The organism is Aureimonas fodinaquatilis, from assembly GCF_008369445.1.
GTDB classification, from domain to species: domain Bacteria; phylum Pseudomonadota; class Alphaproteobacteria; order Rhizobiales; family Rhizobiaceae; genus Aureimonas; species Aureimonas fodinaquatilis.
Genome location: NZ_VTWH01000004.1, coordinates 1 through 57,671, shown reverse-complemented (window position 1 = coordinate 57,671; position 57,671 = coordinate 1). Strand labels below are relative to the sequence as shown.

47 protein-coding genes, 1 tRNA gene, 2 pseudogenes and 2 riboswitches (1 of these 52 running past the window's edge) are annotated in these 57,671 nt (G+C 56.9%); of the genes and pseudogenes, 26 read left to right on the top strand and 24 right to left on the bottom strand.

Features of this window, described 5'->3' with window-relative positions; genetic code table 11:
- Both FPY71_RS15170 and FPY71_RS15165 read right to left on the bottom strand, forming a co-directional pair.
- Window positions 1–816 carry the 5' portion of an ABC transporter permease gene (locus FPY71_RS15170; RefSeq protein ID WP_149301175.1) on the bottom strand. Its footprint begins 102 nt before the window's first position, so the window shows 816 of its 918 coding nt (coding positions 1–816); the start codon lies at window positions 814–816; its stop codon lies off the left edge, out of view.
- Between the two features lie 43 nt (window positions 817–859).
- Window positions 860–2,410 (bottom strand): ABC transporter substrate-binding protein, encoded by a 1,551-nt coding sequence (locus tag FPY71_RS15165; RefSeq protein ID WP_149301174.1) that lies wholly within the window; start codon window positions 2,408–2,410, stop codon window positions 860–862.
- Between the two features lie 295 nt (window positions 2,411–2,705).
- Between FPY71_RS15165 and FPY71_RS15160 the strand changes: the two genes are divergently transcribed.
- Entirely contained in the window at window positions 2,706–3,488 is a 783-nt protein-coding gene (locus tag FPY71_RS15160; protein WP_149301173.1) for a hypothetical protein, read from the top strand.
- A 69-nt stretch (window positions 3,489–3,557) separates the two neighbouring features.
- On the opposite strand, the gene FPY71_RS18530 is transcribed toward FPY71_RS15160, so the two are convergent.
- Window positions 3,558–3,845, bottom strand: coding sequence for a hypothetical protein (locus tag FPY71_RS18530; RefSeq protein WP_188052373.1), 288 nt, complete (start codon window positions 3,843–3,845; stop codon window positions 3,558–3,560).
- A gap of 91 nt (window positions 3,846–3,936) precedes the next feature.
- On the opposite strand from FPY71_RS18530, the gene FPY71_RS15155 reads away from it, so the two are divergent.
- Complete coding sequence (locus tag FPY71_RS15155) at window positions 3,937–6,708, top strand: PAS domain S-box protein (protein ID WP_188052372.1); 2,772 nt, start codon at window positions 3,937–3,939, stop codon at window positions 6,706–6,708.
- A 225-nt stretch (window positions 6,709–6,933) separates the two neighbouring features.
- Here the strand turns inward: FPY71_RS15155 and FPY71_RS18715 are convergent.
- Window positions 6,934–7,179: pseudogene (locus tag FPY71_RS18715) on the bottom strand (SDR family NAD(P)-dependent oxidoreductase); the annotation flags it as partial.
- Between FPY71_RS18715 and FPY71_RS18710 the strand changes: the two are divergent.
- Window positions 7,172–7,411 (top strand): annotated as a pseudogene (locus tag FPY71_RS18710) (SDR family oxidoreductase); the annotation flags it as partial. The pseudogenes FPY71_RS18715 and FPY71_RS18710 sit on opposite strands and share 8 nt — an antisense overlap.
- A gap of 51 nt (window positions 7,412–7,462) precedes the next feature.
- On the opposite strand, the gene FPY71_RS15145 reads toward FPY71_RS18710, so the two are convergent.
- The 6 genes from FPY71_RS15145 to FPY71_RS15120 all read right to left on the bottom strand — a co-directional run bounded on the left by FPY71_RS15145 (window position 7,463) and on the right by FPY71_RS15120 (window position 14,312).
- A complete protein-coding gene (locus FPY71_RS15145; protein WP_149301170.1) occupies window positions 7,463–8,899 on the bottom strand; it encodes an ABC transporter ATP-binding protein in 1,437 nt (478 codons plus the stop codon).
- Window positions 8,899–9,678 (bottom strand): ABC transporter permease, encoded by a 780-nt coding sequence (locus FPY71_RS15140; RefSeq protein WP_188052371.1) that lies wholly within the window; start codon window positions 9,676–9,678, stop codon window positions 8,899–8,901. The genes FPY71_RS15145 and FPY71_RS15140 overlap by 1 nt, the downstream gene beginning before the upstream one ends.
- Window positions 9,679–9,686: 8 nt before the next feature.
- On the bottom strand, window positions 9,687–10,655 hold the full coding sequence (locus tag FPY71_RS15135) for an ABC transporter permease (protein WP_149301168.1): 969 nt from the start codon (window positions 10,653–10,655) through the stop codon (window positions 9,687–9,689).
- Window positions 10,655–12,214, bottom strand: a complete 1,560-nt coding sequence (locus tag FPY71_RS15130) for an ABC transporter substrate-binding protein (protein WP_149301167.1) — start codon at window positions 12,212–12,214, stop codon at window positions 10,655–10,657. The genes FPY71_RS15135 and FPY71_RS15130 overlap by 1 nt, the downstream gene beginning before the upstream one ends.
- 31 nt (window positions 12,215–12,245) lie before the next feature.
- Window positions 12,246–13,052 carry a class I SAM-dependent methyltransferase gene (locus FPY71_RS15125; RefSeq protein ID WP_149301166.1) on the bottom strand — a complete coding sequence of 269 codons (807 nt, stop codon included), beginning with the start codon at window positions 13,050–13,052 and terminating at the stop codon, window positions 12,246–12,248.
- 100 nt (window positions 13,053–13,152) lie between these two features.
- Window positions 13,153–13,344, bottom strand: a riboswitch (cobalamin riboswitch).
- A gap of 38 nt (window positions 13,345–13,382) precedes the next feature.
- The gene (locus FPY71_RS15120) at window positions 13,383–14,312 is read right to left on the bottom strand and encodes a helix-turn-helix domain-containing protein (RefSeq protein WP_149301165.1); all 930 of its coding nucleotides are present in this window, start codon (window positions 14,310–14,312) and stop codon (window positions 13,383–13,385) included.
- Window positions 14,313–14,436: 124 nt separating this feature from the next.
- Between FPY71_RS15120 and FPY71_RS15115 the strand changes: the two genes are divergently transcribed.
- The 7 genes from FPY71_RS15115 to FPY71_RS15085 all read left to right on the top strand — a co-directional run bounded on the left by FPY71_RS15115 (window position 14,437) and on the right by FPY71_RS15085 (window position 22,540).
- A complete protein-coding gene (locus tag FPY71_RS15115) occupies window positions 14,437–14,679 on the top strand; it encodes a DUF2934 domain-containing protein (RefSeq protein WP_149301164.1) in 243 nt (80 codons plus the stop codon).
- Window positions 14,680–14,690: 11 nt separating this feature from the next.
- On the top strand, window positions 14,691–14,900 hold the full coding sequence (locus FPY71_RS15110; protein WP_149301163.1) for a hypervirulence associated TUDOR domain-containing protein: 210 nt from the start codon (window positions 14,691–14,693) through the stop codon (window positions 14,898–14,900).
- 89 nt (window positions 14,901–14,989) lie between these two features.
- A complete protein-coding gene (locus FPY71_RS15105; RefSeq protein WP_149301162.1) occupies window positions 14,990–15,640 on the top strand; it encodes an SOS response-associated peptidase in 651 nt (216 codons plus the stop codon).
- Between the two features lie 639 nt (window positions 15,641–16,279).
- Window positions 16,280–17,902, top strand: coding sequence for a YadA-like family protein (locus FPY71_RS15100; RefSeq protein WP_188052370.1), 1,623 nt, complete (start codon window positions 16,280–16,282; stop codon window positions 17,900–17,902).
- The gene (locus FPY71_RS15095; protein WP_149301160.1) at window positions 17,892–18,362 is read left to right on the top strand and encodes a hypothetical protein; all 471 of its coding nucleotides are present in this window, start codon (window positions 17,892–17,894) and stop codon (window positions 18,360–18,362) included. The genes FPY71_RS15100 and FPY71_RS15095 overlap by 11 nt, the downstream gene beginning before the upstream one ends.
- A 205-nt stretch (window positions 18,363–18,567) precedes the next feature.
- Complete coding sequence (locus FPY71_RS15090; protein WP_149301159.1) at window positions 18,568–21,588, top strand: autotransporter outer membrane beta-barrel domain-containing protein; 3,021 nt, start codon at window positions 18,568–18,570, stop codon at window positions 21,586–21,588.
- 352 nt (window positions 21,589–21,940) lie between these two features.
- On the top strand, window positions 21,941–22,540 hold the full coding sequence (locus FPY71_RS15085; RefSeq protein ID WP_188052369.1) for a HEAT repeat domain-containing protein: 600 nt from the start codon (window positions 21,941–21,943) through the stop codon (window positions 22,538–22,540).
- A 284-nt stretch (window positions 22,541–22,824) separates the two neighbouring features.
- On the opposite strand, the gene FPY71_RS15080 is transcribed toward FPY71_RS15085, so the two are convergent.
- Window positions 22,825–23,520, bottom strand: coding sequence for an Ntn hydrolase family protein (locus FPY71_RS15080; RefSeq protein ID WP_149301157.1), 696 nt, complete (start codon window positions 23,518–23,520; stop codon window positions 22,825–22,827).
- Between the two features lie 425 nt (window positions 23,521–23,945).
- On the opposite strand from FPY71_RS15080, the gene FPY71_RS15075 reads away from it, so the two are divergent.
- Window positions 23,946–25,133, top strand: coding sequence for a DUF1963 domain-containing protein (locus FPY71_RS15075; protein WP_188052368.1), 1,188 nt, complete (start codon window positions 23,946–23,948; stop codon window positions 25,131–25,133).
- 12 nt (window positions 25,134–25,145) lie between these two features.
- Window positions 25,146–25,601 carry a hypothetical protein gene (locus tag FPY71_RS15070; protein ID WP_149301155.1) on the top strand — a complete coding sequence of 152 codons (456 nt, stop codon included), beginning with the start codon at window positions 25,146–25,148 and terminating at the stop codon, window positions 25,599–25,601.
- Between the two features lie 438 nt (window positions 25,602–26,039).
- On the opposite strand, the gene FPY71_RS15060 is transcribed toward FPY71_RS15070, so the two are convergent.
- Window positions 26,040–26,116: transfer RNA gene (locus FPY71_RS15060), tRNA-Arg, on the bottom strand.
- 79 nt (window positions 26,117–26,195) lie between these two features.
- The gene (locus tag FPY71_RS15055) at window positions 26,196–26,828 is read right to left on the bottom strand and encodes a thiamine diphosphokinase (protein ID WP_149301153.1); all 633 of its coding nucleotides are present in this window, start codon (window positions 26,826–26,828) and stop codon (window positions 26,196–26,198) included.
- Window positions 26,829–26,871: 43 nt separating this feature from the next.
- Window positions 26,872–26,971: riboswitch (TPP riboswitch) on the top strand.
- A gap of 41 nt (window positions 26,972–27,012) precedes the next feature.
- On the opposite strand from FPY71_RS15055, the gene thiB reads away from it, so the two are divergent.
- From thiB to FPY71_RS15035, 4 genes are all read left to right on the top strand, one after another.
- Window positions 27,013–28,017 (top strand): thiamine ABC transporter substrate binding subunit, encoded by a 1,005-nt coding sequence (gene thiB / locus FPY71_RS15050; protein ID WP_149301353.1) that lies wholly within the window; start codon window positions 27,013–27,015, stop codon window positions 28,015–28,017.
- Window positions 27,993–29,639: an ABC transporter permease subunit gene (locus FPY71_RS15045; protein ID WP_246160600.1), complete on the top strand. Its 1,647-nt coding sequence runs from the start codon at window positions 27,993–27,995 to the stop codon at window positions 29,637–29,639. Before thiB ends, FPY71_RS15045 begins: the two co-directional genes overlap by 25 nt.
- The gene (thiQ, locus tag FPY71_RS15040; protein ID WP_246160598.1) at window positions 29,639–30,346 is read left to right on the top strand and encodes a thiamine ABC transporter ATP-binding protein; all 708 of its coding nucleotides are present in this window, start codon (window positions 29,639–29,641) and stop codon (window positions 30,344–30,346) included. Before FPY71_RS15045 ends, thiQ begins: the two co-directional genes overlap by 1 nt.
- 178 nt (window positions 30,347–30,524) lie before the next feature.
- A complete protein-coding gene (locus FPY71_RS15035; RefSeq protein ID WP_149301351.1) occupies window positions 30,525–32,078 on the top strand; it encodes a M48 family metalloprotease in 1,554 nt (517 codons plus the stop codon).
- A gap of 56 nt (window positions 32,079–32,134) precedes the next feature.
- On the opposite strand, the gene FPY71_RS15030 is transcribed toward FPY71_RS15035, so the two are convergent.
- The 7 genes from FPY71_RS15030 to ubiG all read right to left on the bottom strand — a co-directional run bounded on the left by FPY71_RS15030 (window position 32,135) and on the right by ubiG (window position 40,152).
- Window positions 32,135–33,001 (bottom strand): RNA polymerase factor sigma-32, encoded by an 867-nt coding sequence (locus tag FPY71_RS15030; RefSeq protein ID WP_149301151.1) that lies wholly within the window; start codon window positions 32,999–33,001, stop codon window positions 32,135–32,137.
- A 356-nt stretch (window positions 33,002–33,357) separates the two neighbouring features.
- A complete protein-coding gene (locus FPY71_RS15025; RefSeq protein ID WP_149301150.1) occupies window positions 33,358–33,936 on the bottom strand; it encodes a CarD family transcriptional regulator in 579 nt (192 codons plus the stop codon).
- A 407-nt stretch (window positions 33,937–34,343) separates the two neighbouring features.
- A complete protein-coding gene (fdxA, locus tag FPY71_RS15020) occupies window positions 34,344–34,682 on the bottom strand; it encodes a ferredoxin FdxA (protein WP_149301149.1) in 339 nt (112 codons plus the stop codon).
- A gap of 292 nt (window positions 34,683–34,974) precedes the next feature.
- Window positions 34,975–35,295 (bottom strand): RNA-binding S4 domain-containing protein, encoded by a 321-nt coding sequence (locus FPY71_RS15015; protein WP_149301148.1) that lies wholly within the window; start codon window positions 35,293–35,295, stop codon window positions 34,975–34,977.
- A 30-nt stretch (window positions 35,296–35,325) separates the two neighbouring features.
- The gene (locus tag FPY71_RS15010; protein WP_149301147.1) at window positions 35,326–38,523 is read right to left on the bottom strand and encodes a helicase-related protein; all 3,198 of its coding nucleotides are present in this window, start codon (window positions 38,521–38,523) and stop codon (window positions 35,326–35,328) included.
- Window positions 38,524–38,847: 324 nt separating this feature from the next.
- Window positions 38,848–39,318, bottom strand: coding sequence for a hypothetical protein (locus FPY71_RS15005; protein ID WP_210246308.1), 471 nt, complete (start codon window positions 39,316–39,318; stop codon window positions 38,848–38,850).
- 87 nt (window positions 39,319–39,405) lie between these two features.
- A complete protein-coding gene (ubiG, locus tag FPY71_RS15000; protein ID WP_149301145.1) occupies window positions 39,406–40,152 on the bottom strand; it encodes a bifunctional 2-polyprenyl-6-hydroxyphenol methylase/3-demethylubiquinol 3-O-methyltransferase UbiG in 747 nt (248 codons plus the stop codon).
- A gap of 227 nt (window positions 40,153–40,379) precedes the next feature.
- Here ubiG and FPY71_RS14995 point away from each other — a divergent pair, with 227 nt between their 5' ends.
- The 6 genes from FPY71_RS14995 to clpB all read left to right on the top strand — a co-directional run bounded on the left by FPY71_RS14995 (window position 40,380) and on the right by clpB (window position 50,467).
- The gene (locus FPY71_RS14995; protein ID WP_149301144.1) at window positions 40,380–41,639 is read left to right on the top strand and encodes an aspartate kinase; all 1,260 of its coding nucleotides are present in this window, start codon (window positions 40,380–40,382) and stop codon (window positions 41,637–41,639) included.
- Between the two features lie 77 nt (window positions 41,640–41,716).
- Complete coding sequence (gene ptsP, locus FPY71_RS14990; protein WP_149301143.1) at window positions 41,717–43,984, top strand: phosphoenolpyruvate--protein phosphotransferase; 2,268 nt, start codon at window positions 41,717–41,719, stop codon at window positions 43,982–43,984.
- 132 nt (window positions 43,985–44,116) lie between these two features.
- Window positions 44,117–45,196, top strand: coding sequence for a peptide chain release factor 1 (prfA, locus tag FPY71_RS14985; RefSeq protein WP_149301142.1), 1,080 nt, complete (start codon window positions 44,117–44,119; stop codon window positions 45,194–45,196).
- A complete protein-coding gene (gene prmC / locus FPY71_RS14980; RefSeq protein ID WP_149301141.1) occupies window positions 45,189–46,052 on the top strand; it encodes a peptide chain release factor N(5)-glutamine methyltransferase in 864 nt (287 codons plus the stop codon). The genes prfA and prmC overlap by 8 nt, the downstream gene beginning before the upstream one ends.
- 389 nt (window positions 46,053–46,441) lie before the next feature.
- Window positions 46,442–47,602, top strand: coding sequence for a DUF4167 domain-containing protein (locus FPY71_RS14975; RefSeq protein ID WP_149301140.1), 1,161 nt, complete (start codon window positions 46,442–46,444; stop codon window positions 47,600–47,602).
- A gap of 243 nt (window positions 47,603–47,845) precedes the next feature.
- The gene (clpB, locus tag FPY71_RS14970; protein ID WP_149301139.1) at window positions 47,846–50,467 is read left to right on the top strand and encodes an ATP-dependent chaperone ClpB; all 2,622 of its coding nucleotides are present in this window, start codon (window positions 47,846–47,848) and stop codon (window positions 50,465–50,467) included.
- A gap of 82 nt (window positions 50,468–50,549) precedes the next feature.
- Here the strand turns inward: clpB and FPY71_RS14965 are convergent, their stop codons facing one another.
- Window positions 50,550–50,891, bottom strand: coding sequence for a DUF6522 family protein (locus tag FPY71_RS14965; RefSeq protein WP_149301138.1), 342 nt, complete (start codon window positions 50,889–50,891; stop codon window positions 50,550–50,552).
- Complete coding sequence (locus FPY71_RS14960) at window positions 50,888–51,325, bottom strand: RrF2 family transcriptional regulator (RefSeq protein ID WP_149301137.1); 438 nt, start codon at window positions 51,323–51,325, stop codon at window positions 50,888–50,890. The genes FPY71_RS14965 and FPY71_RS14960 overlap by 4 nt, the downstream gene beginning before the upstream one ends.
- Window positions 51,326–51,406: 81 nt before the next feature.
- Between FPY71_RS14960 and FPY71_RS14955 the strand changes: the two genes are divergently transcribed.
- The 4 genes from FPY71_RS14955 (at window position 51,407) to mgrA (ending at window position 55,286) form a co-directional block, all read left to right on the top strand.
- Window positions 51,407–51,838 carry a group III truncated hemoglobin gene (locus FPY71_RS14955; RefSeq protein ID WP_149301136.1) on the top strand — a complete coding sequence of 144 codons (432 nt, stop codon included), beginning with the start codon at window positions 51,407–51,409 and terminating at the stop codon, window positions 51,836–51,838.
- Between the two features lie 165 nt (window positions 51,839–52,003).
- On the top strand, window positions 52,004–53,293 hold the full coding sequence (locus tag FPY71_RS14950; protein ID WP_246160596.1) for a L,D-transpeptidase family protein: 1,290 nt from the start codon (window positions 52,004–52,006) through the stop codon (window positions 53,291–53,293).
- Window positions 53,294–53,304: 11 nt separating this feature from the next.
- On the top strand, window positions 53,305–54,201 hold the full coding sequence (locus FPY71_RS14945) for an extensin-like domain-containing protein (RefSeq protein WP_149301135.1): 897 nt from the start codon (window positions 53,305–53,307) through the stop codon (window positions 54,199–54,201).
- Between the two features lie 47 nt (window positions 54,202–54,248).
- Window positions 54,249–55,286 carry an L-glyceraldehyde 3-phosphate reductase gene (gene mgrA, locus FPY71_RS14940; protein ID WP_149301134.1) on the top strand — a complete coding sequence of 346 codons (1,038 nt, stop codon included), beginning with the start codon at window positions 54,249–54,251 and terminating at the stop codon, window positions 55,284–55,286.
- Between the two features lie 72 nt (window positions 55,287–55,358).
- Here the strand turns inward: mgrA and FPY71_RS14935 are convergent, their stop codons facing one another.
- Window positions 55,359–57,293, bottom strand: a complete 1,935-nt coding sequence (locus FPY71_RS14935; RefSeq protein ID WP_149301133.1) for a M23 family metallopeptidase — start codon at window positions 57,291–57,293, stop codon at window positions 55,359–55,361.
- 188 nt (window positions 57,294–57,481) lie between these two features.
- On the bottom strand, window positions 57,482–57,671 hold a 190-nt coding region (locus FPY71_RS18605), incomplete at its 5' end, for a hypothetical protein (protein ID WP_210246307.1).

Genomic DNA, 57,671 nt, shown 5'->3' with positions numbered 1-57,671 from the left:
GACCGCAATGTCCAGCCGTTGAATTGCCCGCCATGCAAGTTGCCCAAGTCCGTTGAGAGAAAAAACGGCTTCAATGACAATTGAACCGCCCAGCAACGTTCCGCACTCCACCGCTGCCAGCGCCACCACCGGAATCATTGCATTGGGAATGGTGTGGCGCAGAACAATCGTCATCTCGCTCATTCCTTTGGCCCGCGCCGTGCGCACATAATCCGATGCCAGCGCATCCAGCATTCCTGCGCGTGTCAGGCGGATAAGGCCAGGGCTGGCAAACAGGCCCAGTGCCGCTGCAGGCAAAACAAAGTGCTTCAGCGTTGCATCGCCCCCGGTGGGGAAAAGCCGCCAGTACAGCCCGAAATAAAGCAGAAGCAGCAAGCCCATCCAGAAAACCGGCATAGCCTGGAATACGACCGTTATTGCCAGTACGATACGGTCAACCAGGCCGTTTGGCTTCAGGCTGGCGATGATGCCCAGCGGCAGGCTGAGCATCATCGCAAACAACATGGCCATGCCGCCGAGCGTCAGCGTAACGGGCAGGGCCTTGGCAATCATGGCGGAAACGTCTTGCCGGGTGATTGGCGAATAGCCGAGATCGCCGTTGAAAATGCGCTCCAGCCACAAAAGATAGGTGTGGAACCAGGGCTTGTCGAAGCCGTAAAGAATGCGGATACGCTCAATATCCGCAGGCGTGGCCCCTTCGCCCGCTATGGCGGCCGCAGGGTCCCCTGCGAGCCGCACAAGCATAAATGCCAGCAAGGACACTGTGAAGACGACGAGAATGGCTGTGCCAATACGCCGTATCAGAAATGCAATCATCTAAACGTCCTTGCCGTGAGTGATGAAGCTTCGCCTCAGGCGACTATTCTTCTTTCCATTTCGCGCGATAAAAGCGTGGGAGATCGTCGAAATATGGCGAGATTTCCAGATCGCTTGTGCTGGCATTGTAAACGGACATCGTTGTTACCGGTACCGCGTAGACATTGTCGGCAATGATGCCCAGCGCTTCCTGAAAAGCGGCGTTGCGCTCTTCCGTGTTGATCGTGCTGTTGGCCTTCTGCAGCAGCTCATGCAGTTTGGGGTCCAATGTCAGGTCGTCATCGGAATGGTTGAAGAAGTGAGAGGTGCTGGCTGAAGCGTCATTGATGCGGTTGGAGCCCCAGGTGTTGAAGGTGATTTTTGCCTCACCCGAACGGGCAACCGGCCTGAAAGCGCTGTATTGCATTTGCCGTATGTTCAACTGAATGCCCACAGCCCGCAGGTCATTAACAACCGCTTCGTTGAATTCGCGCGGCACGGCCGTGTACAGGTCTGCCGAAAAGCCATCCGGGAAGCCAGCCTCTGCAAGCAGGGCACGGGCCTTATCCGGGTCGTAGTCATAGGTCGTCACATCGGTGCTGCAACCAACCTGAAGCGGGTGGCAAACCGAATTGACCGGATCGGCGCGTTCACCAATCAACCCTTGTGCAATGCCTTGCTTGTTGATGGCATGGGCAACAGCTGCGCGCACCTTCTGGTCCTGGAACGGGTTGGTTCCGCCGCCTTTGCCGGCAGAATTGAACAGCAGGAAGGTGAACCGCAGGATCGGTGCTTCCTGTGTTTCCACCGAGTCATAGGCAGCAAGCTGCGCCGTGTTGTCTTTGCCGATATTGGCAATCCAGTTCAGATTGCCGCCCAGAAGTTCGATGATCTGCGCGTCGCGGTCGGTGATTGTCTGGTAAGTGACGTTCTGGATTGTTGGCTTTGGCTTGGGTCCGTCGAAGTAATTTTCGTTGGCTGTGAACTCTACAGAGCGGCCGGGATCGATGTTGGCAATCCTGTATGGCCCGGTGCAGTTCAATGGCACACTGCCATATTCCTTCTGCCCATCGCGCTCAGGCGCTTCGGCGTAATGCCCGTTCGGCACCATATGCAACACGGTTGACAGATATTCCGTCGCGACCGGGGTTGGCTCTTTAGCCTTGATGTTCACCTCGTACGGGCCAACAATCTCCACGCCTTCGATCCAGTTGACATAGGTGCGCTGGGTCACGCCGCTTTCCGGCCCGGAAATGTGCTCCAGCGTGTATTTCACGTCTTCAGCCGTGAATGGTTCTCCACCATGAAAAGTCACGCCTTCCCGCAGTTTCACGTTGAGCGTCACATCGTCCACCCAGTCATAGGACGTGGCAAGATTTGGCTCATAGTCACGCGTCTCGGGATTGCGGGCGAGCAGATTGTCGCAAACCTCGTCCTGAATGGTCACCGTGATCTGCGTATTGTCGTAATACGGGTCGGTTATGATTGCTTCAATATCCCGAGCCCAGACAAGAGTGTCCGTGGATTTGTCCGCAAATGCAGGCAATGCCAGCGCCGATAGTACCAGCGCAGCCGAAATGCGCGATGTGATCTTCTTTGTCGATGAAGTTTGCATTCCCACTCCAATGCATAGCAGCGGTTGAACAAATGGCGTTTGGGAGAGGTCATCAAGACCATCAAGATGTATCGATATTCGATATAATTCAATCGTATCTCGATACTATTACATCGTTTGTGAAGGCGTGCAAGTGCGATCCGAAAACCGGTTTTGCATCAAGGCCGCTGTGGATTGACTTGGATTGATGGACGTGACCTTCTACCTGAAGGTGAATGTCTGGCGAAGTTCAGAAGAAACGCCAAATCGCACATTTATAGCAGTCGGGTCGTATTCTACGTTTGCGGGGGCAGGCATGAAGGCTTGGTTTGTTGGAATTCCACTTGGCTTGGCTTCGCTTGGATCCGCGATGGCGGCGGATGCGGTGGTGCCCGTTTCGCCCGCGGCCTATTCAATGGAGCAGGAAGGGTGGCAGTTCACAATCGCACCGTATTTCTGGGTTGCGGGGCTGGATGGCAAAATGGCGCAGTTTGGATCTGCTGAAGTGGAGGTGCATGAAAGTTTCAGCGACATTATCAAGGATTTTGATATCGGCTTCATGTCGATCGCCGAGGCCAGGCGAGGCAATTTCAGTATTTTCAATGATCTGCAATACAGCCAGGTTTCGACCGATTCAGTCACGCCTCGAGGTTTTGTTGCAGGCAGCGTTGCGGTCACATCCACGACATTCAGCGGTTTGCTTGGGGCTGGCTATACAGTTGCCAAGTCTCAGGATGGGCATCTTGACCTTGCCGCGGGTGTGCGGGTCTGGTCCGTCGACACCGACATAACTTTTTACGGAGGGTTGCTGGATGGTCGGTCATTTTCTGACGGGGACACCTGGGCAGACGGGCTGGTGGGCATCCGGGGAAATTTTAATTTTACGCCGAAGCTCTATCTGACAGGGTGGGGGTTGATCGGTGCCGGTCAGGCGGATCTTGATTGGGATGTCGCTGCAGCCCTCGGCTATCATTTCAACGAGCGCTTTTCATCGGTGCTTGGCTATCGTGCGCTTGGCGTCGATTTCAGCAATGACGACGGTTTCGTTTTCGACATTATCCAGCACGGGCCGATCGTCGGTCTTGTCGTGCATTTTTAATCCGGCAGCACAGGTTTCCAACTGCCGATGTGACAGCCGGCGATGGTTCAAATTCGGGCGCTGGAAAAGCTATTTGGTTTTAACTTCAAGGCGGGCGGCTCGCAGCCGCTCGGTTTTCAGCGCTCGCTTGGCCTTTTCAACCGCAATGATCGCACTGGCGACGCGCGTCGTGGTATCGGCGCGCTCCCTGCGAAATTGGATGTTGTTGCCTTTTGCCGTCATAATCGGTCCTAACTTGCTCAAAGGCGGAACGGAAGTTGGGAAAACTTCCAGATTACTACCTATAGCGGCCTCGCAAACAATCAATGCAGGCATTAAAACCGCAGTGCTCAAGCCTGGCAGCAGACAGCCTGACATCGGACATCCGCGAGGAACCGTATCGGGTGCTCATCTGTTAATTGATGCAGCACAACCGGCTCTTACTGGCCCCGCTACCGAAGAAGACCTGATGAGCCAAATTCCAGATCAGAACAGCCAAGCGTCTGCCCATTATCCGGGCGCAAAATATGCCTCGATGCTTCAATCCAGTCGGGACTTTGCGATCATCGGCACTGATTTGAACGGGGTTATTACCGAATGGAACGCGGGTGCCCGCTATATCTTCGGCTGGAGTGGCGACGACATCATCGGGAAGACGGTGACAATGATCTTCACTCCGGAAGATCGAGCAGCAGGGGCTGACAAAAAGGAAATGCTGATTGCGGCCGAAACCGGCAGGGCCGCCGATATTCGCTGGCATCTACGGGCAGACGGCAGCCGTTTCTGGGCTGCAGGAGAACTGATTGCCGTGCGCGATTCCGAGGGCGCACTTCAGGGCTATGTGAAGCTGTTGCGGGATGAAACTTCGCTCAACAATGCCAGCGGTGCGCTTCGCGCCTCCGAGACCTCCGAACAGAGATATCGCGAGCTGCTTCGGTCTATGGAAGTTGGCTTTTGTATTCTGGAGATGATGTTTGATCCCGATGGTCGCGCCGTGGATTATCGTTTTCTCGAAACCAATCTGGCATTTGAAGAAAACACCGGGCTGAAAAACGCAATCGGGCGGACCGCACGGGAACTGGTGCCCGATCTTGAGCAGGAGTGGGTGGATGTCTACGCGCAAGTTGCCTCCAGCCATACGCCCCGCCGGTTCGAAAGCGGGTCTGAGGCGATGGGGCGCTGGTTCGATGTTTATGCAATTCCCATCGATGCTGCCAACACCTCGCGCCTGGCCCTGATCTTCCATGATCTGACAGAGCGCCGCCGCAGCGAACTGGCTTTGCGCAGCAGCGAGGCTGCACTGCGCGAGAGTGAAGAGCGTTTCCGCAACATTGCCGATCACTCGCCGCTGATGATGTGGGTGACCGACCCTGAAGGGCAGGCGACATATCTCAACCGCTCCTGGTATGAGTTCACCGGCCAGAGGGAAGAGGAAGCGCTCGGCCTTGGCTGGCTGGAAGCCGTCCACGCCGATGATCAGGGTTGGTCCGGCGAAACTTTTCTGGCATGCAATGCCAATCAGGAGACGTTTCGGCTGGAGTATCGTCTGCGCCGACATGATGGTGACTATCGCTGGGCGGTCGATGCTGCCAGCCCACGCTTTGGCGGCGACGGTACATTCCTGGGCTATGTTGGCTCAGTTCTGGATATTCAGGACCAGAAGGACGCGCAGGATGCCTTGCGGTCACAGAACATTTCCCTGCAGTCCGAGGTGGCAACGCGCACAACAGAGGTAAGCCGCCTTTGGGATGCTTCACCGGATCTGTTGCTGGTGATCGACTTTGATGGCGTGTTCCTGCGTGTCAACCCTGCCTGGACAACCATGCTTGGTTACACTGACGAGGAGCTTGTCGGGCAACATGTTACGGCCTTTGTCATTCCTGAGGATCACGCTGAAACAATCAAGGCTTATAAGCTGGCCGCCGAGGGTGGCAGGCCCAGCGTAGTCAACCGATATCTGCACAAGGATGGGACATTGCGATGGATATCCTGGGTGGCGGCGCCGCTTGGGAATGTGACTTACGCTACTGGGCGTGACATCACGGCTGAGAAGGCTCAGGCAGAGGCGCTGGCGCGGACGGAAGAAGCGCTTCGCCAGTCCCAGAAAATGGAAGCGGTCGGTCAACTGACCGGCGGTCTGGCACATGATTTTAACAATCTGCTGGCTGGCATTTCAGGCTCGCTGGATATGATGCAAATTCGCATCCAGCAGGGGCGGGCCGCAGAGATTGACCGCTATATGGTCGGTGCACAGGGAGCGGCCAAGCGCGCTGCCGCGCTGACCCATCGCCTGCTTGCATTCTCCCGCCGTCAAACCCTGGACCCGAAGCCGACCGACGTGAACCGGCTGGTTGCCGGTATGAAGGATTTGATCCAGCGGACTGTTGGTCCGGAAATTATCGTTGATTCCGGTGACAGTGCAGGCCTGTGGCCTACGCTGGTTGACCCGAACCAGCTTGAAAATGCCCTGTTGAACCTGTGCATCAACGCGCGGGATGCGATGCCCCACGGCGGAACTATTACAATTGAAGCCACCAATCATCGGCTGGACGAGCGCTCTGCGCGCGAGCGTGACCTGCAGCCGGGACATTACGTGTCCTTATGTGTTTCAGACACGGGAACAGGCATGACCCCCGATGTCATCAACAAGGCCTTCGATCCTTTTTTTACAACCAAGCCGATCGGTGTCGGAACCGGGCTCGGCTTGTCAATGATATATGGCTTCGCACGCCAGTCCGGTGGTCAGGTCCGGATCACTTCAGAGGTGGGTGAGGGAGCAACGGTTTGCATCTACATTCCGCGCCATCATTCTGAAGAGGCGATGGAAAAGGATGCCGACCCGTCACCCGTTCTGACGGGCGAGCCGGGAAGGACTGTACTGGTGGTGGACGACGAGCCGCTGGTTCGAATGCTTGTCGTGGATGTGGTTGAAGAACTGGGTCATATTGTCATTGAAGCTGGCGACGGTCCTCAGGCATTGAACGCTTTGCGCTCGAATTCCCACATTGACCTGCTGATTACCGATGTTGGATTGCCCAATGGCATGAACGGGCGGCAGGTTGCCGACGCGGCCAGAGAAATACATCCCGATTTGAAAGTCATGTTTGTTACCGGTTACGCCGAGAACGCAGTGCTTTCCCACGGGCATCTTGCACCCGGTATGCAGATCGTCACCAAACCATTCGACATGCAGGTCCTGTCCAACCGCATCCACGAAATGCTCAACGATGATCTGGAATAGTGTCGCTCTGCAATAGCTGAAATTTCGCACAGGTTTGAGGCTGAAAGTGCCGACTATGCGGAGTTGTTTCGAGCCTTTGCTGCAAACTGACGCGCAAGATCGACAAACGCTCTGTGTGCGGCTGACGGGTTGCGTCGAGGATAGTAGATGCAAAGCTCTTCCGAAAACGGCATCCATTCCTGCAAAATGCACACCAGCGGGCCAGCCTCGATATCCTCACGGACATCCCGTCGGCGAAATCTCCTTGGACAAGGCTTTGCTGTGGGTAGAAAGTGCTGCCTTTGCCGCAGCATAAGCGGTTGTTGCTTCCGGCAGCGGCAGCAATCTCTGAATGGAAGAGACGTGAATTACGACGCGGCTTCTCTGTGCGACCATGCTCGGGATCAACTCGCGATCCAGCCGGACAGCGGGAAACAGGTTGAGTGCCAGTTCATTGTGCCAATCGTCATTGCTCAAGGCAGGCGTTTCGCCGGGATGGATAGAGACAGAAGCTTCGATCGGGCTTGCGCAACGTTTGGCCAGTGAGGCGGGCACCGATCTTGCAGCCGGTAAAAGAATGATAATGGCCACTCTTGGCGGCATCCCCATCGGACGCCCGTCCAGCCCCGAAGAGGTGGCAAATCTCGTTGCCTTTCTGGCTTCCGATCGAGCTGCCATCATCACCGGTGCTGACTATGTAATTGATGGTGGCACAGTTCCCACCGTGTCGGCGGCTTTTGCACCGTCACGGTATCATCGATGCATGTTCATGCCGTCAGCCACACACAGTTTTCAGATCGATGACCTTATCGGCAAAAGTAGACACAACTCTTGCCTGATGGCTGATCAGCACAATGGCAACGTTTTGTTGCTCGCGGACCATGCCGAGAAGGTCGAACACATCGCGCTGGACGATAGGATCAACCCGTGAGGAGGGCTCGTCAGCGACGATCAGCACCGGGGCAAGCATCAAAATACGCATCAGTGCCAGCCGCTGCGCTTCGCCGCCGGAAATTTCGTCGACTGTTCTGTCAAGCAGGCGCGAAGATAGCCGCATTGTCTGCATCAGCTTGTCCATACGCTCAGTCACCGTTGCAGGATCGATAATGTCAGCCAGATCGGCGAAATGCTGGCCTATTGTCCGATGGCGCGCGAAGACTGATCCGGGATCCTGGTGAAGCTTCTGATATCTGCTTCGCAAACTGGAAACCAAACCGCTTTTTGTGGCGATATCGCTGCCTTGCCACAAAACGCTTCCCGACGTCGGACGGCGCAGACCCAGCAGCACATCGCCAAGGGTTGTTTTTCCGATGCCGCTGGGCCCCGTTATCGCAACAACCTCGCCCGCATTGATTGTAAAGGAGACATTTTCGAACAGAGGTGTCTGACGGCGATATCCAAATGACACCCGGCGCAATTCCCCGACAATGTTTTGCGCAGGGCTGGTCCGCTCGGTTTCGCTGGACCAGAAAGCAGGGTCCGCCTGAAGCAATTCGCGGGTGTAGGCATTGGCTGGATTGGTGAACACATGCTGCGCAGGGCCAGTCTCCACAGCCTCGCCCGCTTTCATGACAACCGTTGTTCCATCCAACTGCCTTGCGAGGTCCAGATCATGCGTGATGATCAGCACGCTCCGTCCCTCTGCGCGAAGGCGCCTCAGAGCCGCCAGGCTTTGAGCAGAGCGTGTTTCGTCCAATCCCTTGGTCGGCTCATCAGCAATGACCAGTGGTGCGCCGCTGATCAGCGCCATTGCAAACAAAGTTCTCTGTGCCATGCCGCCGGATAGCTGGAACGGGTAGGCCTGACCCACAGAGGGCAAGAGGTCCAGTTCGGTCAGCGCATTGACGATCCGCACATCATTGCTGCCCTTCACCTGCCGAAACTGCCGGCGGATCCGCATTGTCGGATCAAGAGAACGGAATGGCTCCTGCGGCACAAGGGCCATCAGCGTTGACCACTGCGCCTGAAGGGCTGCCACATCTGAAAGAGATGTGCGGTTCTGCTTGATCTGAATAAAGCCGCGGGCCCGAAAATTCGGCGGCAGGAGACCAAGGATAGACTGTGCGACAAGACTTTTGCCGCTGCCTGTCTCACCGATCAGCGCACATGCATCGCCCGGAGCGTTCCAGTGCAGTGACACCGGGCCAACCACGCGCTGCCCGGCACCGTCCACAATCTCATCCAGGCGCAATTCCATATCGCGATTGCTCATCAGGTGCGTCTCTGGTCACTTGTTTTTCCGCCCGTCCTGAACAGGTGGGCAAATGCCAGGACGGAGAAGAAAATTGCGATGCAGGGTGCTGCAAGCTGGATCCGCGCCTCGGATATATAGGGCATCATCTCGCTGATCATCGCCCCCCATTCCGGAGCAGGCGGGCGTATGCCCAGGCCAAGAAACCCGAGGGAGGAAACGGAAAGGATCGCGCCGCCGATGGAAAGGACCCCAATTGGCAGAGTGGAATGAATGACGGGCGGAAGGACATGGCGGCGCAGAATTGCCCTTGTTCGAAAGCCGGCCATTTCGGCAGCTTCCACATGCTGCTCCGCCAGCACCTGACCAGCCGTGGCGCGGGACAAACGGGCAAACTGCGGCATAAGCCCAAGCGAAATGCCAAACAGGATAGGACCGGGGCCACCGCCCAGAAATCCTGCCAGCAGAAGCGCCAGAAGAATGCTAGGAAAGGCAAGAAGCAGATCAACCGTGCGCATGAGCACTGCATCAAGCAAGCCACCTCGATAAGCCGCGACCATGCCAAGCACGATCCCCAGACTATAGGCGAATACAACGCAAAGTGCGGCAAGTCCCAGCGATCTCGGGGCACCATGCATGACACGCAGAAAGACATCTCTACCCAGATGATCAAAACCGAAAGGATGGAAAAGGCTGGGTTTCTCCAGGGCCCTGATCAGAGACTGGGCGTTCGGATCCCCGGGCAGAATGAGATGCGCGCTGACGGCTACCGCAAGCACTATGATCGAAACAACCTGCATGCGCCGCATCATCGTAGAGCCGCTCTGGTCTGGTCGCGATGCGACAGCCGGGGGTCCAGCAGAATGCTGACAAGGTCGGCTGCGAGATTGACAAGGCCGTAGCCAATAGCTGCTACAAGCCCGGCACCCATGACCATGGGAACATCCCTTGCCAGCATTGAGGAAACGAGCAGTTCGCCTAGGCCGGGATAGTTGAAAAGCGTCTCTATCATGATGAATCCGTCGACAACGGCGGCAAACTGCAACGCGGCGAAGGCGACAATCGGGATTGCAGCATTGCGCGAGCCGTTCTGTCGCAAAGCTGCTGTGGCTGTCAGGCCCTTCGTTCTTGCGAAAGTGATGAAGAAATTTCCGTTCACCTCGCGGACAGTGTCTCGTATCAGCCGGATTGAAAATGCTGACAATCCAAGCGCCAGCGTTGCCGCCGGCAAGATGAGATGCGACCAGGAGCGGAAACCGGCTGGCGGCAGCCAGCGAAGGGACAAGGCGAAGATGGATATAAGTCCGATGCCCATCAGAAAACTGGGGAGCGATGCCATCGTGACGCAATAGAATGATGATGCCCTGTCCACCCATCCATGTGGGCGAAGTGCGGCGTAAATTCCGATCGGCAAAGCCACAAGATAGGATGCAAGCCAACCAGCAATTCCCAGGATGAGCGTGTTCTTCCCTCTTTGCCAAAGTTCACTTGCAACCGATTGTCCTGTGACCAGCGAAACGCCCAGATCGCCCGTTGCAATGCGTCCAACCCACTCGCCATACTGGACAAGGATCGGGCGGTTGAGGCCTTCCTCCTCGGCAATCTGCTGTGCTTTGCCAAGGTTGAGGAATTCCGCGCCGCCTCTTGCTTCGGCAATACGCAGAGCTGTGTCTCCGGGCAGCGCATGCACGAAGACAAAGCACACGGTAACCAGTGTGAGGGCGACAAGCGTGGTTTGCGCCAGCCGCCCCAGAATCATGGTCGTCCAGAGCGTCATCAGCCCTTGAAACTCAGTTGATCAAGATAGAGGCGTTGCTCGAACGGGTCGTTCACAAAGCCTTGTAGCTGGTTGGAAACCGCAAATATCTGGCTGTACCAGACGATCGGAAGCACCGGCACATCTTCCTGCAGGATTTCAGCCAGACGGCGACGGCTTTTCGCCCGGACAGTCTCGTCTGTTTCGCCGTAATAGGCGTCGCAAAGCGCATCGAACTCCGCGTTGCGCCAGTTCGTGGCACCCGTATCGGACTGATTGCGCGAATCCTCCACAACGAATTCGCTGGAAATCACCGCTATACCGTCCGGGACAATCGCAAGATGGCGCGATGAAAAGCCTATATCGAGGTTTCCGCTCTGTTTTGCCTCAACGATGGCGCTTGCTTCGCCAATGCTGATATCCAGCTCATATCCCACGGTTTTGAACATTGCCTGAAGCGCAGCCGCAATGACCGGCATTTCCGGGCGGTTGGGAAAGGTTCGGATTGTTCCGGCAAAACGAACACCATCCTTGGAGCGGATGCCGTCGGCGCCTTTTACCCAGCCTGCCTCATCCAGCAAAGCTTCCGCGGCGGCCACGTCATAATCGTAATTGGGAAGATCATCAAAGTGCCAATCCGGCATGACAGGGGGAAAAAGCTGCGTCGCTGCCAGATCGGCATTGCGCATGATTGTTGCGGCAATGGCCGTGCGGTCAATGGCCAGGCTTAACGCGCGTCGTGTGCGAACATCCTGGAATTGCGGTTTGCCACAGTCCGGATACAGCGCATGCACACGCGGATTGATGACTTCGTGCACCTGCATCGTGCCGGAATTGGCGATGCGCGAGATGCTTGGCGTCGGAATGTTCATAATGACGTCAGCGTCGCCAGCCAGCGCCATATTGGTTCTCGTCTCACCATTGGCAACGGCTTCAAATTCCGCACGCTCCACATGCGGTTTTCTGCCCCAATAGTTTTCGTGGCGCACCAGCGAAAGGCGTCGTGGAAGCTCTATGGCATCGACTTTGTAAGGTCCGGTGGCGATAATCCGGGCGACCTTGCCGTCTGGGCCGAACGCAGCGGGAGCATAGACGCTGATTGCGAAATCGCAGAGATAGGCCGGTAGCGGCCCAAATGGCTGATCGAGATGAAACACAATCTCGTCTTCCTCGGCCTCGATGTACGAAATGGGAACTGCCGACAAGCGCCGCGCTTCCGGTATCAGTGCTTCCAGCGAGGCCTTGACCGTTTGGGAGGTGACGGGCGTGCCGTCATGAAAAACAGCACCCTGGCGCAGCGCGAACCGCCACTTCTTTGCGTCGTCGGAGGTGGTCCAGCCCGTTGCAAGGCACGGAACAACATTGCCGTCTGGCTGAAGCGCGGTCAGCCCTTCGGCAATGCTGGCACGGTTGAGGACAAAGCCGCTTTCTGCGGGCTGAATGCTCTTGAACTCCCAGGGCTGAATAGCGCGAATGCTTTTTGGTGCAGTTTCCTGTGCCCGAAGCCAGCTGGGGGAACTCAGCAGAGCGGCAAGCGATCCGCTGCCGATCAAGACCGTTCGGCGGGAAATTCTGGTCATGGGACGTATCTCCGGGGATGTTCAGTCAGATTCAGATTTCGGAAGGGCGCTGAGCCGAGACGATGAAGGAGCGGCCTTGCGACTGAAGCAGATCGAGCCGGTCGCGCCAGTTGGCGGCGCGAAGCTGGGAAGCCAGAACGCCTTTGAGCGGGCCTGAGTGAACTTGGGCAAACCCTGCCTTGCCAAGCATTTCAATAAGCAGAGTTGTGGACAGGCCGTCGCGGAAAAAGAGCTGAGCCTGAATCAAACGATGCGCCTCTGCGTCGTAAAGAGGTTTGCGCGGTGCAAAACGGTCCCAGATCCTCGCAACCTGCGCAGCCAGCTTCGCGGCGTATGCCTGATGCTGCCAGTTGCCATCGATGATGATCAGACGACCGCCCGGCTTCAAAATTCGCAGCCAGTCGCCGAACGCGTTTTCAGGGTCCAGCAGCGTCCAGACCAGATGCCGGCAAACAACAGCGTCAAACAAACCATCGGGAAGCATCGTATTCTCGGCATCGCCAAGGTGGAATTTCACATCGCCGCCGTGTTTTTCCCGAGCATTTCTGATCATTGCTTCGGAAATATCCAGACCTTCAACCTGGCAACCGAGCGCCCGGAGAACACGGGTGAATTCACCGGTGCCGCTGGCCAGTTCCAGAACCCGGCCATTGCCAATGCCTTGCGCATTGTCACCGATCAGGCGTTGCCAGCTTTCAAGCTCGTTCTGAGAGTGGATGCCGTGCGCGGGTGATTGATCAAAGGTTTGGGACCGGCGTGACCAATATTCGCGAATTTGCTCTTTTACGTCGTAGTTCGAACGCGCATTTCTGGCATCCATATCTGAAACGTCATGCATGTCGAACCCCGGACGGACGTCATTTTACAAGCGGGGTGCAATGCGAACCGCTTCGCCAGCAATGGCGAAGCTGAAGCCTCCGAGACACCCCGCCCGGCGACAGTCCGTGTTGATGATGGCAGGTTTCCTGGCTCGCGGTGATTGCCTGACGCCTTCCCGGTTAACCCAGTGGCAATGTGTCAGACTCGAACCGCTTACAGTTGCGGGGGCAGCTGCGGCTTTGGATGATATGTCCAGACCGCATTCCCTTTTAACCTTCCGAAAGGAAGGCACCATCAATCAACGGGGTAGCGCCTTGACCGGCAAAGCGCAAGACAGTTGGCCGTGAATTCAGGCGTCTGCCAGTAACGCCAAGGCCGCCTTTTCAATCCACAGCCATTCCTGACTGGGCTCTGAACGACCTGGCAAACCGTTCAAAATGGAAACAAGCGCCCAGTATCGCCGCATGTTCGGTTGATGTTCCAGATGCTTCCGCTTCATCCGCTGCAAGCCGGGCTCGTCCAGCCTTGTATTGGTAGCGCGCGCCCAGCCCGCCAGATATTCTTCAGCGATTGCCTTGCCTTGGGGCGAGGATGGTTCCAGACCGCGATCCATTGCATCGTTTGCTTTGGCCAGAACCGAAGTGCTCATCGTCTTGAAAACCTCGGCATCAAGGGCAACCGCGCTGTCTTCGGCGTTTTTCCGCATCTTTGCTATGAAGGCCGGGTCAACCAACATGGCCGACAGTTCCAGCCAGGCATCAAGCTGCTCCGATGAAGGGTCATCAGGAAGGTTTGGGGCGCTCATTCGGAGCATCCAGTCTTTCCATTTCGGATCCACCGATGAACCCTCGACAACCTGTTCAAGAAACCGCTCCACGGTTGCAACATGTTGGACGTTCGATAAGTGAGTCATCATCCATATTCTCCTGAGATCTTCGGGATTTGGCTCAGATGACCGAAGAGCCATGCGGATGGCTGCCGCAATGCGACGCTGTGAACTGATCTGCGCCTCTATCTCCGCCAGTCGGAGCGTCAGCACATCGCCAACAGACTGGCCCCGGGCAAGGACGGTCCGGATTGCTTTCAGGCTTAATCCTGCGTCCCTCAGAGCGCTGATCAAACCCAGACGCACCAGATCGCTTTCGTCGAACAGGCGGTATCCGCTCCCGGTTCTGTCCAGCAGAGGCAACAGCCCCTGATCGCTGTAGAAACGAATGCGCCGGACCGGAAGGCCGACCAGCCTTGAAGCCTGACTAATGGTGTATGCGTGCTCAGCCATGATGTCTCGATAAGGCTTCCACCAGATGCCAGGTCAAGCGGTGCTTTCGAAAAGAATACAGGTTCCTCGGCAGGAACGACTTATACGCAATCCGAGTTGTGTTTGACCATCAAGGAGAAGCACCATGGATGACAGGGAACAGCAGCGCCGCGAACGTGCCTATAAAATCTGGGAGGATGAGGGACGGCCAACGGGCGCACACGAAGATCACTGGAAACGCGCTCACGATCCACACGAACTGACCGAACAGGAATCGGAAGACGTTATCAAGGTCAATCAGGAAGCGGATAGAGAATTTTCCGGGGAGGAAGACGAACCCGGTTTTGTGGATGATATCAAGCCACCTTCCGTGGCCAGCCCGGATTGAAGGAAAGCCCCATGACCGACACTCTGAAAAAGGGCGACAAGGTTTCCTGGAATACGAGCCAGGGGAAAACCGAGGGCAAGGTTGTTAAAAAACAGACATCTGACACAAAAATCAAAGGCCACGTGGTCAAGGCTTCCAAGGACGACCCGCAGGTGATTGTTCAGAGTTCCAAATCCGGAAAGAAAGCTGCCCATAAACCTGATGCCTTGAAGAAGACCTGAAAGCGGACGATTTGAACCTGAATCCATGCCCGTTCAGACCTTGATCTGAATGGGCTTTCTTTTTGACCGGCACACGCCAACTAACAGGCATGTGCAACCTATATTCCATAACCAAAGGCCAATCGGCGATTATAGCGTTCACGCGGTCAATGCGCGACAGCACGGGAAATCTGCCGCCGATGCCGGGCGTATTTCCGGATTACGCCGCGCCCGTTGTCAGAAACGGGCAGGATTTTGAACGCGAACTGACGCTGATGCGATGGGGCATGCCGTCGCCCGCATTTGTGCTGAAAGGCAGGAACTCAGACCCAGGCGTCACCAATATCCGCAACACGAAAAGCCCGCACTGGCAGCGGTGGCTTGGCGTGAACAGCCGATGTCTGGTGCCATTCACCTCATTCAGTGAATATGCGACAATTGACGGAAAGAAAGTACCGGTCTGGTTTGCCCTGTCGCAGGAGCGCCCACTGGCAGTTTTCGCCGGTATCTGGACCAACTGGACCAGCGTGCGCAAGGTCAAAGAGGGCGAGGTGCGTGCAGATGTGTACGGCTTCGTGACCTGTGAGCCGAACCAGGAAGTTGGCGCCGTCCACCCGAAAGCGATGCCCGCTATCCTGACGACGGCAGAAGAAATTGACATATGGATGCGAGCGCCCTGGGCGGAAGCTGGAGCGCTGCAAAGACCACTGCCCGACGGAGCGCTGTCTATCGTTCTTTCAGGTCTGATGCAGGACGGCTAACCACGGCCGTTGGTCTGGTGTCTCTCGCTTCGATGATCATGGAAGCGGGCTTTGTTTCCCTCGTACATCAGGGCGATCATGGCGGTGCCCAGCAAAGATGCTGCGACGGCATAGCTTATGATTTTGTCTCGTCGTGACGACAGCATGTAACAGTCCGAATGCTTGCAATAGATGCGCGGTTAACCATTCTCACCCAAATGCGCAGGTCACCCATAAAATCAATAAGGCTTAAGTAGCATTTTTTGATGCCGGCTTTAACCTTCTGGAGGAAGGCGGCTGCTGTCCATTCTGGCCAGCCACAACGCTGGGTAGAGGCTGAAGCTGGAAGTGTTTCACCGGCATCTGCCGCTGTTTCCAGCACCCGGTTCCCTGATTATCCGGCTGAAATCGATCCGCAAAGATGCAGGGCGGTTACACATGTTTCCGTTAACCTATGGTTAACTGGTGAAGAAAAATGCCTTGGCGGAATCAACCACAGGTTGGGGCATGAAAAAATTCGGGGCTGAAGGTTGGATCGCCTCGCGTCTTTTGGGGAACATCATCGTGCAAGTGGCTTCCATGGCACCGAAAAAGTGCACTTCGCCGTCAACTTTTCTGAGACGCGGCAAGCCCGTCCTGCTTGCTGTGTGTTTATTGGGGTTGGCGCCTGATAACGCTGTTGCGCAGGCAATCACCGATACCGATGTCAACACGTTTGTCACCGAAGTGTTCGGTGGCGACAGCACCTTCACCGGAGGCGTCTTCACCGGTCCAACCTATACGATCGGCGGCGTTCCCTACTACAACCTTGCTGATGCCATCTCGACCCTGGGAAGCAGAACCGATCTTGTCGCAGGTGTTCAGTTCATCGATTCGATCGGTCTGATCGCTGCTTTTGCTGCGCTCGAAGACTTCTACCTCGATGTGCAGAATGGCCAGATCGGCCTTGTTCAGCAGGATCTGACCACTCGGGTTATCACGGTTGGGGCTGGCACTGACGGAGACACCGTTTCCTTCCTTTCGCAGGGCGGATTGTCACGACGGCTGACCGGGGTTTCTGCCGGTGAAATCGCTTCGGCGTCCACAGATGCTATCAATGGGGGGCAGCTATTCTCCAGCAACACAGCCATTGCGCAAGCGCTTGGAACGACCGTGGGAACGGATGGGCTTGTGCTGGCGCCAAGCTATGCGCTGAGCACAGGAACTTTCACCAATGTCGGGTCTGCGCTCATCGACCTTGACAGCCGCACTGCGCTGAACAGTCTGGAAATCACCAATATCATCAATGGTGCCAGCGGCATCGTTCGCCAGGACCCGATCAGCAGGGCGATTTCCATTGGCGGTGCAACCGATGGCACCAGCATTTCGATTGCCAACCAGTCAGGCGTTGCGCGGACGCTGGAAGGTGTAGCAGCGGGGGCCGTCTCCGCAGGCTCTGCTGAGGCAATCAATGGCGGCCAGCTCTCCGCCGTCAGCACAAGCATCGTGTCGGCGCTGGGCGGAAGTTCAAGCGTTGCCCCGGACGGCACGGTGACGCAGCCAACCTATACGGTACTGAGTCAAACATACAATTCGGTCGGCGCTGCCTTTGGTGCCATCAACACCGCGTTGGGCAACATTGAAAGCAATAATTTCTATTTTGCTGCAAGGACAACTGGCGCGCCAGCCTCAGCAACCGGAATTGAAACTGTTGCGGCAGGTGGTGGTGCAGCCGCCAGCGGCAGCAACGCGGTCGCTGTTGGTTCAGCGGCATCCGCTTCCGGCACCGGCTCCATCGCGCTGGGTGCGGGCGCAACGGCCTCCGGTGTCAATTCTGTGGCAATAGGCGCGGGCGTTAACGCCGGCGGTGCTAACCAGATCGTCATTGGCGGCCCAGGTGCCACCTACACGCTGGCAGGCATAACCTCTGAAGCAAGCTATGCTGCGCAGCAGGGGCCGGTCGAGTTCGTGACCAGCGATGCCTCCGGCAATCTCGCTTCTGTCAGCCTTGACAGTTTTTTCAACAATGTGGACGTGCTGAGCGATCGGGTCGGCGTACTGGAAAGCGACAATCGCAGCATACGTGAGGGTGTGGCCATTGCGCTGGCTCTCGGCGGGGTGCAACTGCCAAGTGACAAGAGCTTCGCGATTTCAGCCAATGTCGGAATGTTTGAGCGGGAAGCCGCCCTTGGCTTTGGCGCCATTGGCCAAATCCACGAAAATATATACCTGAACGGCGGCGTAGGGGTTGGAACCAGCCACGGAACAGTTGCCGGTCGCATCGGAGCCAGCTTTGCCTGGTAGGCGTGGCTGGCTTGCGCTTCTGCTTTCGTCTGCCATGGCATGCGGGGCGACTGTAAACGTTGCTGCCCAGCCAGTGCCTGCCATTGGCAGCGAGGAGGACGCGCAACTTGTTGCCATTCTCATACGTTCGACTTTGGTAGCCCTGCATCACGCCAACGTCACCGGCAATTATTCGGTGTTGAGCCAATTGGCTGCGCCAGGTTTTACCGCGCGAAACACCGCGGCCGACCTTGCCGTTACTTTCGCAGAATTGCGGCGCAGGGAGATTGACCTGCAGGCCGTGACGGTGCTTCAGCCGGACATTACCTTTGGTCCTGTTCTCGACGAGAACGGCCTCCTTCGGGTTTCCGGCCGCTTCGCGACAACACCTGTCCCTGTCCGTTTTGAACTTGTGTTTCAAGTCGTTGACAGGGTCTGGCGCCTGATTGGAATTGTTGTGCAGCCCGTTGCTGCAGAGTAGATCACAACGAGATTTCAGGGTCCGGCGCAGCCAGCCACAATCGGCGCTTGCCTGCACACACGGTGCATTGAAAGCACATGTCCGAAATTGTTTCACCTGCAACCGCTTGATGATGGTGAATCAGGCAATTGGCCGCATGAGCCCCGCTTGATTTCAACCCAAAGGTGTATAGAGCTTGGTTTTATACCCATTCAGGATTGTTTCCATGCGTCCCTTCCCAGTTTCAAATCTGCAGCGAGGGGCCGCATGCGGCCTCGGTTTTTGTCTGGCGGCCCTTACGCAGCCGGTCTTTGCGCAGAGCGCATGGACAGCCTACGACGGCTATACGTCCAGTGCGCTTGTTCCCTTTTCCAATGGCGGGGGCGCCGAGTCTTTGTCCGAGATTATGCGCACCGGCTCGCCCCGGGTTGGCGTGTCGATTGGAACCTACAATTCCAGTTTGCTTGTCGATACGGGGTCAACCGGCATTGGTCTGGAAGAGTCTTATCTAAGCGGGGCAGGCAGTGGATTTCGGCCCACTGGAGAGTACGGCCTCATCTATTACAGCTCCTCCAACCTTGTCGCATTCGGCGAATACTACGAAGGAACTGTCACATTCAACGCGGCCGATGGCACCACCGTGTCCACGGGCGATAACATGCGGGTCCTGGGCGTTCGCGACAAGGTCTGTCTGCCCGGCGCCCCGAATGCCTGCGATGCGTCGGGATCGATTTCCATGATGGGTGTCGGGTTCGGCCGTAACACGATGATACCTGGAGTTTCCGCCGGGCTAGACCTCAACACTCTGAATCCGTCGACACTGGCGTCCGCGCTGGCAACTCCGCAGGCCTATAACCCGTTTGTCAATATAGCCGGGATGCAGGCCGGCGGCACAATGCGAGCCGGCTACATTGTTACCCAGGCGGGGTTTGTTCTGGGCCTGACAGCGTCCAACACGGCAGGTTACGCCATCGGTCAACTTGGCAGGGTCACGGATGCAGCGAATGCACAGGCCTATTCCATGCAACCCATGGCAGTCTCGGTGGCATTTCCTTCCGGCCATACAGTTGGCGGGGTAGGGCAGGTTCTGATGGACACGGGGGTCACTGACGGCTTCCTTTATCTTGAGCAACACGATTTCCAGAATGCCATTGCTGCCGGATCGACAATCACGGTGGATCTGCTCGGATCCGGCGGCGCTGTCGGCTACAGTTTCGTTGTCGACCCGACCGACCCGAGTGCGCCCAATCCGATGAACTGGGCAGGGCCGCGCGGCCATACTGCCTCGTATCTCAACGCTTCTGTGCGCGCATTCCATGGCATGAATCTTTTCTACGATGCTGTGGATGGATTTGTGGGCGTGTTGCCCAACCAGAATGCAACTGCCTCAAACCCGATGTTTCGGCAGGTTCTTGTCCTGAACGGCGCCCTTGCTCCGCAGGCAGACCTGTCCATTGGCGTTCCCACTATCCTCGCGGGAGCAACAACACTGGCTCCTGCAGCCGCCTCGACAACGACGCTGGCAAACGGCGTTGGCGGGTCCGGCTCGCTCATCGTGGCGGGTGCCGGCACCGTCGCACTGGCTGGCTTTGCTAATTATACAGGCGGCACCACCGTTCAGTCGGGCAGTCTGAATTTGACCGGCACAATCATCGGCGACGTTGCCATCGGCAGCGCGGGCACCTTCCTGCACAACGGACTGGTTGCCGGATCTGTGCAGAGTGCCGGGACTTTGTCGGGCACCGGGCAGATTCTGGGTGGCGTGACGACCCTGCAAGGGTCGGCCCTCGCCGCCGGAAATTCCATCGGCACGCTGACCATTGCCGGCGATCTTAGTCTTGGCAGCGGAACAACCTATGTTGTCGAGATTGATGGGGTGGCGCAATCGGATCGCATCGATGTTGGCGGGCGGGCGCAACTTGGCGGTGATGTGTCACTTCTGCTATTTGGAACTGACGCCACCGTTCCTGCACTTGGCACCCGCTTCACAATTCTGACCGCAGCGGGCGGCATTGATGGCCAGTTTGCCACAATCGACGACAGTGCGGTGTTCTCGTCGGCCTATCCGTTTTTGGCGGCTGACCTCATCTACACGCCACAATCGGTTCTGCTCAGCATCGGCCGCAGCGATGTGTCATTCGCCACTGCCGGCACAACCGATAACCAGCGCTCTGTCGGCTTTGCTGCAGACTCCCTGCCACTCACATCCGCAACCATTCCACTGGTCAGCTCGCTGGCCGCGCTGGATATGAGGTCGGCGTCAAGTGCGCTTGAAAGCCTCAGCGGCGGAATACATGCGGACTTGGTAGCTGCCTTGGCGCAGGAAAGCCGCCATGTGCGCCAGGCTGCCATGAACCGGTTGCGAGACGAACGCAGCGCGCAGATTGCACCGCTGGCTCAAGGTTCCGATATTGGAGAACCCGGTGGGCTGGCCACAGGCTGGGTACAGGCATTCGGCGGCTGGGGACGGCTGGACGGAACTGGTGCCGGCCACCTGAATCAGGATACTGGCGGCGTGCTTCTCGGCATCGATGGTGCGGTGGGAGACGCCGGGCGAGTGGGCCTGTTGACAGGCTGGAGCAGCGGAACCCTTGACTCTCAAGCCATAGACGCAAGTTCGCGATCGGACAGCTACCATATCGGACTGTATGCTGGTACCAATCTTGGCGAGATAGCGCTACGTGGCGGGGCCTCCTATTCCAATCATCAGATTGAGACAAACCGCACCATCAGTTTCCCCGGCTTTGTCGATGCTGCAAGCGCAAGTTATGACGGATACACGGCACAGCTTTTTGCCGAACTGGGCTATGAAACGCGCATCAGCGGAATTTTGGTGGAGCCGTTCGTCAACCTTACACAACTGTGGGTAAGAACTGATTCCTTCGCGGAAGCAGGTGGCCCGGCCGCATTGTCCGGTAACGGCTCTGATTACAATTCGACGCTGTCGACACTTGGATTGCGCAGTTACGTAGATGTTGACTGGCGCGACATCCGTTTCACCATTGGCGGCCTTCTGGGATGGCAGCACAGCTTCGGGGATTTAGCGCCGCAGGCAGGCCTTTCCCTCGCATCCATTGCGCCCTTCACTATTGAAGGATCAGCACTTTCGCGCGATGCCGCGTTGCTTTCCGTCGGGATAGATGCAGCGCTGACTGAGGCGGTTTCTCTGGGCGTGTCATATGACGGTCGCATAGGCACCGATGACAGAGACCATGCCATTCAGGGACGGTTCACCTATCGGTTTTAGGGCAGGATACTAAACCTGCCTGACCGGCAGAAATACGCTGAGCTTCGGACATCGATCTGGACGGCAACAACGTCGTAGGCTGCGCAGATTAACGCAAGTTGACTGGGGCCGATGCAACTGCAACGGCCACACGCCAAGGCCCAGCGAAGCTTGCAATGCCGGCTGATTTCCGTTGCGTTACGGGCGTTCACGCCGGGCATGGTCGGCATTTCTGGCCACGAGGGTTTTCAGGACGCAAGGCCTGATGCGCAATTGGCCGGGGCCGGTCTTCAGGAACATTTGCACCCGGTTGCCAAGCTATGTGAGCCTTGAGACGTCCTATCACCGATACCGTGCCAAGGAGATGGCCACTATGCCGAAAGCCCGCGCCTTAAGTCTGCTTGCTCTGCTACCGTTGCTGGCAGTCGCTTCGCCGTCCTGGAGCGGGCCGTCTTTGACAACTCTGGCAGAATGGGCAACCAACCCACCCGTCGATGCAAGTGATTTTGCACGGGAGGTCAACGCGCAAAGGCTCAGGCTGCTTCAGCATGAGCCGAGCAATGCCGACCTGGAGGCAATTCCAAAGCTGGTCAGCGCGTTCGCGCTCGCCGACCCCGCGATCCAGGATGACGTGCTCGTTCTTTTTACGCACCTCGTCCAACACAGTGGAAAACACCGGTCTGCAATTTTGCAGGTTGCAAAGGCGGCTCTTAGTTCACCGGCTGTTCCCGTTCGCAAACAGGCATTGGAGGTGTTTCGTCAAAGCAATGACCCGGCTTTCATCCAGGTCAGCATAGCGATGCTTGAAGACCCCAGCTGGGATGTTCGATACCAGGCGTTGTATAGCATCGCGCCTTTTGCTGAAGCTGGCGGACATCCGAAAGTCTTTGACGCCATTTCTGTCCTTGCAGACGATGACAATGAGCGGATCAGGGTGATTGCACGGTCATTGATGAGGTTCTCGCCGGAGTGACGGGTGGGAGAAAAACAGGCTGCCCTTTTGTCGAACAGCCTGACCTGTAAGCACATCTTTTCTGACAAACTTCGAAACGGTTCGGAGCGGGTCTGTTGTCAGCCTGCAATAGCTCGCGCCAAGGTTCTTCGCCGACGGGGCGTCACACAGGCAGGAAATTGCATTCGCAGCCAGCAAAAATGCAGTGGTTTCCCGCCAAGCACCGCTGCGGGAAGCCCCAATCAGCTTGCTGCTGCACAACACTCCAAAGCACTTTAGTTCGCCCGTCAGGCGGCCAAAATTTTTCAATCGAACATTTTGGCGATAACGGCCTGTTCGGCTTTCTCCCATTTGCTCACGACGTTGCCCAGGTCCTCAATTTCTTTATCACTGAGGTGGTGGGCACCTTCTGCGTCTATTCTGCACAGGCTGAAAGGCTTACCAACGCTGGCAGAGGTAAGATCAAGCGCTTGCAGAACCCGCAGCACCGCTGCGCATCCGAAATGCACGGATCGATCTGCCAATAGAAAGTGGGAGAGAAGCGAACCAGCCTGCTGGGCCATAGCTGCACCGCTGCCAATAGCGTGGAAACCAATATCGGCATAGTGCCCGATCATTCCAGATGGTGTGATCTCGAGGATCCAGGGCTCGCCGTCGCGCCAGCCAGCGGCCATCACATAGGCCGCGGGCGTCCCATTGTCCTCATCGCCCGGAACATCGGATATAAAGGTCTCGTAGTGATGGTGAAGGATCGGCAGAACCTGTGCCTGTAACGCACGACCGATGTCGGGTGACTCCAAAATCGTGGCGCTGTTTTCGTTGAAACAGCGTTCAACATCTGTCAGCACTGAGCGCGCTCCACTTCCGCCCCATGCCGCTGACTCGCCCAAGGGATGAAGTTTTTGTGCTGGATATGTCATGCCTCGCCCCTTGTCGGTGATCTGGGAATCCGAGCCGATCACAACTCCATCTCGGCAAACGGTGGCAAGCACGACAGTCATCAAGCATTCCTTTCAAGTCAGGTGTTCTGGATTTAAAGCCTGACACGACGTGGTCGAGGCCCGAACAATGCCGCCTTGATGATCAAAGCAATGCGGCATCGCACATTACGCATAGACAATACGCCTTCGGCGGTGACGCCGTTCCATAGAGCGGTGAGCTTTCGGGTTTGTTTTTTGACGCGGACCGGGGCCGGTGCAAGATGCGGCATGTCGTTGATGAACCCGTCGACAGCTACCGAATGGACATGTGGCCCCGTTGCGCCTGCTGGTTTTTACATCATCAGCGATCGAAAGCGGCGCGGCACACACGATCAATCTTGCGTCATGGCCAGATAACACTACGAGCTTAAGGCGTTGTGCTGATTGGCAGCGACAGTCCTGCCAGTCTATGGCAGCTACAGGATTATGTAACGATGGAGGTTATGATGGACGATGGATTGACCGGCTGGCCAGTGGACGGTCCGGCCTTGCATTCTTCCCTCTTGCAGGCCGAAGTTCCTGCGAGCGCTGTGGCCTTGATTATTGACGCTGCGCGTCCCGCCATGATGCTGACCACAACGCAAGAGAATGACGACGTGATCGCCATCGGTTCAACCAAGTTCGGTGGACGGCCCGATCTTCCGGCGACGGTGCCCTGGCCTCATCGTGGGGCGTATGCAAATGCCGAAGAACTCATCCGCGAAACCTATAATGGCGCAGAGCGCTTCCATGCTGACGCTGGCCAAGTGCCGCCCTGGATGAGCGCCGAAGACGGCAAGGCGATGCTGGCGGAAAACGAAAGGCTGAAGGCCGAAACGCGAGCCTTCATGCAGTCGTTGTCGATCAGCAATGATGATTTGGACGCAGGCTTCTCTTATACATTCACCCCCGAACAAGCCGCCGAGGTTGCCCATGAGGCAATCGCAAAGGTTAAGGCGCTCAAAGGCGCATTCCCGCTGGCATTCCTGGCGCAAATCGATCTGGCCGATTTGTCCAGTTCCCCAGGTTTCGATGCGGCGCTGCCTCGCGACGGACGGCTCTACTTCTTCTACGATCTTTTCGTGCTTCCACCGTCATATCATCCCGCATCCAGTATCGGCTTGCGCGTGATCCACGACCGCTCGCCTGCCGACGAACTGGTGCGAGCCGAACTGCCGGAAGCGCTCGCGGCCATTTCCGACTTTGTCGGAACGAGTTTGAAGCCGGCAACAGTGACCGCGCACTCGGTGCTCACCGCTGTTCCGCAATACTCTGCCGCGGCTGAGGCGCTGGGTCTGTCGGAAGCGGACCTTTCGACATACGGAAGCTGGCTTTCCCAAGTGCCGGGTTGGCCGGGCGACGGGCCGGAACAAGCGCATCAACTCGGTGGCTGGCGCCGCGCGATCCAGGCGACGATGGAGGGTACAGCGCAACTCGCCGCCAATGGCCTGAACGCCGGCACCTCGGAGGCGTTCAGCTCCGCCGAGGGCAAACGCCTGCTGGAGGATGAAGCTGCATGGCGGCTCGTATTCCAACTGGGACCCGACGACGCCATCGGCAATTTGTTGCCCGGCGCGCTCAATATCCTTATGCGTCAGGAGGATCTGAAGGCGGGTCGCTTCGAAAAAGCATGGGCCGTTTATGAGCAGGACTGAGCGGGTGGTAGCATGACAGAAACCCCCTCAGGCATGGCGCATACGATCAACGATCCAACCGGGTGGCGCGTCTGGCGGATCATATCGATCGTGTTGATCGCCATACCGGCGATCCTGGCCTTGATGTGGGGTGTCGCGTTCGCGATCGTGCGGGTCTTCATTCCCGGCTGTCAAATAGGCCCAAGCAACGGAACCTGTGTTACGGGCGGTATCGATCTGGAGGCGCCGCTTGCCATATTGAGTATGCCCGCGATGATTTTTGCGTTCATTGCTCCTTACTGGGCCATGCTCATCCTGGGCTGGATTCTTTACGGCCTTCTCCCGGCGATTGTCTGGTGGCTGTGGGGACGGGGCTTCACCTTGCACCCGGCGTTTATGCTGCAAGGGCAGAGCATGCGTGTGCCGAGGCGGATACTCGCCGCCACCATGATCCTTTTGTATGGCTGGTGGTGGGTTGCAACGCTGTAGATCGAAACAATCCCTTGTGGGAGTTTGGCGACTGCCAGTCGATTTAAAGTTGAATCGTTCGTTGAACTCCTCAGATGAAGATATTCAGAGGGACTGCGATGAGGAAGACGCGATTAGAGAGCAAGCCCCGCCAACCATGGGTACGAGGGCTCTTGCTTGCGGCCACACTGACACTGTGCCTGTTCGCTGTCGCTTACGGCCTTTTTTACTGGATAGTGGATAGCTTCATTGGACGACCATTAGAGGCCGTCGGCGAATGGATCGGCAAGATCGAGGTGGAGGATCACGGAGGAGATTACCGCATCACTCTGCCACCGACTGATGACGAAGCCCGATAGGGGCTATTCCTGCGCCAGTTTTTCGATGCTTGACGAGCTCACCCGATCTTCGGGTCCGTTCTATCATCAGGGCGTGTCCGTGAACTGGTGCCGCGAAATATGGTGATCCCAGCTGGATTCGAACCAGCGGCCCCCAGATTAGGAATCTGGTGCTCTATCCTGCTGAGCTATGGGACCAGCCGGGCGCACAATAATGGAAGTTCACTTCCAAGCAAAGGCGAAGACTTCAGCTTTCCGAAAATATCCTCCGGAATGTTCAATTCGCTTCAAAAATTGCCAGTGCACGACCCGAAGAAAGCTCGATTTCAACCGGGCCAAGCGCCTCGTTTGACTGCGTCAGAATCGACAAGAACGGCACATCGACATTGTAGAGTGGCCAGCGAGCGCCGCGAATCGACAGATTGCCGATGGCCGAGAACTTGCAGACGCTGAATTGCACACCTGCCCGAGCCTCATGGCTCAGCACCTGATCATGCCGAAGTGGATACACCCATTCACGCCCGTCGAAACACACAAGCCGTTGCACACGGTCGGCGTAGCTTGAAGCCAGTACCAGATTGGAAAAAACATGGTCAGTGCGCGCGCCGCCCAACGCCCCGACGATCAACAGTTCGGTTCCGCCAAGCGCCAACGCCTCGACGATCGCGTACTCACCGTCGGTGATGTCTTTTTCTCGGGGCAGACTGCGTTTTTCAACGTGATCGAAAGCGGCCAGCAACTCCGCCGAAGTTGAGTCAAAGTCGCCGACCCACAATGTCGGTTTCACATCCAGCGCTTTGGCATGGCGAATACCGGCATCCGCCGCAATCACCGTTTTTCCCTGCACAAATGCGCGCAGTTGCGCTGTTGGTGCAATCTCACCCGCCATCAAGACGACCAGAACGGTCATGAGGTCTGCTCCCTGTTCATCAGTGTCAGGCTCGGTTACAATAAGAGTTCTCACGGGGTGCCCTTAAGGGCTGAGAGGCAAGCTGCCAACCCGCCGAACCTGATCCGGCTTGTACCGGCGTAGGGATGGGGAGGTCCAGCACGTGCCGCTGACCAACGCACCCTCCGACTATAATGGGTGCCTTATGCGAATTTCATGTCTTGTCGCAACATTGTTTATCGGGGTTTCATCTGCCTTTGCCCAAGAGGCCGATAAGCCAGTTCTAACAGTTTACACCTATGACAGCTTTATTCCCGAATGGGGCCCCGGTCCAAAAGTTGAGGCGGCTTTTGAAGCAATCTGCAACTGTGATCTGAAGCTGGTTGGGCTGGATGACGGCGTTGGCATCCTGAACCGTCTGCGGCTGGAGGGGAACTCCACTCAGGCCGATGTGGCACTGGGCATGACCACGGACCTGATTCCCGAACTGATGGCAACCGAACTGTTTGCCGAGTCTGACGTCGACCTGTCGGCGATCAATCTTCCCGGTGGATTTGATGACAAGGTGTTTGTGCCCTTTGACTACGCGCCGCTTGCCTTCATCTATGACAGTGAGGTTGTCAAAACCCCGCCAACCAGCCTGGCTGAACTGGTGACCGGTGACAAAGATCAGAAAATTGCCATTATGGATCCGCGGACATCCACACCGGGACTTGGCCTGTTGCTCTGGATGAAGGCGGTTTACGGTGATGACGCGGCTGCAAAATGGCAAGAGCTTGCGCCGCGAATTCTGACTGTAACCCCTGGTTGGAGTGAGGCCTATGGCCTGTTCACCAAGGGTGAGGTTCCCATTGTGCTTTCCTACACCACTTCGCCGGCATACCACATGATTGAGGAAGGTACGGATCGCTATCAGGCAGCGGAATTTTCCGAGGGACATTACCTGCAGGTTGAGATTGCCGGCCGGTTGAAGAGCTCGAAGAACCCTGAGCTCGCAACGCAGTTTCTGCAGTTCACCCTCTCTCCCGAGTTTCAGTCAATTATTCCCACGACCAACTGGACACTGCCGGTGATTGATCTGCCTGAGCCCATGCCGGACGAGTTCAAGAGACTGGTCACACCGGCGAAAACATTGGCGATTGATCCCGAAATTGTTGCAGCCAATCGCCGTGCCTGGACACAGGAATGGTTGCAGGCAATCGGTCGCTGATATTGCTAAGGTCTATGCACGTCCCGTTTTCCGGAACATTGTGGGATGGACGGCGAACAGCGGGGCTGGTGGCGCTTTTGCTGATTGCGGTGGTGTTGTTTGCACCATTTGCCATTCTGCCGCTGGCCACCAGCACACTGCCCAGCCTGGCAGCCGTTCTGGATGACAGCTACATTCTGGGAGTGCTTCGCTTCACGCTGATGCAGGCTGCGTTATCGGCAATCCTGTCGGTTGTTCTGGCACTTCCGCTTGCGCTGGCGCTGCATCGCAACCGGTTTGCCGGGCGGCAATTGCTGCTTCGGCTGTTCTTGTTGCCCCAGGCGTTGCCCACACTGGTGGCTGCCCTGGGCATTGTTGAGGTGTGGGGCAGGGCAGGAGTGGTTTCCGACCTGTTGGTCAGTGCAGGGCTTGGCCGTCTGAACATCTATGGATTGACCGGCATTCTGCTGGCCCATGTGTTCTTCAACATGCCGCTGGCAGCCCGGCTGATGCTGGCAGCCTTGTCCACAGTCCCGGCAGAAAACTGGAAACTGGCCGGGCAACTTTCCTTTGGACGGGTGGCTACGTTTCGCATTGTCGAGTGGCCGGCAATCCGGCCCGCCCTTGCCGGAATAGCCAGCCTTATTTTCATGCTGTGTGTTACCAGCTTTGCCCTGGTCCTTGTGCTCGGCGGCGGGCCGGGAGCCACCACTCTGGAAGTCGCAATTTATCAGTCGCTTCGCTATGATTTCGACCCGGGCAGGGTTATTTCCCTGGCTGTTCTTCAAATCGTTGTTGTCAGCCTGATACTGGTACCCATGTTGATGCGCAAAGCCGATGGTGCAGCCATGTTTTCACTGGGCAGCCCCGCATTGCGCTACGACAAGAGCCCATTGCTCTGGCGCTGCGCTGACGCCGCAATCATTGCCATGGGTGCGACTTTTGTTATCGCGCCGTTCTTCTTCATTCTCTCATCTGGCTTGCAGGCCAATCTGACAGGATTGATCATGCAGGCCGATGTGCAGCGTGCGATTCTGACCAGCCTGAAAATTGCCGTTCTGGCAACCGGCCTGGGCATTGTTGTATCACTCGCGCTGGTGATGGGAAGGCAGGCCGGGGCCGGAGGGCGGGCGGCGTTTCTCTTCGACTATATTGGCAGTATCGTTCTGGTCGTGCCGCCGATCGTCGTTGGCGCCGGCTGGTTTCTTGTTCTGCGGCAGGCGACGGACGTCTACAGGGTGGCACCGGCAGTGATTGTTGTCAGCAATGCCATTATCGCCATTCCCTTCATGATCCGCATTCTCGGGCCTGCGCTTGCCACTGCGCATCAACGCTATGGCAAATTGGCAGGGCATCTTGCTCTCGGCAGCTTTGCCCGCTGGCGACTGGTGGAATGGCCCGCGCTTCGCCTTCCACTGGGGCTGGCGGCAGCCTTCGGATTGGCGCTGTCGCTTGGCGATCTGGGCGTCGTGGCATTGTTCGGCAATCAGGACCTGGTCACTCTGCCCTATCTGTTGCTTCAGCGCATGGGCAGCTATCGCAGCACCGATGCTGCTGGCCTGGCATTGATGCTGGCGGCAATCTGCATGTTTCTGATGTGGCTGGCGGAATTGGGAACCCGAACCCGAGGGACTGTTGACTGATGCCGATTCTGGTTGTCGAAAATCTCACTTATGCCTATCAGGGCGCTGCCATGCACTTTGATCTGGCAGTGGAAGCCGGAGAATGGCTGGCCATTGTCGGACCAAGCGGCGCCGGAAAATCGACGCTGCTGGACCTGATTGCCGGTTTTATCACGCCGGTTGCCGGCCGTATTCTGATTGACGGCAGGGATCTGACTGACGTTGCCCCAGGTGAGCGACCGGTGAGCTTCCTGTTTCAGGAGAACAACCTTTTCCCGCATTTGACGGCATTGCAGAATGTTGTTTTGGGTCTTACCAGCCGCATGCGGCCGGATGCTTCGCAAAAGCTGGCGGCTGGTGAAGCATTGGCCATGGTTGGGCTTGGCGGATTTGAAACCCGCTTGCCTGCGCAAATGTCTGGTGGCGAACGCCAGCGTGTGGCCCTGGCCCGGGCCATGGTGCGCAAAAGGCCCATACTGATGCTGGACGAGCCATTTGCGGCGCTTGGCCCAGCCATGCGCCTGGAAATGCTGGAACTGCTTTCAAGGCTAAGGCTGCAAACCGGCATGGCAATTCTTATGGTGACGCATCAGCCGGATGATGCAGCAGGTTATGCCGAAAAGCTTGCCTTCGTCGACAACGGTGAAATTGTGCTGTCGGGCAACACTTCCACACTTTTGACGCCTCCTGTAGACAGTCGCATCGCTTCTTATCTTGGTAAGGCTTGAACGCTCATATTTCTGACCGATTTAGAGGTGAGACAGAAAGCCACTGAGGAAAGCGCCGGCATCTTCGAGAATCGTCGTGGTTGTTGCTTTGTGGTGCTTTTCGAAAAGACACGCTAGCGTTAGAAATATGCCTGAGACGGTGTTGCAAGGCAGGAGTTGCGAAAAAACCATGAAGGCCATGCCGGTACGGTCAAAAGACGGCCTTCCTGTCAAAGGCACAAAGAACCGGGCTGGTCGGCTGGCCATCGGCTTGTCGGCTTGCCTGTTGATCAGCGCCTGCACCTCGCTGGGCACCAGCATGGAAGATGCCGCGCAGTCGGCCGCCAGTGGTCCTTCAGGTTTTTTGCCCACGCAGTCGCGTCAGCCGATTTCATTTGAAGGTGCCCAGTCAGATGACCCGCAATCGGTCATCGGGCGTTCGCAACATCCGCGCATCCTTGCTGCCTATGGCGGCGCATATTCCGACCCCCGTCTGGAGCGTTCTCTCGCGGCCATTGTTGGCCGACTGGCCGCCTATTCGCAGGATCCAACCCGCGCATATTCCATCACGGTTCTGAATTCTCCCAATATCAACGCCTTCGCGTTGCCGGGCGGATATCTTTATGTCACGCGCGGCCTGCTGGCATTGGCCAATGACTCCGCTGAAGTGGCCGCGGTGCTTGCCCATGAAATGGGGCATGTTTCCGCCAATCACGGTATCAAGCGCCAGGAGCGGGAGCAGGCGGCAGAACTGGCAGGACGCGTTGTAAGTGAAGTGCTTTCAACCGACCCTCAAGGCTCTCAGGCCGGACAGGCGGCACTGGCACGTGGCCAGTTGAGCCTTGCCAGCTTTTCGCGCAATCAGGAACTGGAAGCCGATGCGCTTGGCATTCGCCATGTAGGACGCGCTGGCTATGACCCCTATGCTGCGTCGAGATTTTTGGGTGCGATGGAATCTTTTTCCAAGTTCCGCAATGCATTTCAGGCCAGCAATCCCGATCTCGACTTTCTCGCCTCGCATCCGGCTGCACCGCAACGGGTTGAACTTGCGCGCAGGCATGCTGCGGAATTCGGCCCGCAAGGCACCGGCGTTACCGAACGGGACCGCTATCTGACCGGCATTGACGGAATGTTGTTCGGCGACACCGCGGCGGAAGGTTATGTGCGGGAGAGAAACTTTTACCATCCGGGTCTGGGCATAACTTTTGCCGTGCCGAACGGCTTTGTCATCGACAACACCGCTGAGGCAGTGCTTGCCACCGGGCCGGGTGACACCGCCATACGCTTTGATGGTGTGGCTCTGTCTGAACGCACCTCTCTGGATGACTATGTGCGCAGTGGTTGGATTGGTGGACTGGACGAAAGCTCTGTCCGACCGATACAAATGGGCGACCTTCAGGGCATAACGGCGCGCGCCAAGGGTGGCGCCTATGCGTTCGACATCACATTGGTGCGAGTTGGCGGGCAGGTTTACCGCTTCCTGACAGCTCTGCCCGCCGGATCAACTGACCGCCTTGAGCCCGTTGCCCGGGAAATCTCCAGCTCGTTCCGCCTCATGTCGCCCGCCGAGCGGCAGGCATTGAAACCCTTGCGCATTCGCATTGTGAATGCCGGGGTTGGCGATACGGAATCGTCCATCTCTGCACGAATGCAGGGTGTAGACCGCAAGCTGGAGCTATTCCGTCTGCTGAATGGTCTTGAGGACGGGCGCGGCATACGCACCGGCGGGCGCTACAAGATTATTTCTGAATAACAAAAAACCTCCGGCCCGTTGTTTAACGGGCCGGAGGTTTCGGTAATCTCTGGTTTTCAGCTTACATAGGCCGCTTCATCCGGGTTCTTCGCCAAAAGCGCAGCCCGTAGCTTTTCCAGGGCCCGTGTTTCAATCTGGCGAACCCGTTCTTTGGAAATTCCGAGCTTGCTGCCCAAAGCCTCAAGAGTTTCGCCGTCATCCTGCAAACGCCGCTCGCGAATAATTCGCAGTTCACGTTCAGACAAAACATCCAGCGCGTCCGCAAGCCAGATTACGCGTCGCTCATCGTCAATGACGCTCGACACCATTTCGTCGGGAAGAGGGTCATTCGACACCAGGAAGTCCTGTCGATCCGAGCCACCGCTTTCATCGTCGGATAGAGGCGCATTCAGCGATGAGTCCGGGCCGGACAGACGACTGTCCATCAGTGCCACATCCTGTACAGACACGTTTAAGGCAGAGGCAATCTCACGATAAATATCACTGTTCGCCAGTGTCTCCGAGCCTTGGCTCAATCTGGCCCGCAATCTCCGGAGGTTGAAGAACAGAGCCTTTTGCGTGGACGAAGTTCCACCGCGTACGATTGACCAGTTACGCAGAATATAATCCTGGATAGAGGCGCGTATCCACCACGTAGCATAGGTGGAGAACCGGACCTCGCGCTCTGGTTCAAAGCGGGCAGCCGCTTCCAGAAGACCAACATGACCTTCCTGGATCATGTCGCTCATTGAAAGGCCAAAATGCCGGAACTTGCCCGCCATTGAAATAACAAGCCGCATATGCGCGGCGGTGATCTGATGGAGCGCGTCCTGATCCTGCCGCTCCTTCCATCGTACAGCGAGGTCGTATTCCTCGCCCCGTTCCAGATAAGGTGCAGCCATAGCTGCACGGATCATGAGGCGACCTGCTGGCTGGGACTTCATGTTGAGACCTCTCGCTGAAAATTCTGTCAGGACGAAATCGCAAGGTGATAAGGCAACACACCTTGTCGTTGCGGCACAGAAACAACGGCGGAAACAATCTAAGGTTCCAGATATTCGCGAAATATTGTAAAATTAGGAAGGTTGATCCGTTTGGCAACCTGAAAAATGATGCAATTTCAGCAGCGTGCGGCTATCGGGCGAGTGATAATTTACAATTTCATGACGCGAGGCGCATGTTTTCAAGGACGTTGAAGCATACTGTGTATGGGAAATCACCTGTCCACAGGCACAAATAAAAAAGCCGGCGCTCCAGAGTAGAGCACCAGCTTTAATGGGTTCAGACAGTAGGCGCCGTTTTAAGCGGCTTCATCCGCCTCAATCTCATCCTCATCGTTCTCGGCAACCTTGGCAGTGCGCTTTGGAGCCTTGTTGAGGTTGATTTCAATAAGACGAACAGCCTCAGTTTCCGAGACTTCGTTCACAGCAGCCAGTTCGCGGGCCATGCGGCCCAAGGCTGCTTCATAGAGCTGACGCTCTGAGTAGGATTGCTCCGGCTGAGTGTCTGCACGATACAGATCACGCACAACCTCGGCGATCGAAATCAGGTCACCGGAATTGATCTTTGCATCATATTCCTGTGCACGGCGGCTCCACATGGTGCGCTTGATCCGCGCACGGCCCTGAACCACCTTCAGTGCACGCTCGACAAAATCGGTTTCTGCAAGTTTGCGCATGCCGACTGCCTCGGCCTTTGCAACCGGCACCTTCAGCCGCATTTTGTCTTTTTCGAAATCGATAACGAAGAGCTCGAGCTTCATTCCAGCCACGGTCTGCTCTTCAATCGCAACGATCTGTCCAACGCCGTGCGCCGGATAAACGATGCTTTCACCTGTTTTGAAACCTTGACGTTGGGAGGTTTTCTTCTGAATGCTCATACGCCTGCTAAAACTCCCTGTTGTGCCCGGCTGCAAATGCCGATAAGCACGGGGACGACGCTATAGGTCGCCGGATTAGAGCGCGAGTCATCTCATGATGACACGACAGTCTGGCTCCTGGAGCGAACATCATCAGGCATCAGAAAACATACCCAGCGCAGACGGCTGGTGATGTAAATCAAATGTGACGAAGAAACGCCTTTCGGAAGTTGCCGCGATGCCGTTGGATCGTAAAAGATCAACAGCATTCGACTGTTGCTGAAATAATACCCCAGTTTTGCGCAAATTTCAACAATAATGCTTCAGCGCAGCGCGACTCCCTGACTCAGAACGGTTACCATTCCCCTAATATGTCCCGCAGGGCAGCATTTTGCACCGCAAAATCAAAGAGAATCACTTTCCGATTTTCAATCGCCGCTGCCAGGTTCGGGGGAAAAGAATTTTGCCAGCTTGCCATCAACGCCGTCCATTTCCTTGGCATCGTCCGGCGCGTCACGCTTGATCGTGATATTGGGCCATTTTTCGGCGTATTCGGCATTGAGCTGCAACCAGCTGTCCAGCCCCGGCTCCGTGTCCGGCTTGATTGCCTCAGCCGGGCATTCCGGCTCGCAAACGCCGCAATCAATGCACTCATCCGGGTGAATGACGAGCATGTTGTCGCCTTCGTAAAAACAATCGACCGGGCAAACTTCCACGCAATCCATATATTTGCAGCGTATGCAGTTGTCGGTCACGACATAGGTCATGTCAGGCGGTCCTGAAACTTGCCGGCACAAAGGGTGTACCGGGGCAGTTGAAAATGAGACTTTGTCCTTCGAGCGTTCCTTGTGACCTTTCGATCACCTGAAGCGCCAGAAGTCTTGGCTACGTCGCTTTGTCCTGCTGTTGAAGCGGGTCCGCCTCACAGTGAAATGCCTAAGCTCAGCACGCACACGTTCATCGCTGCACACCTGCACAAGCATTGCTGGAATTGCTCTAGACGCCGAGGTAGCGTCTTGCGATCCTTGATGCAAGAGCAATCCTTACTGTCTTTTCAGCCTATTCGGGTATTGATTTCTCCACCGCTTCCGCAGAGCCGCCTTCGCCAGCAAGGTCGAAATAGAGAGTTGCAGCCTCCGCGGCCGGGCCACGCCTGATGCCAATGGCGGCTATGCGCAACACCCGCACGCGGTTGGCAATGGCGATTGTCAACACATCACCCGCACGCACGACACGGGCATTGTGTTGCACCTTAACGCGGTTCAGACGAACAGCACCTGAACTCAGCAGCTCCTGCGCCAGACTGCGGGATTTGACGATCCGCGCAAAGAACAGCCATTTGTCAATGCGCTGTTCCTGCAATGGCGCGGATTGTGTCAACGAGTTCCCCGCAGTTTCGCTTTGTAAGAGTTACTGCTTGAGCTTGTCTTTCAGGGCCGCCAGCTTGGCAAATGGTGAATCGGGATCAATTGGCCGTGGCTTCTCAACCCGCTTTTCCTGCTGATGCATCTGCGGCTTGCGCTGTTCCTGCTCACCCGAACGGTGCTTGCCGCCCTTGCCGTCAAATCGCTTGCCGCCAAATTTCTGGTGATGGCGCTGGGCACCTTCGCCCTGCTCGTTCTGCCTTCGCTGCGGGCGTTGGTGGGCAGGGCGCTGCCTTGCCTCGCCTTCACCCTCTGCGGGGCGGCGTTGCTGCTGGCCATGCCCGCCACGCCGGTTTTCATCCCGCCGTCCGCCAGCGTTCCGTTCTCCACGAAATGGGCGCCATAGCTGGATCATCTTCACATCCGCTTCAGCCGCAGGAGCGGCCTCTGCTGGTGCGTCCGTGCTTGTGTCCGGCGTTGTGGCCTGCGCATCTCCCGCTGGTGCAGTGTCCTCGTCGGCCGTCACGTCCTCAACCGGGGCAACATCCAGAGGCGCAACCTCGGCGTCAACGGGCTGAGCGCTCACCTCTGTTTCAGCCGAAACATCTGCCGCGACGGTTTCAGCGTCGGCCTGCACTGCCGGTTCAACGGCCTGATCCTCAGAAGTGTTGTCTTCCGGCGCGGGCTCTGCTGGTGCATTTTCTGCCGGAGCAGCAGTTGCGGCGGCAAAAGCTGCGTCCTGCTTTGCCAGCAGTTGCTCAACGTCCGTTGCGCTGACCGAATGGGCGCGATAGCCAAGACCCTTCAGGATCTCATCCATATCTTCCGCCGTGGCACCCAGAATTGACATCATTGCCGGTGTGACAACAAATTCCCGCCCGTTATAGCCGCCATCCGGGCGACGCGCAGTTCCCTGCTTCCACGCCAGTGTCGGGCGGATAAGATCTGCCAGCCGCTCCAGAATATCGACGCGCACCGCTCTTCGCCCCAGCGACCGGTAGCCTGCAAGTGCGTAGAATACAGGGTCGAACTCCGGATCAATAGCCGCCGATGTGCGCCCTGTTGCCAGAAGCTGTGTCACCTCACCGAAGCCGGGCTTGTCGCGACCATCGTTCATCACCCCCCAAAGAAGGGTTATGAGCGCCGCAGGGGCGGGCTTGATCAGTGTGGGCAGAAAGATGTGGTACGCACCGAACCGCACGCCCAGGCGGCGCAGTGCAGCACGCGCCTCCTGGTCGAGTGAGCGGATTTCGTCGGCCACATCGCGTCTTTGCAGCAGGCCGAAGTTTTCAGACAGGCGAAAGGCGATGCCTTTGGCAGTGCCTTCCAGCCCTTCACCCGCTTCCAGGTCTGCCAGTGGCTTTAGAATGGTGGAAACCTGATAGGTGATAAAACGCTCTGCCCGGGCGACCACCTTGTCGCGCGCGGCGCCAGACAACTGCTCATCCGCCAGCATCACGAGCCGCGGCTTAAGCGCACGCTCTCCACTGGTCAGGCTGGCAATCGGTGCGCCCAGCCACCGAACCAAACCGTCTGACCCAATGGCCAGATCGCTGTTGGGTGCGTTGGAAAAACGTTCTGCTCTGGTTTCATACTCACCCGCCAAGGCTTTTTGCGCAGCAGCGCGCACAGCTTTGGCATCCGGCCCGTCAGATTTTATGTCCGGCGTGAACCTGAACCCCTGCAGCTCCCCCACATGATGACCCTCTACGAGCACCTTGCCGTCGCCGCCGATCTCAGCTTCCATCAATGCGTTCTCTCTCAGCCGCCTAATCAAGATGCTTGTCCTGCGGTCTACGAAGCGTTTCGTCAACCTTTCGTGCAATGCGTCAGAGAGCCTATCTTCAATCGAACGCGTCTTTTCTTGCCAGTGTGACGGATCGGCAAGCCATCCGGGCCGGTGCGAAATATAGGTCCAGGTGCGAATCTCGGCTATTCTCTGGGAAAGCGTATCGATATCGCCCTCCGTAAAATTTGCTCGTTCAACCTGTGCCGCCATGTAATCTTCGGCCACTCTTCCGGTGCTCACAAGGTCGCGATACACCGCCAGGATGATCTCTGCATGCTGAGCCGGAGCGATTCGCCGGTAGTCCGGCAGCTTGCACGCCTCCCACAACAGTTCCACCGCACGCCGGTTGCTGGCCGCTGAAAGCACCCAGCTGTCTCGGGAGAGGAAATCGAGAGCTCGTTGATCAACGGAAGGCAAGGCGCGTGTCAGGTCGCTTGTCGGCGGCAACACTTCAAGGCTGCGTGTCAGTGCCTGCACCGAGGAAAAATCAAGCTGGCGCGAGCGCCACTGCATGAGCCGAATCGGCTCGAAGCGATGAGCTTCAAGATCTTCGGCAAGTTCGGCAGACAGGGGTGCGACCTGGCCAGTCACACCAAATGAGCCATCTTTCAGATGCCTTCCCGCGCGGCCTGCAATCTGGGCATATTCGGCTGGCGCCAGTTGCCGGTACTGAAAACCGTCAAACTTCCAGTCCTGCGCGAAAGCCACATGGTCAACGTCCAGGTTCAGGCCCATGCCTATAGCGTCTGTGGCAACAAGAAATTCAACCTCGCCGCTCTGATACAATTCAACCTGCGCATTGCGTGTGCGCGGGCTGAGTGCGCCCAGCACCACCGCCGCGCCACCCCGCTGGCGCCGCACCAGCTCGGCTATTGCGTAAACCTCGTCAGCAGAAAATGCGACGATGGCACTGCGTCGTGGCAAACGGGTCAGTTTCTTCTGACCAGCGTAATGGAGTTGCGACAGGCGAGGGCGGGTCTGCACGGTGATGCCCGGTATCAGGCGCTCCAGAACCGGGCGCATGCTGGCAGAGCCAAGCAGCAAGGTTTCTTCGCGGCCGCGCATGTGCAGTATACGGTCTGTGAAAATATGGCCGCGTTCCAGATCATTGGCGAGCTGCACTTCATCAATCGCCACAAAGGCTGCCGATGTGTCATGCGGCATGGCCTCCACCGTGCACACAATGTAGCGGGCATTGGGCGGTTTGATTTTTTCTTCGCCGGTGATCAGTGACACTGCGCCGATGCCGACACGATCAACCACTTTCTGGTAGACTTCACGCGCAAGCAGACGGAGCGGCAGGCCGATGATGCCGGATGAATGAGCCACCATCCGCTCAATCGCCAACCATGTCTTGCCGGTATTGGTTGGCCCCAGAATGGCCTTAACACCCTCTGCTGTCGGGCGGGAAGGCCGAGAGACGGGGTGATTCTGGTTCAGGCGTGCATCCATCATGAACTGAAGCTATAGCATTTCCCGTTGAAGCGGAATCGCTTCGACGGCAGGACAATGCGGCAAAGCATAAGCATTTCCCGTTGAAGCGGAATCGCTTCGACGGCAGGACAATGCGGCGAAGCATAAGCATTTCCCGTTGAAGCGGAATCGCTTCGACGGCAGGACAATGCGGCGAAGCATAAGCATTTCCCGTTGAAGCGGAATCGCTTCGACGGCAGGACAATGCGGCGAAGCATAGTGTCTATGCGCTTCGGGTGATTGAAAGATCACATGAAGCGATGAAGAAATTGCCCGTGCTTCTTCAAAGCTTAATCAGGCGCTGGCTTAATTCAACGCGCCAACCAAACCTTCAGCCAGAAAGCGCATCCACCGCTGGTGGGATGGCTGAACACGCCACGCAATCAATGCCGCTGCCGCACGCTGGTCGCCTTGCCGCCAGGCATCAAGCAAACGAACAAGCCAGACTTCATCGTCGCTGACGCCTGCAGAGCCGGGTCGATAAAACACCATTTCGCGCCGGGCATGCGACTCCAGGCCGCGGAAAAAACACGTCGCAAAGCGATCGAGAGAGGTCGACTTTTCGCCGGCGAGAAGAAAACAGGCTTTTTCCAGGTTTGGCTTAGGGGCGAGGCGGCTGCGCAAGGCCAGCCAGCGCAACCGATCCAGATCCACCCGTTGCGAATCGTCCAGCCGCGGCCGCTCTGCCAGAATACGGGCAGAGGTGGGGCATGGAAATGATACGACCCGGCCTTCCGGCTCAAACAAAGGCGTTTTGAATGCTGATCTTGCCATCATCTTACCTGCAAACGCACAGCCAGATTAAAGCTGAGCGTGAATGTCACCTTCAACTATCAGAAAAGATTCAAGCTTTCCAGTGGCAGATCAGGCCGGGCGCTGCGCCGTGAGCATATAGTTGACATCCATATCGCCAGACAAGCGCCATTCATCCGCCAGCGGATGGTAGATCACGCCGGATTTGCCCGCCATGTGCAACCCTGCGGCTTCAAGTGGCGCAACAATTTCTTCCGGACGAACCAGCTTGTCATATTGGTGCGTGCCGCGGGGCAGCCAGTTCAGAACATATTCCGCCCCGACAATGGCCAGAGCCAGCGCTTTGAGCGTGCGGTTGATTGTGGCCACAACCATGAAACCACCCGGTTTCACCATTTCCGCACAAGCGGTCAGAAACAGCGGAACATCCGCGACGTGCTCCACAACCTCAAGGGCCAGAACAACGTCGTAAGTCTCGCCTGCATCCCGCAGGGTTTCTGCCGGAGTGTCTCGATAGTCTATCGTCAGGCCACCTTCCGCCGCATGAAGCCGCGCCACTTCAATATTCGTGGTGGAGGCATCTGCGCCTGTAACGTTCGCACCGAGCCGCGCCAGTGGTTCGCAGATCAGGCCACCACCGCAGCCAATATCCAGAATTTTCAACCCGGCAAGAGGTGTGGCGCTTTGCGCGTCCAGGTGAAAATGGTTGAGCAATTCATTGCGCAGGTAAGTCAGGCGAACCGGGTTGAATCGGTGCAGCGGTTTGAACTTGCCATTCGGGTTCCACCATTCTGCCGCCAGACGGGAAAAGCGCTCAACTTCCGCTTCGTCGATTGTTGTCTTCTGGGTGCCGGACATTCACAATCTCCGATGTATCTGTGGCAAACGGGCGATGTTCTGCTCAAGTGGGGATGGTCTGCCGCAGAGGCGAAGTCAAGCGCTGCAACGCTTGCGAATTGCCGTAATTTCGGTTACTGAGCCCTCGCCTTCAGGCGGTGAAGTGGTTCAGGGCCATTTGACGCCAGTCCTTTTAGCCATTCCCGGCGGTGCGGCAAACCGCCCGGCAACCTTGATGCTAGATACCTATGGCTCGTCTCGTTCTAAAATTCGGCGGAACCTCCGTTGCCGATATTGATCGCATTCGGAATGTCGCGCGGCACGTAAAACGCGAGGTTGATGCTGGCCATGATGTTGCCGTGGTGGTTTCGGCCATGTCCGGAAAAACCAACGAACTGGTTGGCTGGTGCCGAGAGGCGTCTGCCATTCACGACGCTCGCGAGTACGACACCGTTGTTGCCTCGGGTGAGCAGGTTACGGCCGGCCTTCTGGCAATTGTGCTGCAGAAGCTGGGCGTGAACGCCCGCTCATGGATGGGCTGGCAAATTCCGCTGCGCACCGACGGCTCGCATGGGGCAGCCCGGATTGACGCGATTGACGGAACGGAGATCATTCGACGCTTCGGCGAAGGTCAGGTTGCGGTTATCGCAGGCTTTCAAGGTCTGGCACCGGACAACCGCATTGCCACTTTGGGCCGGGGTGGTTCTGACACCAGCGCGGTCGCTGTGGCAGCAGCCCTGCAGGCCGATCGCTGCGACATCTACACCGATGTGGACGGCGTCTATACAACTGATCCGCGTATCGAGCCCAAGGCACGACGCATGGACCGCATTTCTTTTGAGGAAATGCTGGAAATGGCGTCGTTGGGAGCCAAAGTCTTACAGGTGCGCTCGGTTGAACTGGCCATGGTTCACAAGGTGCGCACATTCGTGCGTTCTTCTTTTGAAGATCCGGACGCCCCCGGCATGGGCGATTTTGATAACCCGCCCGGGACCCTTATTTGCGACGAGGATGAAATCGTGGAACAGCAGGTTGTGACTGGCATTGCCTATGCCAAGGACGAAGCCCAGATTTCGCTTCGCAGGGTTGCAGACCGGCCCGGTGTTGCCGGGGCAATTTTCGGCCCGTTGGCCGATGCCGGTGTGAATGTCGATATGATTGTTCAGAACATATCGGAAGACGGCTCCCACACCGACATGACCTTTACGGTGCCTGCCAGTGATCTGGACAAGGCGGCTTCAATTATTGCTGCCGCCAAGGAAGACATGGGCTTTGATGTTGTGCAGTCTGAAAGCGGGCTGACAAAAGTTTCCGTTATTGGCATTGGCATGAGAAGCCATGCCGGTGTGGCTGCAACTGCCTTCAAGGCATTGGCTGGCCGGGGAATTAACATTCGTGCCATCACAACTTCCGAGATCAAAATCTCCATTCTGATCGACGGTGAGTTTTCAGAACTTGCAGTTCGGACCTTGCATTCAGTCTACGGTCTTGACAAAGCTCGTCCGTGAAATCGGGCACAGATTGTTGTGCCCGATCGGGTGCCGCTGAAATGGCGCCTTAACGCAATGGACGGATGACGCCTCTGATGCGAAGCGATTCTCCCGGACCACGGGTGTTGTTGCGCCGGATGCGGGAGCTGATGGCTGAACCACTGGAGCCTCAGGTCCGGCTCGATGAAATTGTGCGCCAGATCGCAGCCAACATGTTGGCTGAGGTTTGCTCGCTCTATGTTCTGCGGGCCGACGGCATTCTGGAACTGTATGCTACAGAGGGTTTGAACCCGGGTTCCGTCCATCTGGCCCAGCTCCGCCTTGGCGAGGGACTGGTTGGCACCATTGCCGCCACTGCGCGCGCACTGAACCTGAATGATGCGCAAAAGCATCCTGCATTCACCTATCTGCCAGAAACCGGGGAAGAGATTTACAACTCGTTCCTCGGAGTTCCGATTCTGCGAACCGGACGCACCCTGGGCGTTCTGGTGGTGCAGAACAAAACAAAACGCGCCTATCGCGACGATGAGAGCGAGGCGCTGGAAACAGTCGGAATGGTAATTGCAGAAATGATTGCCGCGGGAGGTCTGGAGGGACTGTCGCGGCCGGGGGTGGTGCTTGACCTGTCACGCCCGGTAATGATTGAAGGGGCGGCACTGGCCGATGGCATTGGCGTCGGGCGGGTGGTTCTGCACGAGCCGCGCGTGGTGGTGACCAACCTTTTCAACGAAGATGTGGAACGCGAAATCACGCGGCTGGAAAAGGCCCTTTCCTCGCTGCGCATTTCAATTGAGGACATGCTGGAGCGCCGCGACATTGCGGGCGAGGGTGAACACCGGGCGGTGTTGGAAGCTTACCGCATGTTTGCCAATGATCGTGGCTGGGTGCGCAAGCTTGAGGAAGCGGTGCGCAACGGCCTGACAGCCGAAGCCTCTGTTGAAAAAGTACAGTCCGACATGCGGGCACGCATGATGCATATGGCCGACCCCTATCTGCGGGAACGGCTGCATGATTTCGATGATCTGGCAAACAGGCTCCTGCGCCAGATCATGGGACATTCCATTGACCCGTTTGACGGCGATGACAGTTTTGACGCCATTGTTGTATGCCGGTCCATGGGCGCCGCAGAACTGCTGGACTATCGCCGGGAGCGCATCCGCGGCCTGGTGCTGGAGGAAGGCGCGCCAACCAGCCACGTTGTTATCGTGGCCAGGGCGCTGGGCATTCCGGTGGTCGGCCAGGCAAAAGGCGTTGTCTCGCTGGCGGAAAAGGGCGACGCCATCATAGTCGATGGTGAAGAGGGTGCCGTGCATTTGCGCCCACCTTCCGACATTGAGTCTGTGTTCAACGAGCGATTGCAATTTCGCGCCAAGCGGCAGGAGCGGTACCGTGAATTGCGGGATCTGCCGGCCGAAACCAGAGACAGCGAGCGGATCAAGCTTCTGGTCAATGCCGGACTTCTGGTTGATCTGCCGCAACTCGCAGATGCGGGCGCAGATGGCATTGGGCTGTTTCGCACCGAATTGCAGTTCATGGTCGCTTCTGCCATGCCCAAGACTTCAGAGCAGGAGCGGCTTTATGCTGCCGTTCTGGATGCTGCAGGCGAAAAGCCGGTAACGTTTCGCACGCTGGATGTGGGTGGTGACAAGGTTTTGCCCTACCTGCACCAGTCGCCGGAGGAAAACCCGGCGCTGGGCTACCGCGCCCTGCGCCTGGCGTTGGATAAGCCCGGCCTGATGCGCACCCAGTTGCGTGCATTGCTGCGTGCTGCTGGTGGCAGAGAGCTGAGCGTCATGTTTCCGATGGTGACGGATATTGACGAGTTGCGGCAGGCCCGCGACCTGATCTCACGCGAGTTCAAGCAGCAGACGCGTTTCGGCCATGTCATGCCGCGCAGGCTGAAGCTTGGTGCGATGATTGAAGTGCCATCCATGCTGTATCAGCTGGACGAATTGATGGCTCTTGTGGACTTTGTTTCCATCGGGTCCAATGATCTGTTTCAGTTCTTCTGTGCGGTTGACCGTGGCAACACGCAGATTGCCGGCCGATTTGACGATTTGTCGCCGCCGTTCTTCAAAGCGCTGCGCGATATTTTGCGGGCGGGAGAGCGCAACGCTGTTTCGGTAACACTGTGTGGCGAACTGGCCAGCCGTCCACTTTCGGCGATGGCGTTGATCGGCCTTGGCTTCCGGTCTATCTCCATGACCACTTCGGCGATCGGGCCGGTCAAATCCATGATTCTGGAGTTGGATGCCGGACATCTTGCCCAGGAGCTGGACAGTTTTCTGGAAGACCGCTTCCGCATGGGAACTCTGCGTGAGTTTCTGACGACCTATGCTGAAACCCACAACATTCCTGTCTAGAGCATTGTGCGGCCGGTGAGCGGAATGGCGCAAGCGGCAATACAGTGTGACAGGCCAACGAATTGCAGCGTTTCTAACGGTCGAAAGATCACATGAAACGCTTCAGACCAATCAAGAACCTTCAGGACCAGCATGGCGATTTTGCCCGCAGAGACAATGAATGAAATTCTTCGTCGTTCGGCTTTTCTGGAAGCCGAAATGGCCAAGGGGCCTGACCATGAGGTCTATGCAAAACTTGCTTCCGAGTTTTCCAGTCTGGAAGATGTTGTGGAGGCGATCCAGACCTACAATTCAGCGGTCAGGGAGCTTGCAGATTTGCGGGCTTTGCTTGAGGACGCAACAGCCGACCGGGAAATGCGCGACCTCGCAGCAACGGAAATTGACGAGGTTTCCGAGCGTATTGAAACGCTGTCCAACGAAATTCTGATTCTGCTTCTGCCAAAAGATGCCGCCGACGAGAAAGGCGCTATTCTGGAGATACGGGCCGGGACCGGTGGATCGGAAGCGGGGCTGTTTGCTGGCGATCTGTTCCGAATGTATCAGCGCTACGCCGAGCTGAGTGGCTGGAAAGTAGAGCTGCTTGAAGCTTCAGAGGGCGAAGTTGGCGGCTATAAGGAAGTGATCGCCTCTGTCAAAGGCAAAGGCGTGTTCTCGCGGTTGAAGTTTGAATCCGGAGTGCACCGCGTGCAGCGTGTGCCGGCAACGGAATCGTCCGGGAGGATTCACACCTCCGCCGCAACGGTGGCTGTGCTGCCAGAGGCGGAAGACATTGATATCGAAATTCGCGCGGAAGACATTCGCATCGATACGATGCGCGCATCCGGTGCTGGTGGTCAGCACGTCAACACCACAGACTCTGCGGTTCGCATCACACATCTTCCCACCGGCATCATTGTAACCTCGTCGGAAAAGTCCCAGCACCAGAACCGTGCGCGAGCTATGCAGGTTTTGCGGGCCAAGCTTTTCGATATGGAGCGGCAGCGTATGGACAGCGAACGTTCCGAGTCCCGGCGCTCACAGGTTGGCTCGGGCGATCGGTCTGAGCGGATCAGAACCTATAATTTTCCACAGGGCCGGGTTACAGACCACCGGATCAACCTGACGCTTTACAAGCTGGATCGGGTGATTGAGGGAGAAATGGACGAACTGGTCAACGCATTGGTTGCCGATCATCAGGCAGCACTGCTGGCGGCTGTGGGTGCCGATGCCTGAGACGACTGTCGGGCAATTGTTGCGGCATGCGCAGCAGGTTCTGGCCGCGGCTGGTGTGGCGACTGGCGGCCTGGATGCACGGTTGCTGGTAATGGAAACCCTGGGTCTTTCCAACGCCGATCTGATACTTCGTGCCGAAGCTCCGGTCCCGTCTGGCTCTGCCGAAATGGTGTCGCAGAAATTGGCGCGGCGTTGCCATGGAGAGCCGGTGCACCGGATCCTTGGGCACCGCCCGTTCCATGCGCTTGATTTCATTTTGTCTGCCGACACATTGGAGCCGCGCCCCGACACTGAAGCACTGGTGGATCTTGCGGCCAGAGCATTTGAGCGACGCTTTGGCAGAGATGGCGAATTTGTTTTTGCAGATATTGGCGTGGGAAGCGGAGCAGTTGCCGTTTCCCTGCTTGGTCTGTTTGCACGAGCCCGCGCCGTTGCCGTGGATATTTCGGCCGGAGCTTTGGCAACCGCCAGCCTGAACGCCGCACGAGCCGGCGTGGAGGACAGGTTTCTGCCGGTGAGAGGAAATTATCTGGATGCGATCTGCGGACCGGTGGATGCAATTGTTTCCAACCCACCTTATATCCCCACTCACACATTGGGCGAGCTGGACGCACAGGTTCGCAATTTTGATCCGATCCTCGCTTTGGACGGCGGTCTGGACGGTCTGGTTGCCTACCGAGCAATCGCATCGGCTCTTGAATCCAGTCTTTCACCACAAGGCGATGTGCTTCTGGAAATAGGATTTGACCAGCAGCAGGACGTTACAGCCATTCTTGATGGTGCGAATTTTCGTTTGGAAAACAGTGAACGCGATCTTGGTGGGCATATTCGCGCCTTATGGTTCAGGCGCAACTGAGCTGCATAAACTGCGCCAGGTTGTGTATTTTCCCGGTGTTTGTGCAACAAAACTCTTGTGAGATAGAGCATCAGCAACTAGGACTAACGCATAGAGACGGAATTATCGACAGGAAGTCAGCTGATTCTCCGGATGCCGGAGGTGGTTTTTTCCTCGATACGGCTCCGATCCGTCCAGTGTCAGTGCACACTCACGGGACACACCAACACGAAACTTATTGAGCAGGAGCAAAGCAGTTCCCGATTTTTCGGCTGCAAAGGCAACAGGCTCAAATAACGGATAGTCATGCGTGGTGGCGTTTGCCGCCCGCCGATAAGGGGCCAGACTGGGGAGATGTGAGACCTGTGCAAGGTCAACAGTCAGCCAGGCGATCCAGAGACAGGAAAAGCATGAGGCCAGGACAGCAACAGCAGCAGAACAAGCGGATGCGCGGACGCGGTGGGCGCAAAGGCCCGAACACGCTTGCCAGAAGCTATGAGTCAAACGGCCCGGATGTGAAAATTCGGGGCACTGCGCAACATATCGCTGAAAAATATGCAGCTCTGGCACGTGATGCTACGGCATCCGGCGACCGGGTGATGGCCGAAAACTATCTGCAGCACGCAGAGCATTACGGCCGTATCGTTGCCGCTGCGCAGGGCAGTTTCCAGTTGCAGTCCAGCGAACGTGACTATGACGGTGACGAGGAAGAGCAGGACGACGCATTGGCCGATGGCGCCGAGCGGGTGAACGGCCAGCAGAATGGCGAGCGCCAGTATGGCGAACGCGGGCAGGGCGAACGCCAGCAGAACGAGCGGCCATACAATGAGCGTCCGCAAAACGAGCGCCACCAGGGCGAGCGTCAGTACAGCGACCGCCAGCCAAATGATCGGCAGGCTCCGCGTGACAGCAATGGGCGCTCTGACGGCAGAGACCGCCGTGATGAGCGGCGCAACAATTTCCGCGAGCGGCAGCAGAACGCCAACGGCCACGCACCTAATGGCGAAGTGGCTCAGGATGGCGAAAATGCGCCGGTTGCACGTGAAGGCGGCAACCGCAATGAAGAGGGCGGTTTCCGGCGCGACAGAAACCAGCGTTTCTCTGAGCGGCGGGAGCGGTTCAACCGTGATGACACTGCTGGTCAAGCCGGTGTCGCCGCAGTGGGAGCACCGCAACCTGAGCTTTCTGCCGAGCCGACTTTCTCTGATGATGCGGCAACCCGGCCGGCAACGCAGGTCACGTCCGTTTCGGTTCATCGGCGTTCGCGCCCTGCGCCTTCCGAAAGCCGTGAGGTAGAGGCGGAAGCTCGCGCTGAGCCGGAAGCCCGCGCAGCACCCGTTGTTGAAAAGCCGGCCCCGGCTGAAGAGGCACCTGTTGCCAGCGAAGCAAAGCCGGCGCCACGTCGGCGCGCACCGAAGGCGGCTGCCAAGCCTGCAACTCCCGCCCCGGCCCCGGAAGAGGCAACTGCGGAAGCGGCACCTCGCAAACCGGTTCGGGCTCGCCGTAAAAAGGCGGAAGCCCAGGATGATGAAGGCCATATGCCGGCATTCCTGGTCACATCCGACAGCTGATATCAAATCTCAAAACCCCCGGCACTGCCGGGGGTTTTGGTTTGATGGGTCGGGTATGTCGGCTATTTCAACTCAACCACCTCCACTTCAGTAGCGAACGTCGTTAAAAAACTGTTGTCGGCGGGTCTTTTCCACGCGCATTATCACTCCCATATCGTGTTCAGCGGCTTGCCTTATCGGGAGCCGACTCCAAACACCGATCCGAATGCCGCACAGCGGGTTGCGTATCGAAAGGGGATAAGAATGAATTTGGAAAAATACACCGAGCGGGCACGTGGTTTTGTTCAAAGTGCTCAGACTCTGGCTTTGACGCGAGATCATCAGCAGTTTTCGCCGGAGCATTTGCTTAAAGTCCTGGTTGACGACCCGGAAGGCATGGCCGCCGGCTTGATTGAAAGAGCCGGTGGGCAGGTTCAGTCTGTCAAAGCCGGTGTGGACGCCGCATTGGAAGCCATGCCGCGCGTATCGGGCGGCTCCGGCCAGATGTACCTTGCGCCTGCTACGGCCAAGGTTTTTGCCACAGCCGAAGAGATTGCCAAAAAAGCGGGCGACAGCTTCGTAACCGTCGAGCGGCTGCTTTTGGCTCTGGCCATGGAAAAGTCTGCCAAAACATCCGAGATTTTGGCAAAAGCGGGCGTTACCCCGGGCGGATTGAATTCCGCAATCAATGAAATTCGCAAAGGTCGGACTGCCGACAGTGCCTCTGCCGAACAGGGTTATGAGGCCTTGAAGCGCTATGCCCGCGATCTGACGAAGGACGCACGGGAAGGCAAACTGGATCCGGTGATCGGGCGTGATGACGAGATTCGACGCACAATCCAGGTTCTTTCACGGCGTACGAAAAACAACCCTGTGCTGATTGGTGAGCCAGGTGTGGGCAAGACTGCTATTGCTGAGGGGCTGGCCTTGCGGCTGGTCGATGGCGATGTGCCGGAATCCCTGCGTGACAAGCAGTTGATGGCGCTGGATATGGGATCCTTGATTGCCGGTGCAAAATATCGCGGCGAGTTTGAAGAGCGGTTGAAATCAGTTTTGTCCGAGGTTCAGTCTGCTGACGGCAACATCATCCTGTTCATTGATGAAATGCACACGCTGGTTGGTGCGGGCAAGGCAGATGGAGCAATGGACGCTTCCAACCTGTTGAAGCCAGCGCTGGCTCGTGGAGAACTGCACTGCGTTGGTGCGACTACGCTGGATGAATATCGCAAACATGTCGAAAAAGATCCCGCACTTGCCCGGCGTTTTCAACCGGTGTTCGTGGATGAGCCGACGGTTGAGGATACGGTTTCCATTCTGCGCGGCTTGAAAGAGAAGTATGAGCAGCACCACAAGGTCCGGATATCGGACTCTGCCTTGGTGGCCGCGGCCCAGCTTTCCAACCGCTACATCACCGACCGTTTCTTGCCCGACAAAGCCATTGATCTGATTGATGAAGGTGCGGCGCGCTTGCGGATGGCGGTGGATTCCAAGCCTGAGGCATTGGACGAAATTGACCGGCGTATTGTTCAGCTGAAAATTGAACGGGAAGTTCTGAAGAAGGAGACCGACGACGGAGCGCGCAGCCGGTTGGAAAGGCTGGAAGCTGAATTGGCCGATCTTCAGGAGCAATCCGACGGATTGACCGCATCCTGGCAGGCTGAAAAATCCCGACTGGGGCTTGCCGCCGAACTGAAGCGGAAGCTGGATGAGGCGCGCAATGCACTGGCGATTGCCCAGCGCAACGGCGAGTTTCAACGGGCGGGTGAGTTGACCTATGGCGAAATTCCTGAGCTTGAAAAACAGCTTCAGGCAGCGGAGGCGGCTGATCTGAGCCGTGCCGGGCCAATGGTTGAGGAAACCGTGACGGCAGATCATGTGGCACAGGTTGTTTCGCGCTGGACTGGAATTCCGGTCGACAGAATGCTGGAAGGCGAGCGTGACAAACTGTTGCGGATGGAAGATGTGATCGGCAAAACCGTGATCGGGCAGGGCGAAGCCGTACAGGCTGTTTCGCGGGCGGTTCGCCGTGCGCGTGCGGGCCTGCAGGATCCGAACCGGCCTTTGGGTTCGTTCATATTTCTCGGCCCGACCGGCGTCGGCAAAACCGAGCTGACCAAGGCTCTGGCAAATTTTCTGTTTGATGAAGAAACCGCAATGGTTCGCATCGACATGTCGGAATTCATGGAAAAGCATTCGGTTTCAAGATTGATCGGCGCACCTCCTGGTTATGTTGGCTACGAAGAGGGTGGCGTGCTGACCGAGGCTGTCCGCCGTCGGCCCTACCAGGTCATTCTTTTCGACGAAATCGAAAAGGCGCATCCGGATGTGTTCAACGTGCTGTTGCAGGTGCTGGATGATGGTCGCCTGACCGATGGCCAGGGGCGCACGGTGGATTTTCGCAATACTCTGATCATCATGACGTCGAATCTTGGAGCCGAATATCTGGTTTCGCTGAGAGACGGCGAAGATGTTGACAGCGTGCGCGAGCAGGTAATGGATGTTGTCCGCTCCAGTTTCCGGCCGGAATTCCTGAACCGGGTGGACGAGATCATCCTGTTCCACCGCCTGCATCGTTCTGAAATGGGCGCCATTGTCGATATTCAGATGAAGCGACTCGAAAAGCTTCTGGTAGATCGGGAAATCGTTCTTGAACTGGAGCCTTCTGCAAAAGACTGGCTGGCAGACAAGGGCTATGATCCGGCTTACGGGGCACGCCCTCTGAAACGGGTTATCCAGCGCGAGGTTCAGGATCCGCTGGCGGAAAAACTGCTGCTTGGCGAAATCAAGGACGAGGATCGCGTCAAGATTTCCGCTGGCAATGACCGGCTTCAATTCTATGTCGTCGGCTCAAAAAGCGGCAGCGACGGAGATCGCTTCGCGGCTTGATTTGAATGGTGCCTTTGTGTTCACAAACGCGAAGGCACCATTAATCGTTGCAGCGCCGAGGTTTTAACCTGCCCGTAACAGTCTAAACTTCGGATTTGGCAGAGTGGCTGGTTGCCGGAGCAAATCCGGTTGACTGGCTGATAATGCCACCATCCACACTCACAATCGCCTGCCACATCTGGTTGCCGCAACGCACAGTCAGGCGAAAACGGCCGGCGTCATCGCCTTGGCCAGCCTCGACTGTGCTGACCACCTGTCCCCGAGTCATCAGGTTGCGAAACTCTTCCACCGGGCGTTTGAAACATGCAGCAAGTCCGTCGGCCTCGATGGTGAACTCGCCATTGGCGTCCCGCTCAATCACAACCGGCCTCAACGGATCATCGCCGCTGCGTTCCGACTTGCGGCAAAGCTCTTTAATGTTCATGCCAGCACCGCCAGTCTTTCGCGCATCCTGCACGGGTCAGCCACCAGATCGGCCAATGTGAGACGGTCAAGCTCGGCAAAAAAGGCTTCCACTGCCCGCCCAAGTGCGCCGGTCAACTTGCAGGCGCCGTGAAACACGCAGTTGCATTGGCCGGATCCGAGACAGGCAACCAGTTCCACATCACTTTCCAGACTGCGAACAACATGGCCCATTTGAAGCGAACCGGGCATTTGGGCCAAAGTCAGGCCGCCGCCACGGCCGCGTATGCTTTTGACAAAGCCCAGATTGACCAACGTCAGTGCGACTTTCATCAGATGGTTTCGCGATATCCCGTGCCGTTCGGCAAGTTCCTCGATGGTGACAACCCTGCCTTCCATGACAGCAAGTGACATCAGAACTCGCAGACCATAATCGGTATGGGCGGTCAGGCGCATGGCTTCTCCAAACATGCATTTACAATGCATGTTTTATTGTCTAATCCTGCTGACGTCAATTTCACAGTTCACGGTGTCAAAATGCGTGTTGATCCGCGCCCCGAAATCATCACTGAAACACTGATACACAACGTTGTTCATGCATTTTACGCGCGTGTTCGGGCAGATGCTGCTCTTGGGCCGATTTTCGAAAGCAAGCTGAACGGTCGTTGGGATGCGCATTTGGCGACTATGGTGGATTTTTGGGCGTCGGTGACTTTGCGCGCAGGGCGATATGCCGGCAAACCCCATGTCAGGCACCATGGACTGGGCCTTGCACCGGAGCACTTTCAGCAATGGTTGGCGATGTTTGAAGCAACAGTGAATGAGCTCTGCAGGGGAGAGGCTGCTGCTGCATTGATCGATCGGGCTCACCGCATTGCTGACAGTCTGCAAATCAGCCTGAACATAGGGCCCAAAGCGCTGCATTTTCCAGCCTTTGCGGGTGGGGGCAATGCACGCGCTGCACGATGAATCCGTGACATTTCTGCCGCGCTTCAATCAGCCAAACAGACATAACGGAATATTTTACCTGCCATTCTGCGCCAGAACACGTTCCTGACCGTTTCCTTTGCCATTCAGTAACCATATTTCGTCATGGTAACTCTGTTTATGTCCGGTCGTGGAATGAGGTTGGTTATGATTGCAGTGCGCCGTCTGGCGTTGGCTTTGGTACTGCCTGGTGTCCTGTCAGTTATGACGGGGCCGGCGCTATCGCAATATGGCTATCAGAACGATGCGTATTACAACAATCTCGACATGAACGGCGTTGAGCGCTTTCTTGACGATCAGGGCCGAATTGTTACGGTTGACGCCTATGGGCAGATTATCTCGGTGGAAGAGCCACCGCAGCGCGGCTATGGAGAGCCGCCAATTGCACTGAGCGCTCCGCCTCCTGGTGCTGTACTGGAAGGACCAGTCGGCCGCGACTATTATGACAACAGGCAGGCGGGTTATCCGCCGGTTGATCGCGGATATACCGGTTCGATCGAGCAAGTGCCGCCCGCCGTGCAGCCGATGCAGCCCGGCCAGCCGATGATTGAGACAAACCCGGCCCCGCCGGTTGCAGGACCTTCCGGCACCAAGGCGACAATTGAGGTTGCCGCCTTGCAGGTTTTGCTGGACAGGGCAGGGATTTCTCCCGGCGTTATCGACGGAAGAATGGGCTCCAACGTCAATAAGGCAGTGGCCGCCTATTTCGAGATGACCGGCAAGCGTATCGATGCTTCCAACCCGCAGGCCTTGCTGGAAGAGCTGCATATGACCGGCGGGCCGGCCATCAAGCAGTATGAAATTACCAATGAAGATGTTGCAGGGCCGTTCGTTGCGTCCATTCCATCAGACTATGGTGAGAAGGCGTTGTTGCCCGCCATGTCCTACGAACGTGTTTCTGAAATGCTGGCCGAGCGGTTTCACATGGATGAAAACTATCTGCGCAGTCTCAATCCAGAGGCTGATTTCAGCCGCCCCGGCACTTTGCTCAAAGTGATGGACACCGGGAAGAATGTGGCCACTCCGGTTTCCCGCATCATTGCCGACAAGGGCAGGGAGCAGGTTCGCGCCTATGATGAAGCCGGGCGTCTGGTCGCAGCCTATCCAGCCACAATCGGGTCTTCGGCGACACCATCGCCAAGCGGCATTGTGGAAGTGACCCGCATCGCACTGAATCCGAATTACACTTACAATCCGAAGATCAATTTTCAGCAGGGCAACAACACCCGCGTGCTGACGATTCCACCGGGACCTAACGGGCCTGTTGGCTCGGTCTGGATTGCCTTGTCCAAGCCAACTTACGGCATTCATGGCACTCCCGAGCCATCACAGATTGGCAAAACCAACAGCCATGGTTGTATCCGCCTGACAAACTGGGACGCGCAGGAACTGGCAAAAATTGTCAAACCCGGTGTGGTCGTGGAATTCATCGATTGATTGGAGAGCTGATGCGCACGTTACTCACAAAGGTCATCGTGCTGTCTCTCCTTGTCTCAATGCAATTACCGGCTTTGGCTCAAGAGCCGGAAGCCACTGGCTCGGAATTACCTCTGCCTTCCCCGCGCCCGGGCGATGAAGCCGCTGACCCTGCAATGCCGGTAGCCCCACCTAAGCCGGCAGAACGCGCTGAACCGCCGGAAACGGCAGAGCCTGATGAACCTGCCAAGCCTGCCAAGCCCAAAGATGAGCCACCAGCAGCTTATGTTCCGCCGGAAAAAGCCAGAACGGTGCCGGAAGACACAGCCCCGCCAACACCGGATGCTGGCGTAACGCCCACCGAGGCCACTGAGGCCGCCGCGGCAGTGCTGGATGCGGAAACCTGTGAAGCGGAACTGCGCCAACGCGGTGCAGAGTTTTCGATAGAGGCCAGCATTTCGGAAGAGCAATGCGGAGTCTTGCGCCCTGTTCTTCTGAAGAAGTTTTCGTCTGGAGCCACTATTGGACCGGACACGCGCATGCTCTGCCGGGCGGCATTGGCACTGGATATCTGGGTTGCCGAAAGCGTCACATCAGCGGTGGAGAAAGAGCTGGACGGTGAGAAACTGGCGGCAATCGCTCAAGCCTCGACCTATGTTTGCCGTGACCGTGCTTCCGAAAAGCAGATTTCCGAACACTCGCGCGGCAGTGCAGTCGATATATCTTCCTTCGAATTTGAATCCGGCAAGCGCATTGAGGTTACGGCGCAGGCCCCAGGATCTCAGGAAGATAAATTTCTGGCGGCAATTCGCCGTGCAGCCTGTGGTCCGTTCAGAACTGTTCTCGGGCCTGGCACCGATGCGGACCACACAACGCATTTTCATCTGGACATTGCAGCCAGATCGAATAACTCAACCTACTGTAGATAAGCCTGCCTTGTGCAATTCGCATAGCCGCCAATAACAGGATATGACCAATGCCATATGTTGCGGAACAGTCGCGATATGATTCAATGCCTTATCGGCGCACCGGGCGCTCTGGCCTGCAACTGCCTGCGATCTCACTTGGGCTTTGGCAGAATTTCGGCGGCGAAGATGTTTTTGAAACGGGCCGTGCCGTCTTGCGCCGGGCTTTTGATCGCGGTGTTACGCATTTTGATCTGGCGAACAATTATGGGCCGCCGGCCGGGTCTGCTGAGGAAAACATGGGCCGCTGGATGCAGCTTGATTTCCAGCCATACCGCGATGAGTTGCTGATCTCCACCAAAGCGGGCTGGAACATGTGGCCCGGGCCTTATGGAAACTTTGGCTCGCGAAAATATTTGATTGCCAGTCTGGACCAGAGCCTGAAGCGCATGGGTCTGGACTATGTCGATATTTTTTACCACCACCGGCCCGATCCAGACACCCCATTGGAAGAGACAATGGGTGCGCTTGACCAGATTGTTCGGTCGGGCAAAGCGCTTTACGTCGGCGTTTCATCCTACTCAGCGGATATGACGCTCAAAGCGTATGAGATCCTGAAACAGCAGGGAACACCCTTCATCATCCACCAGCCATCCTATTCGATGCTGAATCGTTGGGTGGAGGATGAATTGCTGGATACGTTGCGCGATATTGGTCTTGGCTGCATTGCGTTTTCGCCGCTGGCGCAGGGATTGCTCACCAACAAGTACCTGAACGGCGTTCCGGAACTCTCGCGCGCAACGCGGGGTGGTTCCTTTGCCAAAACAATGATCAGCGGTGAGAATCTTGAGCGCATTCGCTCTTTGAACAATATTGCTGAACGCCGTGGTCAGTCTTTGGCGCAAATGGCAATTGCGTGGGTATTGCGCAATCCCGCAATCACCTCTGCATTGATAGGTGCCCGCACTGTCGAGCAGTTGGACAACTCACTGTCGGCGCTGGACAATCTGGACTTCTCGGCTGACGAGATTTCCGAAATTGATCGCTATGCCACTGATGGTGGCATCGACCTCTGGCGTGCGCAATCTCGCATCAAGGCGCAGAATTAAGCCAAAACGTTTGCGCACGAACTGAGTAACATGAAAAGGTTTCAGGTGATCAAGCGGTCACCTGACAATGTTTCAGCGGCCAGCCACCCGGGCGTCCTCGGTGGTCTCTTCAAGCAGTGAATCAATTCGCTGCTGCTCCAGTCGGAATGCCTCCAGCTTTTCGCCTTTCAGTGTCCGACTGGCCGGAAGACGAATGCGCATAGGGTCAACACGCTTGTTGTTAACGCTGACTTCGTAATGCAGGTGGTTGCCGGTTGAAAGGCCTGTCGATCCCACCGTGCCGATAACCTGACCCTGCCGAACCTTTGCACCAACCGATACGCCTTTTGCGATGGTGTTCTGATGCGAGTATGAGGTTTCATAGCCATTGGCATGCTTGATGATGGTCTGCCGGCCATAACCGCTGCTCCACCCTGCCTGTGTTACAACGCCGGAAGCGGAGGCAAGAATGGGCGTGCCTCTTGGTGCCGCCCAGTCAACGCCCCAGTGCGTCCGCGTATAGCCTAGTACCGGATGGCGTCGAGAGCCGAACGGAGAGGTGAACCGGCCATTTGGCACCGGATTGCGCAACATGAACTGCCGTGCGCTTTTGCCATCGGCATCATAATAATCGAGAACTTCGGCGTCACCATCCCAGAAGCGGTAATAGCGGCGTTCCTGACCACTGAAATTGGCTTCTATATATAGAAGCTCGGATTCGCCGTCGGCCTCTGTACTGCCTTCCGACAGTGAGTAAAGCACAGTCAGCTTGTCCTTGGGATCGAGCCGCGCCTGAAAATCCAGATCAGAAGCCAGAATGCCGATCAGGCGTCTTACCAGTCGATTGTCCAGGCCATAAGAGAGCGACGCCTGATAAATGCCATCGTAAACGGTCGGCATGCTGCTGCGCATAGGCTCTTCAGTGGCGTTCTCGTCGAATGCTTCTGCAACAGAGCGGCTCAGCTTTGGCTCCGGCCCTTCGACAAATTTGCTATCGTCAGAAAGAGCAACAGTGCCGAGGTGACGTACACCTTTGTATGCGGAAAGGCGAACTATCTGACGATCGCCGGTCTTGCTGGTGAGCCCCAGACGCAAAACCTCGCCCGCAGTCAGTTCATCCCGGCCAAGCAGTTCCGACAGGGCGGTACTGACCTTGCGGGAATTGGCCTCGTCATACTCATTTTCTGTCAGCAGATTTCGAATCTTGGCAGTCTCGCGCAGCGGAATGATTTCTTCCGAATAATGCGGATCGTTCTGATTGCCCTTATCCGGCTCCGCGACGGAAACATTTTCCTGGATGACGCGGAAGGCCGAGCCCGGCACATAGCCTTGAATATCGCTGGTCGGATCAAACCGGCCTGGGTCAAACGGCAGGAACGCCGCGACCTGAATTGGCGTTGAATCCAGGTTCTCTTCAGTCTGGCGCAGCAGAAGTTCTGCTTCCGTTGTGCCGATGTCATCCAATGTGTCCAGCTCCGGGCTGTCGAAGCTGAAAGCTTCCATTGCCAGCTGAACGTCGGACTCGATGCGGGCACCATAAATCTGCCCCTGGTCAGCCACAGGGCGGGGTCCACCTTCAACTTCCGCAAATACATTCAACGGATCAAACGGCGGATAGTCACCCACTGCGCTGTGACGCGCACCCAATGTCATTGTTACAAAGGCAAAAGGCATGGCCCGAATAACTTCGCGCGAGCCTTCCGAAATCATTGTAGGAACTTCAATGACCTTCTTGCTGCGTGGCAGCGGGATCATCGTGGCAAAAACGCGCTCGCCCTTGGCAAGCGGCGTATTGGAACTTGCAAGTGATGCGGCAGGGTTCTGGATCAACGGGCGGGTCAGTTCCGGCCGCCCCTCATGGGCCGCCGATAGAGCAATGCCCATTAACGTAACAGATGTCAGACCGGTCAAAAGCGTTCCCGCAAGCCAGCGAGCCGATACCTGTCGCCTGTCCGGGCGCCGACGGCGATCCGCAACAAGGGCCGGTGTATCGCCCAACTCACTCAATACATGTCGATCCTGCTTCATCCGCGCCTTGTTGGTCTTGCGCGCGTTGCCGCGGCAAGCGAAAACCCCGTTGATCGGAAATCGATATGTCAGGAAGCGCGCACAAATATGACCGCGCTCCACAATTTCAGGATTGGCCGCTTTTAACCCCCTATGTCAATCGGACTTGGCAATATGATTCCTGAAAAGTGCAGGCTCATCAGTTTCCGTTATTGGTTTGTTTTGCGATTCCGTTTGGGTTTGGGTCTGATTCCGGGGTTGTTTGTCGGGTTCAGCTGTAATGATTCTGACATGATGACGGTTGGGTGAGCGAATGGTTTGAGTTTAGGCCATTGATTTTGTTTGCGTTTGAAAATTTTTGGCGAATGTTTTGATTTTTTGATTGACGCAAAAGGGAGA

Excerpts from the sequence above, each read along its gene's own strand:
- ptsP (WP_149301143.1), top strand. The coding sequence starts at position 41,717 with ATGCGAAGCGATTCTCCCGGACCACGGGTGTTGTTGCGCCGGATGCGG.
- FPY71_RS15145 (WP_149301170.1), bottom strand. The coding sequence starts at position 8,899 with ATGAGCAATCGCGATATGGAATTGCGCCTGGATGAGATTGTGGACGGT.
- FPY71_RS14975 (WP_149301140.1), top strand. The coding sequence starts at position 46,442 with ATGAGGCCAGGACAGCAACAGCAGCAGAACAAGCGGATGCGCGGACGC.
- FPY71_RS15105 (WP_149301162.1), top strand. The coding sequence starts at position 14,990 with ATGTGCAACCTATATTCCATAACCAAAGGCCAATCGGCGATTATAGCG.
- prfA (WP_149301142.1), top strand. The coding sequence starts at position 44,117 with ATGGCGATTTTGCCCGCAGAGACAATGAATGAAATTCTTCGTCGTTCG.
- thiQ (WP_246160598.1), top strand. The coding sequence starts at position 29,639 with ATGCCGATTCTGGTTGTCGAAAATCTCACTTATGCCTATCAGGGCGCT.
- FPY71_RS15035 (WP_149301351.1), top strand. The coding sequence starts at position 30,525 with ATGCCGGTACGGTCAAAAGACGGCCTTCCTGTCAAAGGCACAAAGAAC.
- FPY71_RS15070 (WP_149301155.1), top strand. The coding sequence starts at position 25,146 with ATGACAGAAACCCCCTCAGGCATGGCGCATACGATCAACGATCCAACC.
- FPY71_RS15025 (WP_149301150.1), bottom strand. The coding sequence starts at position 33,936 with ATGAGCATTCAGAAGAAAACCTCCCAACGTCAAGGTTTCAAAACAGGT.
- fdxA (WP_149301149.1), bottom strand. The coding sequence starts at position 34,682 with ATGACCTATGTCGTGACCGACAACTGCATACGCTGCAAATATATGGAT.
- FPY71_RS15080 (WP_149301157.1), bottom strand. The coding sequence starts at position 23,520 with ATGACTGTCGTGCTTGCCACCGTTTGCCGAGATGGAGTTGTGATCGGC.
- FPY71_RS14935 (WP_149301133.1), bottom strand. The coding sequence starts at position 57,293 with ATGAAGCAGGATCGACATGTATTGAGTGAGTTGGGCGATACACCGGCC.
- FPY71_RS15155 (WP_188052372.1), top strand. The coding sequence starts at position 3,937 with ATGAGCCAAATTCCAGATCAGAACAGCCAAGCGTCTGCCCATTATCCG.
- FPY71_RS15055 (WP_149301153.1), bottom strand. The coding sequence starts at position 26,828 with ATGACCGTTCTGGTCGTCTTGATGGCGGGTGAGATTGCACCAACAGCG.
- FPY71_RS15010 (WP_149301147.1), bottom strand. The coding sequence starts at position 38,523 with ATGATGGATGCACGCCTGAACCAGAATCACCCCGTCTCTCGGCCTTCC.
- FPY71_RS15135 (WP_149301168.1), bottom strand. The coding sequence starts at position 10,655 with ATGACGCTCTGGACGACCATGATTCTGGGGCGGCTGGCGCAAACCACG.
- FPY71_RS14955 (WP_149301136.1), top strand. The coding sequence starts at position 51,407 with ATGCGTGTTGATCCGCGCCCCGAAATCATCACTGAAACACTGATACAC.
- FPY71_RS14960 (WP_149301137.1), bottom strand. The coding sequence starts at position 51,325 with ATGCGCCTGACCGCCCATACCGATTATGGTCTGCGAGTTCTGATGTCA.
- FPY71_RS15125 (WP_149301166.1), bottom strand. The coding sequence starts at position 13,052 with ATGCATGACGTTTCAGATATGGATGCCAGAAATGCGCGTTCGAACTAC.
- FPY71_RS14995 (WP_149301144.1), top strand. The coding sequence starts at position 40,380 with ATGGCTCGTCTCGTTCTAAAATTCGGCGGAACCTCCGTTGCCGATATT.
- ubiG (WP_149301145.1), bottom strand. The coding sequence starts at position 40,152 with ATGTCCGGCACCCAGAAGACAACAATCGACGAAGCGGAAGTTGAGCGC.
- FPY71_RS15005 (WP_210246308.1), bottom strand. The coding sequence starts at position 39,318 with ATGATGGCAAGATCAGCATTCAAAACGCCTTTGTTTGAGCCGGAAGGC.
- FPY71_RS15045 (WP_246160600.1), top strand. The coding sequence starts at position 27,993 with ATGGTTGCAGGCAATCGGTCGCTGATATTGCTAAGGTCTATGCACGTC.
- FPY71_RS15120 (WP_149301165.1), bottom strand. The coding sequence starts at position 14,312 with ATGGCTGAGCACGCATACACCATTAGTCAGGCTTCAAGGCTGGTCGGC.
- FPY71_RS15075 (WP_188052368.1), top strand. The coding sequence starts at position 23,946 with ATGGACGATGGATTGACCGGCTGGCCAGTGGACGGTCCGGCCTTGCAT.
- FPY71_RS15140 (WP_188052371.1), bottom strand. The coding sequence starts at position 9,678 with ATGCAGGTTGTTTCGATCATAGTGCTTGCGGTAGCCGTCAGCGCGCAT.
- FPY71_RS18530 (WP_188052373.1), bottom strand. The coding sequence starts at position 3,845 with ATGTCAGGCTGTCTGCTGCCAGGCTTGAGCACTGCGGTTTTAATGCCT.
- clpB (WP_149301139.1), top strand. The coding sequence starts at position 47,846 with ATGAATTTGGAAAAATACACCGAGCGGGCACGTGGTTTTGTTCAAAGT.
- FPY71_RS14945 (WP_149301135.1), top strand. The coding sequence starts at position 53,305 with ATGCGCACGTTACTCACAAAGGTCATCGTGCTGTCTCTCCTTGTCTCA.
- thiB (WP_149301353.1), top strand. The coding sequence starts at position 27,013 with ATGCGAATTTCATGTCTTGTCGCAACATTGTTTATCGGGGTTTCATCT.
- FPY71_RS15090 (WP_149301159.1), top strand. The coding sequence starts at position 18,568 with ATGCGTCCCTTCCCAGTTTCAAATCTGCAGCGAGGGGCCGCATGCGGC.
- FPY71_RS14950 (WP_246160596.1), top strand. The coding sequence starts at position 52,004 with ATGATTGCAGTGCGCCGTCTGGCGTTGGCTTTGGTACTGCCTGGTGTC.
- mgrA (WP_149301134.1), top strand. The coding sequence starts at position 54,249 with ATGCCATATGTTGCGGAACAGTCGCGATATGATTCAATGCCTTATCGG.
- FPY71_RS15110 (WP_149301163.1), top strand. The coding sequence starts at position 14,691 with ATGACCGACACTCTGAAAAAGGGCGACAAGGTTTCCTGGAATACGAGC.
- prmC (WP_149301141.1), top strand. The coding sequence starts at position 45,189 with ATGCCTGAGACGACTGTCGGGCAATTGTTGCGGCATGCGCAGCAGGTT.
- FPY71_RS15030 (WP_149301151.1), bottom strand. The coding sequence starts at position 33,001 with ATGAAGTCCCAGCCAGCAGGTCGCCTCATGATCCGTGCAGCTATGGCT.
- FPY71_RS15165 (WP_149301174.1), bottom strand. The coding sequence starts at position 2,410 with ATGCAAACTTCATCGACAAAGAAGATCACATCGCGCATTTCGGCTGCG.
- FPY71_RS15130 (WP_149301167.1), bottom strand. The coding sequence starts at position 12,214 with ATGACCAGAATTTCCCGCCGAACGGTCTTGATCGGCAGCGGATCGCTT.
- FPY71_RS15160 (WP_149301173.1), top strand. The coding sequence starts at position 2,706 with ATGAAGGCTTGGTTTGTTGGAATTCCACTTGGCTTGGCTTCGCTTGGA.
- FPY71_RS15085 (WP_188052369.1), top strand. The coding sequence starts at position 21,941 with ATGCCGAAAGCCCGCGCCTTAAGTCTGCTTGCTCTGCTACCGTTGCTG.
- FPY71_RS15115 (WP_149301164.1), top strand. The coding sequence starts at position 14,437 with ATGGATGACAGGGAACAGCAGCGCCGCGAACGTGCCTATAAAATCTGG.
- FPY71_RS14965 (WP_149301138.1), bottom strand. The coding sequence starts at position 50,891 with ATGAACATTAAAGAGCTTTGCCGCAAGTCGGAACGCAGCGGCGATGAT.